A 57,671-nucleotide genomic window follows, 5' to 3' on the forward strand; every position below is an offset into this window, starting at 1 on the left:
CAACTATGTTGTAGATACCACTGCACCAGATACCACGGGTACGACACTGACTGTTGCACCAGTCACCACGGACAACACACTCAATGCCGCAGAATCAACGGGCACAGTGACCGTGACAGGTACCTTAACCGGTATCCCAGCAGATGCAGCAACCACGGTGGTGACACTCCTTATCAATGGTGTGACGTACACTGCAACTGTTGATGCAGCGACAGGCAACTGGACCGCAGATGTAGCAGGTAGTGACTTACTTGCAGATACCGATGCGACCATCGATGCGACAGCAACCTTCACCGATGTAGCAGGCAACAGCAGCACAGTCACCGACACCCAAACTTATAACGTGGATGTGACTGCACCAGCAGCGCCAGAGATTGATCCGGTCAATGGTACCGATCCAATCACGGGTACCGCAGAACCAGGTTCAACGGTGACTGTGACCTTCCCGGATGGCACAACCGTTGATGTAGTGACTGATCCAGTGACAGGCGAATGGACTGTACCAAACCCAGGTGGCTTGGTGGATGGTGATACCATCACGGCAATTGCCACTGACCCTGCAGGTAACCCGTCTGTACCAGGTACAGAAACAGTGGATCTCACGCCACCAAATCCAGCGGGTGCAACCTTAACGATTGATGATGTGACTGCAGACAACGTGTTGAATGCAGCTGAATCAACTACAACCATTACTGTGACAGGTACCTTAACCGGTATTCCTGCAGATGCAGCAACCACGGTGGTGACCCTCGTTATTAATGGTGTGACGTACACAGCGACTGTTGATGCAGCGACAGGCAACTGGACCGCAGATGTGGCAGGTAGTGACTTACTTGCAGATCCAGATGCGACCATCGATGCGACAGCAACCTTCACCGATGCAGCAGGTAACAGCAGCACAGTCACCGACACACAAACTTATAACGTGGATGTGACTGCACCAGCAGCGCCAGAGATTGATCCGGTCAATGGTACCGATCCAATCACGGGTACCGCAGAACCAGGTTCAACGGTGACTGTAACCTTCCCGGATGGCACAACCGTTGATGTGGTGACTGATCCAGTGACAGGCGAATGGACTGTACCAAACCCAGGTGGCTTGGTGGATGGTGATACCATCACGGCAATTGCCACTGACCCTGCAGGCAACCCATCTGTACCAGGTACAGAAACAGTGGATCTCACGCCACCAAATCCAGCAGGTGCAACCTTAACCATTGATGATGTGACTGCAGACAACGTGTTGAATGCAGCTGAATCAACTACAACCATTACTGTGACAGGTACCTTAACCGGTGTCCCTGCAGATGCAGCAACCACGGTTGTTACACTCCTTATCAATGGTGTGACGTACACCGCGACTGTTGATGCAGCAGCGGGTACATGGACTGCAGATGTAGCGGGCAGTGATTTGCTGGCTGACAATGACAAGACTATTGCTGCTACTGCAACCTTCACGGATGCGGTAGGCAACAGCAGTAACATCACCGATACTCAAGTCTATACAGTGGATATTACGCCACCAGATAGTTCTACAACGACGGTCACAATTGATCCGATTACAGGAGACAATATTGTTGATTCAACTGAAGCTGGAGTGAACCAAACCATTAGTGGTACGGTCACTGGAGAGTTTACGGTTGGTGATGCAGTCATCGTCAATGTAAATGGTGTGGATATCAGCACTACAGTTCAAGCGGGCGGTCTATGGAGTATCTCTGTAGCTGGTGCGGAGCTGGTTGCCGATGCTGATAAAGTGATTAACGTCACTGTTAAGGCGACAGATGCAGCAGGTAACGTGGGTGATGTGACAAGCGATGTTACTTATACTGTGAATACAGGTACCTTAATCGCTTACGACAACATTGGACACGCTGTCCTTAGTCCACAACCAGCGTTGGTTCAAGATGATGTGAGCTTGGGTAGTACTTCATATCTATTGTTAACCTCATTGGCAGGTATTGATCTTCAACTTGGTGGTAACTCACTTGGCTTTGAGGTAGATCCAGGCCATGAAGGTACTGTGACATTCCAATACAGTGGCTTAATTGATGCTGCATTGTTGTCCGACTATAAATTAGTTGTACAAAAATTTAATACGACGACGAATCAATGGGAATCTATCCACGGCGATAGCGATGCTTCATTGCTTAGCCTGCACTTACTTGGTCTTGGCATTGGAAATGTTCCAGGTGTCGTACTCGAAGGTCTGGAAGCAGGACAATACCGTGGCTTCTTGACTTACGATGGCTTATTAGGTGTTGGTGTACTTGGTACCTTGTCTGCGACGATGGATGATTATGATCTATCGATCCCTGGCGGATATGAAGTCGGCAATGCAGAAGGTAACGTGATCCTTGATCCAGATCCAACAGGACAAGTCGATCAAATCACATCGACAACGATTGTATCTTCTGTGAATGGCCATGCAATTGATGCCGATGGCGAAAGCTTCGATGGTTTATATGGAACGATTACCTTCCATCAAGATGGTAGTTATACCTATGTTCCGTTCGCGAATGGTTCAGGTGTCGGTCAAACAGATCAATTCACCTATACCTTAACCGATCCGGTCACAGGTGCGACGACAGAAGCAAATCTGAATATTGTGTTCGATTCAATCCGTGCTGCGGACAACTTGGTTGAAGTGGAAATCAATCCACAATATCAATTGGTGGGCACAGAAACAGATTCGGCATTCTATGGCGTGTTATTGAATGTTGGAAATCTGGTCGACTTGCAACTGTTGACTGTGGATACCGTTGATTTCAATGTCGCTGCTGGACAAGAAGGTGTTGCAACATTTAGCTTCAACAGCCTGATTGGTGCATCGGCACTCGGTAACTACAATGTTGTATTGCAAAAATACAATGAAGTGACTGGTCAATGGGAAGCGGTGAATGGTACAGGTGACCGTTCATTATTGAATCTGACCTTATTAGGTACGACACCAACCGCGCAAATTGCTGGCTTGACTGAAGGCGAATATCGAGCATTCTTGTCCTTCAACGGTCTGCTTGGTGGTGCAGTCGGTGTGACCTTGAATGGTGAGGTGGATCTCTACAACCCTGCGGTTATCACCGGATACGATGTTGTTGCAGCTCATGGTAACTTGATCTCTGATCCAAATACCAATGGTGCGATTGATATCGCAACGCCGAACAGTGTGATTAGTGAAATTAATGGTGTTGCTATCACTGGCTCTCCAACTACGGTGGCAGGTGATCATGGTACTTTAGTGATCTATCCAAATGGCGACTATACCTATACACCAAATCCTGACAGTGCTGGTTTAGGACAGGTAGATGAGTTTACTTACACCTTACGAGATCCAGCATCAGGTACGACTTCACAAGCGACCTTCTATGTTCACCTCGATAGTAAAGTTGTCGATATGAACTGGAACCCAGCGGATCCTTCAGAACCAGCAACAGTAACGATTATTGCAGCTGATGATGCAGTGAATGCTGGAATTAGCGCACAACCGCATCTTATTGAAGATGATCGTGCTCTGGGCAGCGCAACTTACCTTGCATTGCTATCGTTGGCGGGTATCAACCTACAAGCACCTTTACCATTTGTGAACAGCACAGTGAACTTCAATGTGGCTGCGGGTGAGCAAGGTACAGCAACCTTCAAATATAGCAGTCTGATTAATGAAGGTGCATTGGGCGATTACCAACTTGTCGTACAGAAATTCAATACCGTAACGAATCGTTGGGAATCGATTACGGGTAGCAGTGAAGCATCTTTACTTAACCTTAGTGTGTTAGGTATCGGCTTGAATGCAACTCCGGGAGTGGTTCTTGAAGGTCTGGAAGAAGGACAATATCGTGCCTTCATGACCTATAACGGCCTATATGGTAAGAGTATCCTCGGTACATTGACAGGTACCATGGATGTCTTTGATCCAACACAAGTGGATTACACAGGTGTTGCGACAGAAGGCAACGTGATTACTGGTCTAGGTGTGGGTACCAATGCTGACTCAGTCACAGGCTACACAGTTGTGGGTTCTGTAACGTTCAATGGTGTAACAACCACAGTTGATCTCACCAATGGTGCAACCATTGTTGGTCAATACGGAACACTGCAAATATTTGCAAATGGTGATTATATCTATACACCGAATAATACCAATGCAAATCTAGGTCTGGTGGATCACTTCACTTATACCTTGTCAGATCCATTGGGCGGCAACTCGTCAAGTGCAAGTCTGGACTTCACGATTGGCAACAGTACGCCAGTGATTGCGGTAGATGACCTTGCAGTTGCCGAGATTAATCCAGAATATCTGCAAATTGGTAACGATGTTGCGGTAGGCAGCTACTTATATCTGGCCTTAGTAAGCTTAACTGAGAATTTTGACTTCCAGTTGGGTGGGCAAGGCGTCGGCTTTACCTTAACCGATAACACCTTAAATGATGTGACGTTCAATTACAGTGCATTAATCGATGCAAGCTTGCTTGCTGACTATGTACTTGTGGTTCAGAAATTTGATACTGCGACGAATCAATGGGTCGCTGTACATGGTACAGGCGATGCTGATTTACTGAGCCTTGCAGCCTTTGGTGGTAATTCAATCACATTAGATGGTTTAGGTGCGGGTCAGTACAGAGCCTTTATGACCTATGCGGGTAGCGGTATTGGTGTTAGCTTGCTGGGTACGCTTTCTGTTCAGAAAGATGTATTTGATGCAACCAACATTACGGGTTACAGCGTAGAAGCTGCGGAAGGTAATGTGATCCATGACATTGGTCTCAATGGACATGCAGATACAGCCTCTGGCTTCAGTAGCATCACCAGCGTTGAATTCAATGGTGTTGCACATGCCGTGAATGCGACGGGTGTCACAACGATTGTCGGTGACTACGGTACATTGTCGATTTACGCAAATGGTAATTACAGCTATCAACCAACTGCCAATGCAAGTGGTGTGGGCCAAGTCGATCAATTTACCTATACCTTGACGGATGGTGTGAATTCATCGCAAGCAACCTTGTACTTCCATATTGATAGTGATGCTGTCGATATGACCTGGAATCCAACGGATCCTTCACAACCAGCTGATATCGTGGCTACACCTGTAGATGCGATTGATGATGTGGTGTCTGCGGGTATTGATGTTGTTCCACAAGGTCAGTTGGGTGTTGCAGTCGGTTCAGCAAGTTATCTGTTACTGGTTGGATTGTCTGAGAACCTCAACCTTTCATTACTGGGTACACCAAGTGTGAAATTTAATATTGCAGCTGGACATGGGGCGGATGTGACATTCTCTTACGCACCAACAGTTTCACTGTCTTTATTCAATGACTACAAGGTGGTTCTGCAAGAAAAAGCAGCAGACGGTACTTGGCATAACATTGATGGTGGTTCAAGCACTGGATTGCTTAACATCGGTCTGTTAGGTAGTGGTGGTATTGGTGTAACAGTACCTGATCTAGGTCAGGGCGAATACCGTGCCTTCATGGTCTACACAGGTGTGGGCGTCGGTATCTTGGGTACCATGAGTGTAGTGAAAGATGACTTCGACTATACCGTTGCACCGACCAATACAGCGATTGAGGCTGAAGGCAATGTGTTAACAGGTGATTCAATTACCTTGACCACACAGGTTTCAACAGTGACTTCAGAAGTTGCTGGTGCGCCAACTGAAACGATTGGAACCAATACAACAATCGTTGGGGCTTACGGTACGCTGGTGATCTCTGCTAACGGTTCGTACACCTATACACCGAATACCACTGATTTGAGTGCGGTGGGTAAAGTCGATACATTTACCTATACCATCCGTGATGTTCTGACGGGTGCGACGGATACAGCGCAATTGCATATTCAGGTGGGTTCACCTGATGCAACTGTGGTTTGGGATACAGCCAACCCAGGTAATGATGGTGTTGTTGAGTTTGCTGCAAATGCAGATACTGCAACTGCAACAACAGACTTCTCGAATGCTAGAGATGCAGCAGTTGATGTAGATAGTCCTAATATTACGGTCAATCTCATCGGTTCGACTTCTGTGACTTCGAATAGCTTTACAGTAGCGGCTGGAACAGTAGCCAATATTGATCTCGCTGCAGTCTATACTGCTCAGCCACTTGCGAGCTTGTTGCCAACGGTCAGCTATGTGATTCAACGTAGTACAGATGGCGGTTTGACATGGACCAATACCATCTATACGGGTTCACAAACTGCATTGGGTAGTCTGGCAACGATTCAGGCGGGCAGTGTAGCCTTCCAGGATAATGTTGATTATCTGGCAGCAGGTCTGTATCGAGTTCAATACACTTTACAAGGCGTATCTCTAGGCGCAACCACCTTAGATACAAGTGTCACTACAACAGCGATTCATTTGGATCAATACAGCTCTGAATGGATCAATGGTAACGTGTTACTCGGAGATGATATTGGTGGGGTTGCGGATACAGGACTTCCAACACATGAGGGCTACAAACTTCAGGTGTGGGATAGTGTTGCTGGATCATATGTAGATGCTGTTGGACAAAGCATTAATACAGGTAACGGTATCTTGATCATGCAAGCCAATGGTGCGTATGAATACCGTCCAAATGATGTCAATGTGACCACACATTTAACATCTGCGGATAGTATTGATTACAAGATCATTTCTGCAACAGGTACTGAGTCGACTTCAACCTTGAATATTGACTTGACTCATTCTGATTACAACCTGCTTTATACCAGTACAGCTGCAAACGATACCATCACGACTGGTACAGGATCAGATACCCTGATCTTCCAAATCCTGAACGGTAGTTTGGCATCAGCGGGTAATGGTGCAAATACAGGCGGTAATGGTGTTGATCACTGGACAGACTTTGTTGTTGGCAACACCAATACAGGTGCGGCGAATTACAATGATCAGGCGGACAAGATCGATATCCAGCATCTGTTGGATGGGGATCAAAATGCGCTTAATATTAGTGAATACCTACGCGTAACTACAAGTGGCGGTAATACAACGATTGAAATCGATCGTAATGGTGACCCTGGTATTCTTGGTAGCAGTACTTATACACCATTGTTAGTACTTGAAGGTGTAACAACAGATCTGAATACGCTGTTAAATAACAACCAGATCATTTACTAATCCTAAATCTTTAGCGTAAAAAGAGAACCTTCGGGTTCTCTTTTTCATTTTGAGAAGATCATAAAAAATTGTGCTATCTTGTTTAAAACGCTTAAAAATTCTAACAACTGCATCTATGACGATTACGACGATTTCAGCACTTGAACAACTTAAAAACCGACTCAGCGCTTACTTTGAAAGGGTTCAGCAACATTTGGATTTAGCCGACACGGTTATTTTCTTGTCTTATGGTGAAAGAACACAACGTTGCCACGTCTGGAATACATCTTTGACCGAGTTTCAATATGCGCAACAGGAGCTGTTTACCTTTCTTGATCAAGAATTGCAGGCACAGGGGCAACTGGCAGAATTTTTAAAATTCGATCTGGCCTATAACATTCAGTCAGAGCACTGGCAGAAAATCGAGCAAGACTTAAAATGTCAATTTCATAATAATCATTATCGCAAAGGCATCAGTTTTGATCAGAATTTCCAGATCTGTTTTTTGGAACAGGAGCTTTATGGTAAGGCGATTATCCGTGGCTTGAGCTATGACACGCCCAACTTTTTTGATCAAGATAATCTGAATGCGAGTATTTCAAAGAAATATTCGCATCAAGCACATCCAGTCCAGCTCAATCAAATCCAGCAGGTCTGGAGCTTCGATAGCCATGCCGTATTTTATGAAAATGGTCAATTATTACCCTTGCACAGCCAATTCACTGAAAATGGTATCCGCTATTTAACCGAAGCCAAAAAACAGCATTTCATGCAGATGATTGAGGGCAACGCCCAGTTTCTTGAACAGCAGATTCAGGTGGATGGACGTTTTATCTATGGTTTTTTTCCCGCCTATGACCGTGAAATCCGTAGCTATAATACAGTGCGGCATTGTACTTCGACCTATGCCTTGATTGAGACACTGGTCCTCCATTCACAACCGCAAAGAATCGCAAAAATCCAAATAGCCATTGAATATGCCTTAAAACATTTTTATATCGAAAAGCAAAATGATCTGGCCTATATGCGAGATGGCACAGATCTAAACCAACTGAATGAAATCAAACTGGGTGCCAATGCCGCTGCGATTTTAATGTTGAGTAAATATCAGGAAATAACAGGGGATGATCAGTATCTGAGATATGCCCAAGCTTTGGCCAATGGCATTTTGTCGATGGTGAATGCAGCAGGGGAAACCGTGCATGTTCTTCATTATCCTGACTATAGTGTGAAAGAGCAGTTCCGCATTATTTATTATGATGGTGAAGCGGCTTTGGCCTTGTTACGTCTGTATCAGCTACAGGCCGATGAAAAGCTGTTGAACACAGTCAAGCGTATGTTCGAGCGTTTTATCGAACAAAAATATGATCGTTATCATGACCATTGGTTGAGTTACTGTACCAATGAGCTCACCAAAATTTGTCCAGAAGAAAAATATTTTCAATTTGGTATCAATAATTACCTCAGGCATCTGGTGTTTATCCGCAATCGTAAAACGGCCTATGCCACTTTGCTGGAAATGATGATGGCGGCTTATCAAATGCTGTGTCGGATTCGGGATCTGGGTTTGAATGAGCTATTTGCAAAAGCACAGTTTGAGGATTTAAAAAAGCTGATCGAGTTTCGTAGCGATTTTCAGCGTACAGGGTTTTTCTATCCTGAAGTGGCCATGTATATGGCATGTCCTGAGAAATGCCTCAATGCCTTTTATGTCCGGCATGACCGCTTCCGTGTCCGTATTGATGATCAGGAACATAATCTATCTGGTTATGTGGCCTATGTTCAGCATTTTGAAAACTGAATTATTGAGGATGAAATAAATGAGCCTTCCTCAAGAGATCAAGATCATCAGCCAAATCGGCAATGAGAATTTTCAGCATCCGCTCTGGCAAACTGAAATCGCAGGGGACTGTGGTGACTGGATTTTAGTTTATCTAACTTTGCAACGTATCCTCGCAGGTCAATTGCAACTGGAAGATCGGATTGCAATTGAGCAACAGTTTAAACAGAGCGATCAACAAGTGCAGTTTTTGAAACAGGACACTTCTGTTTTAGCGCTATTGCAATATTGGAGTTTTACCCAAACACTTGAGCATAAGCAGGCACTTGGCTGTACTTTGTTTAGAGATTGGCAGCAGGCTCAAATTCAGATGAAGCAGACCGCTCAGCAATTTGGATTACGGCTTCCTCATCCAGAGCATTATGATGCGCAAAATACCCTGCAAAATTTAGCAAGTCTGGCACAAGCCATTTTTGAAATGCCTTTGTCCTTATTGCATAAGGTATTTGTCAAAACATTCAACCTTGCAGGACAGGAGATCGCGCCATTCAGTGCGGTATTAACCTGTCACCAGCTTGATGCTGTTCTCATTTTCTCTCATCAGCAGCAACCTTATTATTTCTCTTATCGCCATGAAAATCAGAGTCTGGGCATTTTTCATCTCTTGGATGATTTGCATCGGATTGATCATTTGGTGCCGTATTATCACTATTTTGAACAAGGGGTATCGCCTGCCAAACAGATTCAGGCAAAAAGTGAATGGATCAATATCATTGGCGATACCTATTTCGGTGAGTTCTATACAAATAAAAGAAAAAACAGAGGAATAGAGGATGCGCTACAACGTTATGGCTATGCGTATTCTTTTGAGAAGATCAAACATTTTTTCCACCAAGATGAGATCAATATTGCCAATTTTGAAGCTGTATTCAACCTTGATGAAAATTCACCATTAACAGATAAAAAAGCCTTTATTTTGGGTGCACAACCTAAGCAAACGCTGGCCGAGTTTAAGCGGATACATTTGAATACCTTGTGCCTCGCCAATAATCATTTAAAGGACTATGGTGAACCAAGTCTCACACATACTTTGGAATTGCTAGATCAAGCTGAGATCAATTTTATCGGGGCAGGCAGTGATCAGCAGCAAGCCCACCAATGCCTGCAAATCCACAATGAACAGCAAAGTATTGCGATTTTTAATGGCTATTGGCATCGGCAGACGGCCTATCAGCAATATGATTTTTATGCACTGGGGCGGAGCGCAGGTGTGGCGAGTATCAATGCCATTCTATTTGAACAAATCATGCAGTATCGACTGCAATATCCACAGCATAAGATTATTGTGATTTGTCATTGGGGCATCGATTTTAAAAGCACGCATTCTGAGCAGGAAAAGCTTGCGCAGGTGTTAACCCAAATCGGTGCTGATCTTGTGATTGGTCATGGGGCGCATACCATCCAGCCTATTCAACGGATGAACCATAAACCCGTGATCTTCGGGATTGGTAATGGTGTGTTTAATAGCAATGGCGAGTTTGAAAAATATCAGGCGTTGCCATATGGGCTGGTGGTTCGAATTAATTTAAAGGCACAAAGCGTACAGCTGTATCCAATCTTCACTGATAATTTACACAGCTTTTGGCAACCTTATCCTGTGAATGAAACACAGTTTGAACAGGCACAGCATTTTTTAACCCAACAACTTAACGTAGCAGATTACACTTTGGGACAAGATCAATTAGGCGCTTATATACAACTCAAATTTTAAGGATAACGGTTGTAATTATCAAGCATGATACTAAGCTGTTCTTTGGTGAAGCCGAGATTACGTAAGCCACCGCTACCGAGTTTACAGTCGTAACTGGTCATAATATTGGTTGGTGTGGCTTTGGTCGCTTTAGGAGCACAGACATGGCTTAAGCCAAAAGCATGTCCCATCTCGTGCACACTGGCGGCTTGAATCTGATAATTCAGACGTTCCCAGTCGATCAGGATAAAAGGCTGCCCACGATTTCTAAAACCCCAACTGGTCACGTCGGCATATTTGAGTTTATCGCCGTATGAATCATAAATAATGAAGAGGACTTCTTTGCTTTTGCGACGGGGAAAACAGCTTTTAACAGCGCCAGGAATATGATCAGCGATTAACGCTCTAGGCTGGTTGAGTTGATTGGCCAGATCACATTTTCGTTTACTAAAGTCCTGATAAGAATAATAGCGGTGTATTTTGAACTTAAAGATTTTTTGGTTATCTTCATCGACAAAATACTGGTTTAAGATCCCCAGTTCTTTATACATTTGCAGTTTCGTATCAAAGGCTTGGGCTTCTGGGCGATTGGTGGTAAAAATAAAACTGACATTGACCACGGGTAGATCATCAGAAGAACCATAATGATATTTATAAGGTGTGATTTTTACAGGTGATTTTTGAGTCGTACAGGACGCACTAAAGATCAGACAAAATACTGTCAGCGCTGTGAGTTTTAACCGCATTTTTGTTCTCTCAAGTCGTAGAGTTTTAATTATTGTGTTTAGCGTTTTCGCATGATTTTTATCATCTTAGCAGATTTTTATAGGTTGTATTGTGCAAGATACCAATGAACTACATCGACAAATCTTGGAAGTGATTGCCTTGATTCCGTATGGCAAAGTGGCAAGTTATGGTCAAATTGCCAAGCTTGCTGGCTTGCCTAAACATGCGCGTTTAGTCGGTTATGTACTTAAGCATTTAGACAAGCAAAGTGAAATCCCGTGGTATCGTGTCATTAATTCTCAAGGGAAAATCAGTGTGACCCGAATCAATGAGCGCGGTGAAAATGTTCAACAGATGTTATTAGAACAAGAGGGGATCTATTTATTGAATGGCAAGGTGAGTTTAAAAACCTTTGGCTGGCAGCCTTAAAATAATCACCACTTAGACCCAAATTAATATCTTGAAATTATTTTACAGTTTATTTACACTCCGATTACATAAAATTACATTAGTGTTTTCGGTATTTAAATGAAAAAAATTTCTCTACTTTGTGGGGCTGTAGTTCTCAGTTTATCTGGTTGTGCCAGCATCATTTCGGGTAAAACCCAAACCATGACATTTCAGAGCACACCTGAATTAAGTGATATCACGATTTTAAATCGTGATGGGAAAAAAATTCATGTTGGCAAAGCACCTGTTACGGTTAGTCTAAATCGTGGTGCTGGTTTCTTTGTTCCTGAAAGATATACAGTTATTTTTGAAAAAGAAGGCTATGAAAAGAAAGAAATCAAAGTTACTTCGAGCATGAATGGCTGGTATATCGGGAATATTTTATTTGGTGGGATAATTGGCTTGCTAATTATCGATCCTGCAACAGGTGCGATGTATAGTCTCAGTACTAAAGATACAAATGTTGTTTTAAATGATCTGAATAAAGAGAAACTTCAGGCCAATGGTCAGTCATTAACAATTGTATCGACAAATGAAATTTCGAATGCCGTCTTAGAAAAAGCCAAACCCATTGAGCTAAAAACTCAATAAGTAAAAATAAAAAAACATGGTAAGTATTTACCATGTTTTTTTATCAATCAGCAGAGCTTATTTTCTAGCGAACAATTAATACTGGAATATGGCTTTCAGCCAAAACTTTCTGCGCCACGCTACCCAATACAAACTGTTTGAAACCAGTACGACCATGTGAACCCATAATAATCAGGTCAGCACCCAGATTTTGCGCTGCGCCAATAATTTCCTGATGTACAGCAAAGCCTTCTAGTATTTGTGTTGCCACGGTCAGGCCATGCTCTTCAAATTTTTGCTCGGCTTTCGTTAAATTATCTTGAACATAGCCACGAACACGTTCGATCAAATCATTGCTTTGGCCCATACGAATATAGGCATCGGCAAGATAGGGATCGAGTGTCATTACTTCAACTACGGTCAGTTCACTGTCTAATGCTTTCGCCAGTTGAGCTGCTTCACGAATGACATTTGCAGCAATTTCGGAGTCATCGATTGCAACCAAGATTTTTTGATAAGCCATGTTGTTACTCCTTATATTTATGATTTTGCATTGAATTGATTCAATAAAATTTGCTTAATATATGAGCTGTGGTTCTATTCTAAACCTGTTGCGATGAGAATAAAACCTAGCATTTTTATAGGGATAGTTATTATTTATAGGAGTATGGTTAAGTGCCGATTTTATTAAAATTACATGAAATTTATATAAAAAGAGCATAAGGTATAAGCATGATTTATTTATAAAAAGTCAGATTAATCTTTTTCAAAGTATTCGAGAAGTGCTTTCACATCATCCGTCTGCAACTGTTCTCGCATGTTTAAAATCTGCTTTTCATCCAGTTCATAAAGCTTGAGGGAAAGCAGTTTTTCAATGTCTTGTTCAGAAAAGCGGTATTTAATGACTTTGGCTGGTACGCCACCAACGATTGCATAGGGTGGAACATCCTGAGTAACCACAGCACCTGTTGCCACGACTGCACCTTCACCCAGTTTCACACCTTGCATGATCATGGCACGACTACCAATCCAGCAACCATCTGCAATGACTGTGTCACCCGCAGGCAGAAAGCTGCGTGTATCAAAGGGGAAGGTCGAGATCCAGTCAGGGCGATGCAGTTGATTACCACCCATCATAATCACGCACTCGGCCCCAAAGCAGACAAAATTACCAATATAAAGTTGATCAATCGGTTTCTCTGGTGTGGAAGCCTTATCATGGAGATAGCGCACCACACAACGTTCAAAGCCCTGATCCCAATAAGCAGAATAATAAGAATAATTGCCCTTGATATGGATATTGGGGTTTTTCACCGTTTTAGAAATAAATTCGAACTCGCACCAGTGTTTCACAGGAGAGTTGATTAACTGATCCATATCTTAACAATAACAATTAGAAGAAAGCCCTGCCATTATAACGACTAAAGTGAGTGTGGTTTTTTTAATGAGAGAAAAATTTCCACACCCACGTAAACAGGCGTTGAATCTGATTGGGAAATAAAAAACCAATAAAGGCACAGAGGAAGGTAATTTTTAGAATGATTGCAACGGGATGGGTATTATTATCAAGATAAGGAGCACATACCACCGTGATTAAAAGACCTAAAAAAATCCCAGCAATCGCATAAACAAAGGCGCTTATCAGTCGATCCTGCATCTTGTGATCTCATTTTTTATTTTCATTCAAAACAGCATGCCCGAAACAAAAGAACTCTTCAATAAATGAAGAGTTCTTTGGAGACTTAATCGAGAGCGTTAAATATATTCAACACTTACGATTTCGTATTCAACTTCACCTTGTGGTGTTTGAATTTTAACTTCGTCGCCTTCATTTTTACCTAAAAGACCACGTGCAATCGGGGAGTTTACTGAGATTTTATTGATTTTAAAATCTGCTTCGTCATCGCCTACAATTTTATAAGTCTTACGTTCTTCGGTATCCAGATTTTCAATGGTGACCGTCACACCAAACACAACACGACCGTTTTGCTCGAGTGTTTTGACATCAATTTCTTGAACTGCACCAAGTTTACCTTCGATATCCTGAATACGGCCTTCACAGAAACCTTGCTGTTCACGAGCAGCATGATATTCAGCATTTTCCTTTAAATCACCGTGCTCACGTGCTTCAGCAATCGCCTGAATAATACGTGGGCGATCAACTGTTTTGAGCTGTTGTAATTCTTTCTCTAAGGCAACCTTGCCTTCGGGAGTCATAGGATAACGTTGCATTTCAGTCCCTCTAAATTGGTTGGGAAAATACAGGATTAAAAAAAGAAAAAGCCCGCCACCGATAAGGTGACGGGACTTTATCGGTAGAGAATTAACCTACAGTTTGTAAATCTTGCAAGCGGTATACATCCATTGGCAATTTCACAGCAAATGCTTGGCAAACAGCTTCTGCGCCGTTGATCGTGGTGGTGTAATACACTTTGCCTTGGAGGGCAGCACGACGGATCATGGCAGAGTCATACTGAGCTTGTTTGCCTTCAGTTGTGTTGACAATAAGATGAATTTCACCATTTTTCAAGCGGTCAACAATATGTGGGCGACCTTCGGTCACTTTATTGACTGCTTCACATTCGATACCCGCTTCTTTCAATACACGGTGTGTACCATTGGTCGCAACAAGTTTGAAACCATAGTCAATCAATTGTTGAGCGATGTTGGCAATGTATTTCTTATCTGATTCACGAACAGATAAGAATGCATGCTTCACTTCGCCTTCAGTTGGCAGGCCAGGCAAACGTTCGTTTGAACCAAGTACTGCTTTGTAGAATGCTTCGCCAAATGTTTTACCCACACCCATAACTTCGCCTGTCGATTTCATCTCAGGGCCAAGCATTGGATCTACGCCAGGGAATTTAGCAAATGGGAACACCGCTTCTTTCACTGCGAAATGGGTTGGGATGATTTCTTTAGTGAAACCTTGAGATTCAAGTGATTGGCCTGCCATACAACGTGCAGCCACTTTCGCTAGAGAGTCACCAATACATTTCGATACGAATGGAACCGTACGAGATGCACGTGGGTTTACTTCAAGTACGTAAACATCATCGCCTTTTACTGCGAATTGAACGTTCATCAAACCAATTACGCCTAGCTCTTTTGCCATTGCAACAGTTTGACGACGCATCTCATCCTGAACTTCTTGAGAAAGAGAGTACGGAGGAATCGAACATGCAGAGTCACCAGAGTGAATACCAGCTTGTTCAATATGCTGCATGATACCGCCGATCACAACATCTTTACCGTCAGATACACAGTCAACATCGACTTCAGTTGCATCATCAAGGAAATGGTCAAGCAGGACTGGCGCTTCATTTGATGCTTGTACAGCTTCACGAAGGTAGCGTTTAAGCTCTTCTTCGTTATACACGATTTCCATCGCACGACCACCTAATACATAAGATGGACGAACAACTAACGGATAACCTACTTTAGCCGCTTCAGAAATACCTTCTTCAGCAGATTTTACGATGCTGTTGTTCGGTTGACGAAGCTGTAAACGTTGGATCATTTGCTGGAAACGTTCACGGTCTTCAGCGCGGTCAATCGCGTCTGGAGATGTACCGATAATTGGTGTACCTGCTTCTTCTAAAGCACGTGCCAATTTTAATGGTGTTTGACCACCGTACTGTACGATCACGCCTTTAGGCTTCTCGGTACGTACGATTTCAAGTATATCTTCAAGTGTTACAGGCTCGAAGTATAAACGGTCTGATGTGTCATAGTCGGTTGAAACGGTTTCAGGGTTACAGTTCACCATGATGGTTTCATAACCGTCTTCACGCATTGCAAGCGCAGCGTGTACACAGCAGTAGTCAAACTCGATCCCTTGACCGATACGGTTAGGACCACCACCAATCACCATGATCTTGTCACGGTTTGATGGATTTGCTTCACATTCTTCATCGTAAGTTGAATACATGTAAGCAGTGCCAGATTCAAACTCTGCTGCACAAGTATCAACACGTTTGTAAACTGGATATACACCCAAGTTCCAACGATGTTTACGGAATTGCTTTTGTGAAATGCCCATCAAGTCCGCAATACGAAGGTCAGATAAACCTTTGCGTTTGAACGAGCGGATATTGTCAGCATTTAAATCACCAAAGCCTAAAGTTTTCACTTGAGCTTCAGTTTTAATGATGTCTTCGATCTGGATCAGGAACCAGCGGTCGATCTTGGTTGCTTCAAATACGTCATCTAAAGAGAAACCGTGACGGAATGCGTCCGCAACATACCAGATACGCTCTGGGCCAGGTACTTTAAGCTCTTTTAGGATGATGTCTTTGGCATTGGCAGTACCAGCTTCGATTTTTTCATCAAAACCACTCACGCCAACTTCAAGACCACGAAGTGCTTTTTGTACAGATTCCTGGAAGTTACGACCAATCGCCATCACTTCGCCCACAGACTTCATCTGAGTCGTTAATACAGGCTCAGCTTGTGGGAATTTCTCGAAGTTGAAACGTGGAATCTTGGTAACAACATAGTCAATCGATGGTTCGAAAGATGCTGGAGTTACGCCGCCAGTGATGTCATTTTTCAATTCATCAAGGGTGTAGCCCACTGCAAGTTTCGCCGCGATTTTTGCAATCGGGAAACCTGTTGCTTTAGATGCAAGCGCAGATGAACGTGATACACGTGGGTTCATCTCGATCACAACCATACGACCGTCTTTCGGGTTAATACCGAATTGAACGTTCGAACCACCTGTTTCAACACCGATTTCACGAAGAACTGCAACCGATGCATTACGCATTAATTGATATTCTTTGTCTGTCAATGTTTGCGCAGGAGCAACGGTGATTGAGTCACCAGTGTGAACGCCCATTGGATCAAAGTTTTCGATCGCACATACGATGATACAGTTGTCGTTTTTGTCACGAACAACTTCCATCTCGTATTCTTTCCAGCCAATTAATGATTCATCAATCAATAACTGGTGGGTAGGAGAGAGGTCGAAACCACGTTCACAGATTTCAAGGAATTCTTCGCGGTTATAAGCGATACCACCACCAGAACCACCCATCGTGAATGATGGACGAATGATGACAGGGAAACCGAAACCAGCTTGAATTGCCAAAGCTTCTTCCATTGTTTCAGCAATGGCAGCTTTTGGACATTCCAGACCAATTTTACGCATCGCGATATCAAACAGTTTACGATCTTCTGCTTTTTCAATCGCGTCTTTTGATGCGCCAATCAGTTCAACATTATATTTTTCAAGAACGCCGTGCTCATCTAATGCAAGGGCACAGTTCAATGCAGTTTGACCACCCATTGTTGGAAGGACTGCATCTGGACGTTCTTTTTCAATGATTTGTGCAACAGTTTGCCAAGTGATTGGCTCAATATACGTTGCATCTGCCATTGAAGGGTCAGTCATAATGGTCGCTGGGTTAGAGTTGACCAGAATAACGCGATAACCTTCTTCACGAAGCGCTTTACATGCTTGCGCACCTGAATAGTCAAACTCACACGCCTGACCAATGACAATAGGACCAGCACCAATAATTAAGATGCTTTTAATATCCGTACGTTTAGGCATTATTCGCTCCTTAATTACTTCTTAGCTGCTTCGATAAGTTCGATGAAATGATCGAACAACGGAGCACAGTCATGTGGACCAGGGCTTGCTTCAGGGTGACCCTGGAAGCTGAAAGCTGGTTTGTCAGTACGATGAATACCTTGGTTTGTACCATCAAACAGTGAACGGTGTGTCACTTTCAAGTTTGCTGGTAAAGTACTCTCATCGACAGCAAAGCCGTGGTTTTGAGAAGTAATCATCACTGTACCGTTCTCAAGGTTTTGTACAGGATGGTTCGCGCCGTGATGACCATGATTCATTTTCATGGTTTTTGCGCCAGAAGCGAGTGCTAAAATCTGATGACCTAAACAAATACCAAATACAGGTAATGTTGTGGTTTCAACAATTGTTTTTACTGCTTCGATTGCATAATCACATGCTGCTGGGTCACCCGGACCATTTGACAAGAACACGCCATCTGGATTTAAAGCGAGAACTTTTTCAGCAGGTGTTTGTGCAGGAACAACTGTCAATTTACAGCCACGGTCTGCAAGCATACGTAAGATGTTGGTTTTGACACCATAATCGTATGCAACAACATGATATTTTAATTCTGGTTGAGTGAAACCCTGACCTAAAGTCCAAGAACCTTCAGTCCATTCAAATCCTTCAGGATCACAGCATTCTTTCGCAAGATCGAGACCGTTTAAACCACCGAATTCACGTGCTTTCGCAATAGCTTGTTCTTCTGTAATATTTTCGCCAGCAAGGATACAACCGTTTTGTGCACCTTTGTCACGAAGAATACGTGTCAATTTGCGGGTATCGATATCTGCGATGGCAACCACATTATGTTGCTCTAGGTATTCACTTAATGATTGTTCAGAACGGAAGTTGCTGTGCAATAAAGGAAGATCACGGATAATCAAACCATTCGCCCATACCTTATGGATGCGACCTGATTCAACGTCTTCACTATTACAGCCAGTATTTCCAATATGAGGATAAGTCAACGTCACAATTTGTTGTGCGTAGCTTGGGTCGGTTAAAATTTCTTGATAACCAGTCATGGCAGTGTTAAAAACGACTTCACCAGTCGTACTACCCGATGCACCGATAGACGTTCCTTTAAAGATCGTTCCATCTGCGAGGGCTAAAATGGCGGGGGTGCTCAAACCAAAGCTCCTGAACTAAGACCACAAAAATAAGGCTGTAAAAAAGCGAGAAGACATAAAAAAAGGCAGGCCGTCTTAAAAAAACATGCCCCTCCTTCCAGTCTGCTCGCTTGTAACTTAACAGCGCATTATACGCATGAGTGCGTGAAAAGTCTATGTGTTTTTATTTATTAAAATCAGGAATTACACGATTTCTTCTCCAAAGCGGTTAGATCGGTGTCTATTGCCAAATCTATCATGTTGATATGGTTATCATGAGATATTATGCAAATTGTCTAACAATTTTTTTAGTGTTTAAGAAGTGACCGTTTTATCCTATACACAGCCAAAATTAACAATCAATAAAGAGGGGAATCCAAATGGCTGAGAATCAAACGACACCTGTAACGGCTGAAGAAGTGAAAGAAGCAATCGTTGAGAAAACAACGAAGGCAAAAGAAGTTGCTGCTGAAAAAACTGCTGAAGTGAAGACCGCTGTGGCTGAGAAAACTGCGAAAGCGAAAGAAGTTGTCGCAGAAAAAACGGCAAAAGCAAAAGAAGTGATTGCTGAAACGCAAGAACAGGCGAAAGAAGTGATCGCTGAAACTCAAGGTCAAGTGAAAGAAGCTTTGGCGGAAACTCAGGAAAAAATTGAGACTGAAGCAAAAGAGTTAAATCAAAATGTTCAAAACCAGTTTGCGCAAATCAAGCAGGATCTTTTAGAACGTATTGAAGTCATCAAAACTCAGCTGAATTCGTCTCAAGGCAATTTACTTGAATTGAAAAATGCATTGAAAACTGAATTGAATGCATTGATTGAAGACTTAACTAAAGTCAGCAAAGAACTGAAAAATGACATTAGCCAGATTTCAGTGAAGCATAAAGATACATTGGTCGGTAGTTTTAAGCGTACCAAAGAGCAGGCTGTTGAAGCATGGAATAAAGTCCGTACAAGCTAATTGTTCGGAAATTAAAAAAAAGCGAGAATTTTTCTCGCTTTTTTTCTGCTTAAAATATTAAAACTGATGTAACCAGTCACGCTTGTTATGGAAGTCAGCTTGAGGACTGCTGTGCTGCATTGCAAAATAATGCATACCTTGAGTGGTATTGAGTACAGCGGTTAAACCGATATAAATGTCAGTCCATTTAAGTTGATGCTGACGCATAAACTGGGAGAAATCCAGACTGACATTCAAACCATAATGAGTGCGTTGCAAATGGTTCAGTTCAATATCATACGCAGCGACAGGCGGCATATCTTCAGGGAAACGATATTCTTCAAATTGATAGACTTGCCACGCTTGAGAAGGGGAAAGATTGATTTCTCGATAGAAATCTTCATCTTTCACGCCCACAAAAATTTCAAAGCACGTCTGTTCCCATAAAAAATCATGGCGTGGATGCGCCGTAACGTGATCTGGGTAAATCAAAAATTGATTTGGGTCACGAACCCAAAAACCAACATTCAAGGTTGCTGGTGTTTGTTGCTCAATCGCCCCAACGACCGTAATGGCACTAAAGCGATCAAAAGCGGATAGTTCATAACTCGCCATCGTAATTACTTATTACTTAAGTGAGCAAAACGAACTAAATTAGACAAGTGCTGGTTTTGTTTCGCCGCTTTTTTATAAAGCAGAACAATTTTACCAATTTTTTGTACAGATTCGGCGCCAGTTGCTTCTACAATTGCATCAATCACTGCACCACGTGCATCACGGTCTTCACCCGCAATTTTCACTTTAATCAATTCGTGGTCGTTTAACGCACGATTTGTTTCTTCAATGACGTTTTCTGTAAGACCTTGGCTACCAATCATTACAACTGGATTAAGTGCATGACCGATTTGACGTAAACGCTTACGTTCATGGATAGATAAAGCCGCCATTAAAAATACCTGATTCGAAAAACGACCTAGTATAACTTGCATCCCGATTCTAAGATAGATTCAGCAGACAGACACTTCAAACAAATATGTGAAAAATTGCTGAAATAACCAATCAGGATGATCGAAAAAAATCTGTAAAAGTTCGTGTGAATGAAGTACATCCGTACTGTAATGGGCGTAATTTTCACGTACAATGACTCATCAGAAGTTTTTTGAAATTTAGTGAGTTATGGCGACACGCATTACCAATCAAAAATTGTCTAAAAGCAGTCGTGCATGGATGAGAGAGCATTTAGATGACCCCTTTGTAAAAAAAGCACAAAAGGAAGGCTATCGCGCACGTGCGGCGTATAAGTTACTTGAAATCCAAGAAAAATATAAAATGATCAAGCCCGGCATGACCGTGGTTGACTTGGGTGCAGCGCCAGGAAGCTGGTCGCAAATTGCAGGTAAATTGGTTGGTGCCAATGGTCTGGTGATTGCATCAGATATCTTGGAAATGGACGCACTTCCAGACGTGACCTTCTTGCAAGGTGACTTCCGTGAAGAAGAAGTTTTCGAAAAATTGTTAAATATTTTAAATGGGCGTCAAGTAGACGTTGTAATTTCGGATATGGCCCCCAATACATCAGGTAATAGGGCTGTTGATCAACCGCGTCAGATTTACTTATGTGAATTGGCTTTGGATTTTGCTCAAAAAGTTCTCGGACCAAACGGACAGTTTATTGTTAAAGTGTTCCAAGGTTCAGGATTTGACGAGTTCCGAAAACAGGTGGTCGATAGTTTTGATGTATTAAAAACAGCCAAACCTGCGGCATCACGTGCTCGATCGAAAGAAGTTTTTTTGATTGGTCAAGGTCGTAAAAAGGCATTGCAATAAAAGTGTACTTGCCAAGTTGTTAAAAATTGTGCATTTTGTACCTTTTAAGTTTTTTGCAACGCAAATTCATTGCTGTTTTTGTGAAGGTCAGCCAAGATTAGGTATGATCAAATTAGATTGATATGGGAATAAAGCCTTGAGCGATTACTTCAAGAATGCCGTATTGTGGCTCATCATACTCGGTGTTCTGATTTTGATTTTTAGCAACGTCAGTGACCGCAATAAGCCTGCAGCGATGAAATATTCTGATTTCGTTGCAGCGGTGAATGCTGGGCAAATTAAACAAGTCACAATCGACGGTTTAAATATTAATGGTGAAAAAACCAATGGTTCTTCTTTTGAGACGGTTCGTCCACAAGTAGAAGACACTGAGTTGCTACCAAGCTTAAATAAACAAAATGTAGTGGTTGAGGGCACAGCACCGCAACGTCAAGGCATTTTGATGCAACTTCTCATTGCAAGTTTCCCAGTATTACTCATCATCTTATTATTCATGTTCTTCATGCGTAATATGGGCGGTGGTGCTGGTGGTAAAAACGGTCCTATGAGCTTTGGTAAGTCAAAAGCGAAAATGTTATCTGAAGATCAAATCAAGTTAACATTTAGTGACGTAGCTGGCTGTGATGAAGCAAAACAAGAAGTGGTTGAAATCGTTGATTTCTTAAAAGACCCAGCCAAATTTAAACGCCTTGGTGCAACCATTCCACGTGGTGTACTGATGGTTGGTCCTCCAGGTACGGGTAAAACATTATTAGCGAAAGCAATTGCTGGTGAAGCTAAGGTTCCATTCTTTAGTATCTCTGGTTCTGACTTCGTTGAAATGTTTGTCGGTGTCGGTGCTTCTCGTGTTCGTGACATGTTCGAACAAGCGAAACGTCATGCGCCATGTATCATCTTTATTGATGAGATTGATGCAGTGGGTCGTCATCGTGGTTCGGGCACAGGTGGTGGTCATGATGAGCGTGAACAAACCTTGAACCAAATGCTTGTTGAGATGGACGGTTTTGAAGGCAATGAAGGCGTGATCGTGATTGCTGCGACCAACCGTGTAGACGTATTGGATAAAGCATTACTTCGTCCAGGCCGTTTTGACCGTCAAGTGATGGTGGGTTTACCAGACATCCGTGGTCGTGAGCAAATCTTGAATGTTCACTTGAAGAAACTTCCTTCAGTGACAGGTGTGGATCTTAAAGTTCTTGCACGTGGTACACCGGGCTTCTCAGGTGCGCAACTTGCAAACTTAGTCAATGAAGCTGCATTGTTTGCTGCTCGCCGTAATAAAAATACGGTGGATATGCATGACTTTGAAGATGCCAAAGACAAGATCTACATGGGTCCTGAACGTAAATCGATGGTCATCCGTGAAGAAGAACGTCGTGCAACGGCTTACCATGAAGCGGGACATGCGATTGTTGCTGAGATTTTACCGGGTACAGACCCTGTGCATAAAGTAACGATCATGCCACGCGGTTGGGCATTGGGTGTGACTTGGCAGCTTCCTGAGCAAGATCAGACCAGCCACTATAAAGATAAGATGTTGAATGAACTTTCAATCTTGTTTGGTGGTCGTATTGCGGAAGAAGTCTTTATTAACCAAATGTCGACAGGTGCATCTAACGACTTTGAACGTGCAACCAAAATGGCGCGTGCAATGGTCACCAAATATGGTATGTCAGATAAGCTTGGCGTCATGGTTTATGAAGATGAAAACCAGAATGGTTTCTTCGGTAATGTGGGTAGCCGTACAATTTCTGAAGCAACTCAACAAAAGGTAGATGAAGAAGTTCGTCGTATCTTGGATGAGCAATATAAAGTTGCACGTGACATCTTGGAAAATAACAAAGATATCGCACATGCAATGGTGAAAGCGTTGATGGATTGGGAAACAATCGATCGTGACCAGATCCGTGACATCATGGAAGGTCGTGAACCGCAACCACCTAAAGTTTATGTTGCTGATAATCCAGTGGCTGCATTTGAACCACCGAAAGATGGTCCATCTACACCACCACCATTACCAGCAATGGGCTAATCAAAGATTAGATAAAAAGAGCGGCTTCGGTCGCTCTTTTTTTGTCTGGATTTTGAGCTAAACTGAAAATAAATCAGCAACGCGCGATAAGCTGTGTTGTTAAACTAGGCCGGTTAAAGTGCGAAGAGTTTTGATGATGCAGTTAATGCCATTACCCCAAATTCATTTACCTTGTGGTCGTTTAAGTTTAGACCTTTCACAACCTCAGGTGATGGGAATCTTGAATGTTACGCCTGATTCATTTAGTGATGGTGGACAGCACCACCAAAAAGATCAGGCGATTCAGCATGCCTTACAAATGATTGAAGATGGGGCGAGCATTATTGATATTGGTGGTGAGTCTACACGCCCAAATGCATCACCTGTGGCGCTAAAGGAAGAACTCCGTCGTGTCATTCCTGTGGTTGAGGCATTATCAAAATATAATGTGATCATGTCGATTGATACCAGTCAGCCTGAAGTCATGCGTGCTGCCGTCCAAGCTGGTGCGCATATCTGGAATGATGTACGTGCCTTAACCCGACCACAAGCCTTAGAAACCGCTGCCGAGTTAAATATTCCTGTGGTGCTGATGCACATGCGTGGTGAACCGACCAATATGAATCAGTTGGATCAATATGAGGATGTAACCGAAGATGTGATTCAGGAGTTACAACAACGACTGGATCAGGCCATTGCGGTTGGAGTTAAACCTGAAAATATCATTATCGATCCTGGTTTTGGCTTTGCCAAAAATGCGCAGCAAAATTTTCAATTGCTGAATGAATTCTGGAAGCTCAATCGAATGGGCTATCCAGTTTTATCGGGTCTATCGCGTAAACGTTTTATTGGCGAAGCTTTAAATGGTGTGCCTGCTCAAGAGCGTGCAGTGGGCAGTGTGACAGGGCATCTTTTAAGTATTCAACAAGGGGCAAGTATCGTTCGGGCACACGATGTAAAAGCCACTAGCGATGCGATAAAAGTCTGGAAAATGATGCAGGCTTAAAAGCAACTAAGATGTCAGTAGAGCGCAAGGGCTCTATTGACTTGCTTGATCAGATTAAATATAACAAGGCTATAAAATAAACTAAGTGATATTAAAAATGGAAAATAAAACAATTACATATAAAAGTTTATGGGTGTTTGCACTCATTCTGAGTCTTGGGTTTATTATTTCTGCTGGCGTGATGGGCTATGCACTAAAACAGTTTAATAGCACCAAAAATTCAATTACAGTCAAAGGCTTGGCTGAAAAACCAATTCAGGCTGATTCAGCACGTTGGGAGATTCACTTACAAACCAGCCACACGTCTGACACAATTCCACAAGCGTATCAATTGCTTGATCAACAAATGAAAGAATTACAAAGCTTTTTTGTTGAGCATGGTTTTAAAGCGGCTGATATGCAACTCGGAAATAAAAGTTCTCAGCCCTATTATGAAGAAATCAATATGGGGGAAGGGCGCATCAATCGTGAGTTTAAAGGCTATATGGCATTACAATCCTTAGTGATAGCGAGTCGTGATATCAAGAAGATTGAACAGGCGGCCAAAGATGCTTATCTGCTAGATGAAAAAGGCATTGCGATTGAACAGAAACCTGAATATCTGGTGTCGAATCTGGAAGAAATCAAAATGTCCTTGATTGCCAATGCCACCAAGAATGCCTATAGCCGTGCCAATGAGTTTGCCAAAGTGGGTGGCGTGAAAGTGGGCATGATGCGTTCAGCCAGTCAAGGTGCATTTTATATCTTGCCAGAAAGTGGCTCGGATGATGACAGTGATTATGGTGGCGCTTATGACAAAGCCACCATTAATAAAATTGCCCGTGTGGTGGTGACCATCAATTATGCGATTGAGTAAAACAACGGTTTAGATCATTGATCAGCCATTCTTGAAAGATACATTCGAATACGGTGTATCTTTCTTTTTTTGCATACAATTCTTTGTATAGCGACTTTATTTGAAAAAACGAATTAGAACTGGGGAGTTTTCATAATGCATCAATCAACAAAAATATTCGTCTTAACTGCACTCAGTTGTATGATGGCGGCGTGTAGTACACCTGTTAAACAGTACGATCAAGCTGTAATTGAAACTGCGATCCCTGTGTCGCCAGCACCGATGACCATGTCAAATCAACGATTGGCACAAACGCGTAAGATGATCGCACCAGCATCTTATATTGCAGTCATGCCGACCATGGAAAGACCACGTTTAGAACAGAACACTGAAAAATACCAAAAAAATGAGGTCAATCCAGTTCATCGTGTCGTTGATCAAGCCGTTTCAACTTTTAGTATTGATGTGGATACTGGTAGCTATACCAACACACGTCGTTTCCTGAATGATGGTCGTTTACCGCCTGTCGATGCCGTCCGTGCCGAGGAGATGATTAACTATTTTGATTATCAGTATCCACAACCCAATAGTATTCACCCATTTTCAGTCACTACTGAAACGGTGGATTCGCCGTGGAAAGAAAATGCCAAACTGATCAAAATTGGGATTCAAGCCAAAGATTTAAGCACTAAACAATTGCCACCTGCCAATCTGGTATTTTTAGTTGATGTCTCGGGCAGTATGGATGCAGCAGACAAACTGCCTTTGGTTAAACAAACTTTGCGTTTACTGACAGAGCAACTTCGAGCGCAGGATAAAGTCACCATTATTACTTATGCTAGCGGCGAAAAGCTGGTGTTAGAACCAACTGCTGGTGACCAAAAAGATAAGATATTGGCCGTGATTAATGCTTTACAGGCCAGTGGGGCAACTGCAGGTGAGCAAGCCATTCAATTGGCCTATAAGCAGGCTGAAAAAGCCTTTGTGAAAAATGGCATTAACCGTATTTTACTGGCGACGGACGGTGACTTTAATGTCGGTATTACTGATTTTAGTACCTTAAAAGGCATGGTGGCTGAGGAACGCAAAAGTGGTATTTCTTTAACGACATTAGGTTTTGGTACAGGAAACTACAATGAGCAGTTGATGGAACAACTGGCGGATGCAGGCGATGGCAATTACAGCTATATCGACAATAAAAATGAAGCGAAAAAAGTGGTACAACGTCAGTTATCATCGACTCTTGCAACCGTTGCGCAGGATGTCAAAATTCAGGTCGAATTTAACCCAGCGACGGTGAAAGAATATCGTTTAGTCGGCTATGAAAATCGGATGTTGAAACAGGAAGATTTCAATAACGATAAAGTTGATGCAGGGGATATTGGGGCTGGACATAATGTCACGGCGATTTATGAAATCGTTCCAGTCGGTCAACAGGGCTGGCTCAATGATTCACGTTATCAGGCATCCGCAAAAACAGAACCAGCGAAAAAGTCTGAATATGCCTTTGTAAACTTGCGCTATAAGCTGCCAAATCAACAAAAAAGCATTCTTTTAAACCAAGCTGTAAAAGCTGAAAGTAAGCCCCTTGCTCAAGCCAATAATGATACCCGTTTTGCAATCGCAGTTGCTTCTTATGCCCAGCAGTTAAAAGGCGGGCAGTACAATGGCGCAATGGGATGGGATCAAATTATCCAATTGGCACAACAATCAGCGAAACCTGATCCTTATCAAATGCGAGAGGAGTTTGTCGAGTTAGCGAAGATTGCCAAAAGCTTAAGTGCGAAAAAGGATTAGATTTGGATAAGCTAAAAAAAGCGGTCGGAAAAACCGCTTTTTTTATGTCTAAATATCGTGATTTTGGTTAGATTATGTTATAAGCATGGCGTTTTATTGGCATATTATTTTTTATGTTTGAAGATTTACTCCTCCCAATGTTTGACGATGAATATTATCCCGATATTCTCGTTGCTGAAGTGAAACAGCATATCCAGAAGTTTTCAAAAAAGGTGAGTCGTACTGACTTATCTGAAATGGAAATCTATCGTTTTGCGCATCAAACCATGATCGAAATTAACGAAATGAAACCGCAATTTGAAGATCTGGATTCAAGTTTAGATGACACTGCCGCAGATTATATTGCTGAAGCCATGATGATGGTGGTGCAAGATGTCGGTTATCTGGATATTGAAATGGAAGAATTGATTGCCAATCGAGAGTGGTAGAATTCACTCTCGCTGGTTTTTTTATAAAAATAATTATTTTGAAGCAGCTTCACTCCAAAGTTTAGGTAAAACAATTTGTCCTGAAATCCATGCTTCAATTTTAGGCTGTTTGATTTTCTGATAATAAATACTCTGTGTATTGATGAGTAAGCCTAGCATATCGCCTTGATTCAATTGCCCATTGATACTGGGTAACTCAATCATGAAATGTTGTGCATTCAGTTGAGTTGTGCCGTGAATCATCTGATCATAACTTTGTTTTCGGGCCGTGTTAAACGGCGCAGTCTGATCATTTAAAACGTCATATTTCCCTGTGACTTTGGATTTAATGGCAACAGAGATAAATAGGGTCGGATCTACTTTAGATGGTGCTTCTACTTGTAAAGAGAGTAGAGGGGCACCCGTGATATAACTGCGCTGGGTCGCGGTATGGATGGGCACAAATACTGCTTGAGTTGCAGTCGGCCTTATCCATGTTTTATTCAATGTGTAGGCGTTTGTAGCCGTTAGATCATTTAAGGTCGTGACAGGACTTTGATCCACACATACTTCTGGTAAGGTGGTTGTAGGTGCTTGATCTTTCAACTTTTGATTGAACCAGAACAATATGGTTTTTTGCAGGTCATAGGGTTGCTGATCACCACAAGTTACTGATTTACCTATATACCAAAATGGCGTATTGCCTCGAGGTGAATGTTGTGCAAAAGGCTGTAAATGTCCGCCCTGTACGCCAATCAAATGAACTTCATGCTGAGCATGCTGGATACATTGGGCTGCTTTTACGCCTTCGTTAAATGGAAATAGAATGTCTCTAAAACCCTGAATAATCAGTGCATCGGCTTGAGGTGCCTGTGCATGATTGCAAAACCAGCTGGCTTGATGGGTTTCTAGAAAATTATAGGTCGATGCTTTAAGTTGACCTTGTTGCGTTTCAAGATAAGCCTGTTTGAGTTCGGGATCAAACTTATTCCAGTTCCACCAATCTCCAATCAGGTTGAGAAAACCGATCCAGTTACTTTTCGGTACACCATTTGGTGCAAGGCTATTCATGATGTCATACCAAGTGGTGACAGGAACGATGGCCTGTAATCGGCGATCAAGCGCCGAAGCAATATATTGCACGCCACCAGCATACGACTCACCGATCATGCCTGTTCGCACACCGTGTTGGTTTGTCGCCAGTTGTGGCAAGTTTTTTTCCGCCCAATTCATCATGGTGATAACATCTTGGGCTTCTTTCTCTGGATCAGTCAGGCGAATTTTCCCTTGGCTATCGCCGTGACCACGCTGGTCATAACTTATCACCCAATAGCCATTCTGCCATGCAGTTTTCGCGACCTGACCTGTTGGCAAGAGGAAACCATACAAGCTCAGTTCTGGTCGTTTCATCCGAGAAAGGCCAAAGCCATGCGTATGCAAAATTAAAGGCGCAGTCTGGCCTGGTTTTAAATGGGGTTGATAAACCGTAAAGGCCAGTACAGTTCCATCAGGTGCCGTTGTTTTTGCCTGATAATAGCGCTGTTTTAGCTCGACGCTTTTGCCTGTAACAGATGCTGATTGAGAAGTGGCATGTACACACCCTTGCAAGACAAACAACAAACTGAAGCAGAGCCAGAAGACGTAAGAACGCATAGATTATTTCATCCTTGAGCAAATCTTTGAGAAATCACGATGTGATCGAGATAGTTTACTGTGCCTTGTTGATAGATACTATTGTTGACAGGCCATATCGATTGACCTGCCAGTTTTAAAACCTAATCTATACCTTCTTTTCGACGATAAGCATAAAGAAATAAGCCGAAGCATAAAAAAATCAGCCCAATGACCAGATGCGAACTCAAAGGTTCGTTGTTGAACCATATCCCCCAACAAGTTGCAAGTACGGGTGTTAAGATTGTAATTAGCATCACCGTGGTCGGGTTTAGTTTCTGGATTAAATGAAAGTAAAAAATCATGGCCAGTACTGATGAAAATAATGCGCTATACAACAAGGCTAAGCCTGTTTGCAGACTCGGAAGCTGGGTGGGGGCATGGCTAAGGAAAAATGGTAATAAACACAAATATCCCAACCATGAAACGATAGTGGAACCTGTTGTTTGAATAATCGGGTGAATTCCCGCACCAATCTGTGCAACTGCAAACATGGACAGGACATAGAGCAACACTGCGATTATTTCATAGATGACACCGAGCGTATCTAGCTGGATATGTGCTGCACCAATCCCTAAGGTGAGAAAGAGCCCAAAAATAGCTAGAGTAAGTCCATACCATTGACGTTTAAGGAAGTGTTCGCGTTTTAGAATAAAGACTGCGATTAGCCCAGACCATAACGGTGCTGTGCCATAAATAATCGAGATCATGCCCGAAGACACGCGTGTTGCGCCCAGATAACAAAAGGTCATGGAGCCGAACAATCCAATAGCCCCTGCACCATAACTCAGCAGCGCAGTTTTATTGATCGTCAGTTTCAAGCGAAAATAAAGCAGGCATACCAATGCTAGTGGAATAGCAAGACTAAATCGCAAGAATAATCCCCAAGCCCAATGAATTTCATGTACTGTCCAGACGGCAGCTAAAGGTGTGAAAGACCAGATAAGCACCACGGCAATGAATTGACCGACTGTAGCAAGGCGAGGGGTGACAGGGGCTACAGCCGGTTGTAGCTGTGGCATGGAGAGAACATTCTTTTCGGGTAACTGTGTCATGGCATAATTCCTGTTATAACAACGGTAAAATTAAGACAATAAAAAAGGTCGCTACAGAGGCGACCTTTGAGTTCAATTGATGTTTTAGAGTGTCATCATCTGAAATACACAAAGTCCCCTCGCAGTAACGCGTAGACACGTCGCCATGCCGCATAGACAGCAATGTCATGCGCAATTGCATTCGGGCGTGGAGAGGAAACTTTAGGCTTAAACATATAAGACATTCGAAGATAGTTATGATCTTTTATAGCATAGGGTCTGCTTGAAAAATAGGCATTTTCTCAAATAAAGATAAAAATATAATCAGTGCAAAGGTCAAATTTGTGATTGCTTAAATCGAATATTTTTCCATAATAATGCCATTCAATTATGAAAGAAGTGTGCTCTTGTCTCCTCTAGAAATTATTGCAGTGATTATTAGTGTTATTGGTGTAACTTTGACCATCCGACGGAATATGTGGTGTTGGTGGTTTAATTTTATTGCCTGTGCGCTGTATGCCTGTTTTTTCTTTACGGTCAAATTATATGGAGAAACACTTCTACAATTCTTCTTTATTCTGATGAATGTTTATGGCTTTTATTATTGGTTAAAAGGCAAACGCCAAGATCATGAGATTCGGATTGAAACGATTGCCACCAAAACTGTACTGCTGCAACTCGGTCTCGCCGTGCTGGGAGGTTTCCTGTTTGGTCTTATTCTCAAACATTTTACTGATGCTGCGGTACCAATGCTGGATTCGCAATTGGTGGCATTTAGTTTATTGGCAACTTACTGGACCAGTCGTAAACATATCGCGACTTGGATCTTATGGATCTTCGTCAACATCTTCTATGTCGGGATGTTTAGTTATAAAGAGTTATTTTTAACCGCGGCTTTATATGCTGCCTTTGTCGGGCTGGCTGCTTATGGCTGGTGGCAATGGGAACAGGTCAAGCAGAAACAACTTGGCCATGCATAAACAAGGGCAGCATAGGCTGCCCTTAATTTGAAACAAGGTTTATTTTGCAGTGGCTTGATAACTTTGTACGGCTTGGCGACCCAGTGCTGGATCATCGGTAAAGATACCATCTACACCTGCTTTGAAATACAGCTGCATTTCCTTGATTGAGCCTGTTGCACAACGTTCTGCTTCTTTGGCTTTATCTGTACTACATTTTAACGTCGCTGGTAGGTAATTATTTTCAGGGCGGAAAGTATATGGATGTACTTTTAAGCCGACTTGATGTGCATCTTTAACAAAGGACGTGGTTTGCATGGTTTCTTGGTCGATAATATAAGGTTTCCATGGACCAACGCCATTGGCATAGGTGGCAACATCTTTTAAACCACTTGCTGTTGCTAAATCTGCATAGGTTTTTGGATTATTGTCCGCGACATAATCAGCAGGTTGAGTATCAGGAGCATCATAAAGCTGGATTAGTTGGGCATGTTTGACGCTTTTGTGTAGATCTAACTGGTTTTTTAAATATTTTAAATTGCCCACTTCAAAAGACTGCAAATAGATCGGTGCTATATCCCGAGTATATTTATATTTAGATAGCGTTTTAAGAAGTGTGTCTTCCATTGCCAGATTCTGCTTCTGAAAATAGGTCGGGTGTTTTGTTTCGATATAAAGACCAATGATTTTGCCAGTTTTCTTATAATGTGCGTCTACAAGTTCAATGATTTGTTCTAATGTGGGAATGGTAAAGAGATCATTATACTTCTGGTTTTCAGGACGATATTGTGGAATACGCTCGCGTGCTTTTAGTTGTTGTAATTCGTTTAATGTAAAGTCTTCAGTAAACCAACCTTCTAAAGTCACGCCATCAATCACTTTGGTTTTTTTTCGGTCTGCAAATTGTGGCAGGGTTGAAACATTGGTGGTACCGCCAATTTCATTTTCATGACGGGCAACCAGAATCCCATCTTTGGTTGATACCAGATCTGGCTCAATAAAGTCAGCGCCATCATCAATCGCTTTTTGATAGGAGGCAAGGGTATGTTCTGGGCGTAATGCGCTGGCACCGCGATGTCCTACCACGAGAATTTTAGGAAGCTGGTAATCAGGCTGTTTGGTATTGTTTTGATTGTTATTGTCATCATTACAACCAGCAAGGCTGATTAGGCTCAGACAAAGAACTGCTTTTTTAAACATAGATAAGCTCATGTGTTTTTTATTCAAGCCGCTAGTTTGAGCATTGAAGTTATCAAACACATGACAGTGAGATGATGGTTTTATGAAAATATTAAGAATTTTAAAAGAAGTCACACTGAAATAAAAAAATCCAGTTTGGCCTTATATTCAAACTGGATTCAAAAACAATTAGATAATGACGAGCTATTTCTTCCAATAAGGCCAGTTGGCTTCTGGCGTGAAATCATAGTTGTCATCAAGCCAATAGGTTTGAGATGGGGAGGATTTGTCTTTCAGTCCCATGATGCGCATCAGATTATTGTCTAGTTCAGCGGTATTTAAAGTCTTTTCCTGATCTACACCGGTACTCTTTAAGCGATCTGACCACATGATCACAGGCACTTGATAACCTGCTTTGGTATTTGGACTATGGCCTGCATAATCAATTTCATGTCCGACTTCATTGCCATGATCAGAAACCATCGTAAAAGATCTAAAATCTGGTGTAGCATCTGCTCTTAAATCATCTAGGAATTGACTAAGTAATGAGTCTTCATATAAGACAGCATTATCATAGTCATTGCGCAGTGAACGAATCCACGGATCAATATCTCTATTTTTTAGGTCAGTTTCTACAGCATCGTTACTTTCACTTGTAAACCGGTTAAAGGCAGCTGGATAACGCTCTTTATAGTTTGGATGAGCACCGATAAGATGAAGAATAATCAGTTTCTTCGGTTCAGGATCGGCAAGTGCCTGCTGATAATCTGGAATGAGCGATTCATCCAACGAGGTGCTACTACGACCAGAGCGTTTATTTTTATAGACTGCTTTATCGGCATAGGAACCGAATAAAGAAGATAAGTAAGTATCGTCCTGATTACTAATCCAGTAAATTTTATATCCCGCTGCCCGTGCATAGGCCAATACACTTTCAGATGAATATTTATTATGTTCTGAAGCTGGGCTTTCGGTTAACAGTACACGTAATGCATTGATTGTAGACGGTGAAGGAGAGAAAGCATTACAAAAGACCTTAATCTCATCCAGTCGTTTTGCCAGCTCAGGTGTGGTATTGCGAGGGTAGCCGCAGACGCCTAGATTTAAACTGGTTAAACTTTCAGAAAGTACCAGTACATGGGTTTGTTTACCTTTTGCCTGTTCTGTCAGTACCAGATTTTGCTTGGCACTTTTGTCCCATTGTTGATGAACATTTTTATGCTGTTTAATTCGGTCTTTGAAATCCTGAATTTTGGCCTGATAGTCAGTCCAGAACACAATTGGGTGTACCTTGCGTGATGGTTTCATCAGATAACTGGTGGTTGCCAGTAAGATCAGTAAAATAATACAGCCACGATAAATACGGCTTTGCCAGAGTTGGCTAAAATGAATCGGTTTAACCAGCTTGAAAACAGCAACACTATATAAGATGACTAAGGCAAATAGTCCTGCCGCCACAGTGAGCATTGTGCCAAGATGAAGCTGAAAAAACTCCAGACTCTCTTGACGATTCGTATTGGCAAGTGCCTCAATAATGAAATAGGCTTCATTATCACTATTAAATAAAAGCCATGTGCTTGAGCGAAGCAAGGCATCTAACCAAGCCAAAAACCACCAGATAATCGCAAGGATATACCAATAGATTTTTTGTCTGCTAATCGCCAGATAAATAAAAAGCACACCAGGCAATGATAAAAAGCCAAGTCTTAAACCATCAGATAGATTACCAACCGCAATCAACAAACCGCCTGTGATCAAGGCTGGCAGTAAGATCAGCAGCAGAATATTCAAGTTTTTTAAGCTGGCCTTCATATATGCCTAATACAATGGGGGGAGATTAACTAAGCGTGCTAATATCGGTTTAAGTGGGGGACGTGTCAATTCAAAATTAAGAAGTCTTTGATTGCACAGCAAATTAAATTGATTAGCACAGTTAAGCTGTTGAATTATTGCAAAGCTAGCGCATTAATTTTTATTGTGAATAACCTGAAATTCATTATTTCTCCGTAATTTACGCTTTTTGAAATGATATGTTAATAGGGATGGTGTTTGCCTGTCAGCTCGGTAATGATCATATTCTGAAAAAGTGCCTGTATTTGCCTATCTTTTTGAAAAATTGACTGTTTCGCTAATGGAATAAACAGCCATGCTATCTAAGTTTTTTATTCATCGTCCTATCTTTGCGACTGTGCTGGCAATTATTGTGATGGCTGTTGGCCTATTTGCAATTTTAAATTTGCCTGTAGAACGTTATCCCGATATTGCTCCTCCCCGAATTACTGTTGCGGCTAACTATAGTGGTGCCGATGCCCAAGCGGTTGAAGATAGTGTGACGCAGGTTCTAGAACAACAAATTAAGGGAATTGATCATCTGCTTTATTTTAGTTCTAGCAGTGATGCCAGTGGTAATAGCCGAATCAGTTTGTTCTTTGAGCAAGGTACCGATCCTGATCAGGCACAGGTTCAGGTACAAAATGCAGTCAATGGGGCAATTAACCGTCTTCCTGATGATGTTCAACGACAAGGCGTCAATGTTCGTAAGTCCTTGAGTGATTCATTTTTGGTGATTGGGGTCGGTGACAGATCTGGTCGATCAACCAATCTTGATATTTCAGATTATATTACCAATAATTTTGAACTGAATCTGAGCCGGATCGAAGGGATTGGCGAAGTCAGTGTGTTTGGTTCGCCATATGCCATGCGGATCTGGTTGGATCCGCAACGACTGGAACGTTATCAGCTTCAAGTCAGTGATGTCCGAACTGCGATAGAAAATCAGAATACACAAGTGGCTGCTGGTGCGATTGGAGATCTACCTGCAGCAAGTGATCAATACTTGAATGCCAAAGTCACTGCAGGCTCGTTACTTCGAACGCCTGAGCAATTTGAAAATATTATTATTAAAGCTAACAGTGATGGCAGTTTTATCTATTTAAAAGATGTCGCGCGTGTTGAGATCGGGGCAGAAAATTATCAGGTTTTTAACCGTATCAATGGTTATCCTGGGTCTGGTCTTTCACTGTCTTTGAGTGTCGGCGCCAATATGACGCAGGTCGCCGATGCGGTGTATAAAGAAGTTGCCCGTCTGGAAAAAACCTTACCAGAAGGCTATTTCGTGATGTATCCACGAGATGACACGCCATTTGTTAAAGAATCTATGTCACAAGTGGTGTCCACCCTGATTGAAGCCATCGGCCTGGTGGTGCTGGTGATGTTCATCTTCTTGCAAAACTGGCGTGCGACCTTGATCCCCGCAATCACCGTTCCTGTGGTGATTTTAGGCACTTTTGCAGTATTGGCCGTTTTAGGCATGAGTATTAACACACTGACCTTATTTGCCATGGTACTGGCGATTGGTTTGCTGGTCGATGATGCGATTGTTGTGGTTGAGAACGTTGAACGTCTCATGCACGAACAGCAGCTCAGTGCCAAAGAAGCTTCTATTCAATCGATGCAAGAAATTAGTGGTGCATTGGTCGGGATTACCTTAGTGCTGACCGCTGTTTTTATCCCGATGTCCTTTTTTAGCGGTGCGACAGGCATTATTTATCGACAGTTCTCCATTACCTTAGTGGTTGCAATGGGACTGTCTTTATTGGTGGCCTTGATCCTGACACCAGCTTTGTGTGCCATTTTGCTGAAACCCCAACATAAGCAAGCGCGTTGGGCGGTTATGTTTAATAACGGGCTCGACTATATCAAAACACGTTATCTGAACGTGTCTAAGAAAGTCATCAGTGTAAAAAGTATTTCCTTGATTGGTATTGCAATCCTGATTGGCGGTTTTGTCTGGGTCTATCGTGAGTTGCCAACCAGCTTTTTACCTCAAGAAGATCAGGGAACTTTAGGAGTGCAGTTCCGTTTACCAGAAGGGACACCGATGAGTAAAACGGAAGAAGTAGGCAAATACATTTCCGACTATTTTCTCGAACATGAAAAGGCTAACTTAAATGGGGTGATGGTGATTCATGGACGCAATTTTTCGGGAACTGGACAAAATCTTGGACAGGCCTTTGTTTCATTAAAACATTGGGATGATCGAAAGGGTGCGGAAAATAGTGCCCAGCAAATTCGTGCGCGTGCAATGAAGTATTTTTCGCAGAATAATCAGGCGCGCATTATGGTATTGATGCCTTCTGTGATTCGCGGATTAGGTAACTCGGATAAGATCGATTTTTGGCTACAGGATACCAAAGGCTTAGGTAGACCAAGTCTGTTATCTTCTTTTCAGGATTTACAGCAACAGGGCAATGCACTGGATTCCGTTGACAATCTGGATAAAAAAGGCAATGACGATCAGGCGGTTCTGAATATCAAGATTGACCATAAAGCGGCAATGATCCATGGCCTAAATGTCAGTGAAATTAATCGCACCTTATCGACGGCTTGGAGCGGTAGCTATATCAATGACTTTATTGATCGTGGTCGGATCAAGCGCGTGTATTTACAAGGTGATGCACCATATCGTTCTAAGCCAGAAGATCTCAATTACTGGTATGTGAAAAATGCCAATGGACAAATGGTGCCATTTTCACAGTTTAGTCAGATTGGATGGCAAGGTGCCCCACCAATGCTAGAACGTTTTATGGGCTATCCAGCAATTAGTGCCGAAGCGGATGCAGCCAATGGTTTCAGTAGCGGACAAGGGATGCAGGCCATTCAGGGGCTGGTTGATAAAATGCCTGATGTCGGATTGGCGTGGAGCGGATTATCTTATCAGGAACAGGAATCCAGCAATCAGGCGATCTGGCTCTATCTGATTTCTGTCGCCTTTATTTTCCTGTGTCTTGCAGCACTTTATGAAAGCTGGTCAATTCCATCTGTGGTGATGGCTGCAATTCCTCTAGGTGTCGGTGGAACGATTTTATTCAGTTATCTGTTTGGGTTTGCCAACGATATTTATTTCCAGATTGCCTTACTCACCACGATTGGTTTGTCATGTAAAAATGCCATTTTAATGGTTGAGTTCGCAGCTAGTCTGCAACAACAGGGCCAAGCGCCGTTGGAAGCCGCCTTACGTGCAGCAGGCTTACGTCTACGTCCAATTTTGATGACCTCGATTGCCTTTGGTGCGGGTGTTATCCCGCTTATGTTTTCGAGCGGTGCGGGCGCGTTGAGCCGACAGGCAATTGGTTATAGCGTATTTGGCGGGGTTGTTTTTGGTACGATACTGGTACTGATCTTCATTCCTTTTATGTATGTGCTGGTAACCAGTTGGTTTAAACCTAAACAAAAGGTTGAAGCGATTAAATAAAATGGCTTCAGTACCTCAACAGAAATGAATGATTCATTGATCAAGATGAGACAGAAATTGTTCATTTTTGTTGAGTAAGTTGAGAATATTAAAAAAAATTTGTAGTATTGCCGTGCCGTATAAACGGTCTAATGAGGTTTGATTGCCTAAATGGACACGCAGAGTTGTAATTTATCCCAGATTACACATTTTTATATTCATCAAAATCTGCATGAAGCTTTCTATTTAGCAGTAAATCAATAGGCTGCTTGTAGTTCTTCATTGCAGATCATTTGTAGTGAAGAGGCTGACATGAGCTACAATAATTTTTTATATCTATTAAGCGACGCACTCAAAAATAATCATATTGAACTTGCACTCGCATCTGTACAGACTTTTCGGGCAGTGGATATTGCCGATGTCTTAACCCAGCTCTCTGTAGAGCAAAGTCAACTGTTGCTCACCCACTTACCTGAGCGTGCCTACGTTTTCTCTTATCTTCCACCTAATGAACAGGTCAAACTTGCCAAAGCCATGCCGAGACATATTCTGGCAGAAATTATTGGCGAGATGTCTTCGGATAAGCGCGCCGATGTGTTTAAGTGTCTGGATCAGGAGCAACAAAATACCTTATTGCCTGCTTTAGCTCAGGCTGAAAGGGAAGATATTCGCCAGCTTTCTTCTTATCTGGAAGGAACAGCAGGGGCGATCATGAGTTCTGAATACGCCACGCTCAAGCCTAATATCAGCGTGAAAGATGCGATTAAAATGTTGCGTCTGGAAGCGCCAGATACTGAAATGATTTATTTTGCCTATGTGCTGGATCAGGCCAGAAAAATCCTTGGGGTTTTATCTCTTAAACAGTTAATTCTGGCGGCTGAAGAGCAGAATATTAATGAGTTAATGGAAACTAATGTCCTGACCGCGTATGTCGATACTGATCAGGATGAAGTCGCCAAAACCATTGCACGTTATGATCTATTGGCGTTACCAATTATTGACCACCATGACATGATGGTCGGGATCGTGACCTACGATGATGCGATGGATGTTGCCAGTGAAGAGGCCACCGAAGACTTCTTAAAAGTCGGGGCGGTTGATGCATCATCCAAACTTAGCATTAAATCTGCGCCGATTTTACAGCTCTACCAGAAACGCGTGTTCTGGCTGGTTTTTCTGGTATTTGGAAGTTTATTATCTGGGATCGGGATTGCGCACTATGAAGATGTAATTGCGCAGAATTTAGTACTGGTATTCTTCTTGCCATTGCTGGTGGGGAGTGGCGGAAACGCGGGTTCCCAATCTTCCACATTGATGGTACGTGCTTTGGCAACAGGAGATGTTCAATTTAAAGACTGGTTCTCGTTACTGGGGCGGGAAAGTCTGGTGGCTCTGTGCCTTGGTGGAACTATGGCGGTGGCTGTTTCGCTATTGGGTTATTTCCGTGGTGACGAAATGGTGGCTCTAGTTCTTGCATTAAGTATGATGGGGATTGTGTTGATGGGTTGTCTGATCGGAATGAGCTTACCTTTTATTTTAAATAAAGCAGGGCTTGATCCAGCCAGTGCTTCAGCGCCTCTGGTCACTTCGATTTGTGATGCGACAGGGGTAATTGTTTACTTATTTATCGCCTCGATGATTTTATTCTAGGCCGTAATAATAATTGTACCGACAAAACCTAAAAACTACTTTATTCTCAAGGATAAACATCGTTTTTAGGTTGAGTGAATGACTGATTATCCAGAACAAAAAAAACTAACTCAGCAGCAAGCCATCGCGGTCGAGCGTGATTTGGCAAAATTCGCCAATACTATGGACAGCTTGGTTCGCATACCATTTACCAAGCAGGGCGTGGGGGCGGATGCTGCATTGAGCACGATTCCATTTGCCGGAGATATTGCTGGTTTTATCCTGACCTTATATGCCTTTAAAAAAGCCAGAGAAGTGGGTGTTCCGCAACATAAGCTCAAAGGTGTGGTGAAACTGGCGATCATGGATATGCTGGTTGGTTTCGTACCGATTGTCGGGACCGTATTTGACGTATTTATACGTCCCAGCCGCAAGACGCTTGAGATTGTGCATGAACATATTCGTGATGAGTATCAGGTACACAGCGATATTCATGTGGTTCATCCATTCTTGCATGAGTCACTTGAACAAAAACAGAAAACGTCTGCCTTTTGGCGTAATCCGGTGGTGAGCTGGATCTGGCTCCGCATTCCAGATCTATTGGGAATTGCAGTGGTGATTTTACTGGTGCTAGCGGTGTGGGCTGGCTTTAGTTATCTGTGGCAATTTTATCAATCCTTCCAATCGCACTAGATGATTAGACAAAAATAAAGCCTCCATTGTGGAGGCTTTATCGTTTATCTGATACTGATTATTGAACGTTTAATTGCTGTAATGCAGCAACACGTTGTTCAATGGTTGGGTGGGTCTGGAATAAAGCCGCTAAGCTAAAGCCTTGTTCCTTACCTTCCGTAATCGCAAATGCTTTCATTTCTTTCGGCATTTGATCTGGCATTTCTGACTCTGCTTGTAAGCGAAGTAGGGCAGAAATCATGGCCTGTTTACCAGCTAAACGTGCGCCAGCTTCGTCTGCGCGATATTCACGTTGACGAGAGAACCACATCACGATGGTAGAAGCCAAAATACCGAATACGATGTCGAGTACAATCGTAATGGCAAAATAAGCGAGACCTGGTGCTTCACCATCTTCACGACCAAATACGTTACGGTCAATGAAGTCACCTGCAATACGTGCAAAGAACATCACGAAGGCGTTGACGACACCTTGGATCAGCGCAAGGGTAACCATGTCACCATTTGCAACGTGACCGATTTCGTGAGCCAATACAGCACGAAGTTCATCTTTGTTCATACGCTCGAGTAGACCTGTTGAAACAGCTACCAAAGCATCATTTTTATTCCAACCTGTCGCAAATGCATTGGATTGGTAAGAAGGGAAAATACCCACTTCAGGCATGTTAATACCTGCACGTTGAGATAATTGCGCCACTTCTTGTAATAACCAAGCTTCTGCTTGACTACGGGGTGCATTTGGGTCAATTAATTCTGTCCCAGTGGTTTTTTTAGCCATCCACTTCGACATGAATAGGGAAATAATAGAACCTACCATACCAAAGACAAAACAGACGACCAGTAGGTTGCCTAGATTCAAGCCACCCGCGCCATGGTAACTACCGACACCGAAGAGTGACAAGATAATGCCAGCTACAACCAGTACCGCGAGGTTGGTTAGCAAGAACAAACCAATCCGCATCATTGAGAAAACCCTCTTATAAAGAAAAAGTGATCTGATTTATAAATTATAAATCATAACGCTAATATGCAGGGCGAACCCTAAAAATTCAAGAAAAAAATCGGCGTAGATACATTTAGCCAATAAAATTATGAACTGGCTGTGAAACAGGGACTTAAAAGCTGTTTTGTATAAAAAATAGCAAGCAAAATCATTCTATGAGAATGGATGGCCTGAATTGTTAATCACTGAGACGTATTCGGGCCGATGCAGTGGCATTGGTGGTGGTATAGGTACCAGATGGGGCATCGGTAAAGGTTCCATCTGCAAGGGTAATAATCTGACGGTTATATTGTTTGGGTGCTGGGGGCGGTTCGGCAATATTATTCGACGATGAGCTGTAATTTGCTGATTGAGCCAGTACTTGGTTGTTGTTACTTGAATCTGTAAAAGTGCCTAAGCCAGAAGCATAGAGATTTTGATAACGGCTGGTGACACGACGGACATAATCTTGCGTTTCGCGAAATGGGGGAATGCCGCCGTATTTATCTACATTGCCTTCACCTGCATTATAGGCAGCAATGGCCAATTGGGTATTACCATTAAAACGTTTGAGTAACCAGCTCAGATACTTGGCACCGCCAAAAATGTTTTGTTGCGGATCATAAGCATTACTGACATTAAATCGGCGCGCTGTTGCAGGCATAAGCTGCATGAGACCTTGAGCGCCCACAGGAGAGCGAGCCTTGATATTAAATCCAGACTCGGTATGCATGACCGCTTTGATTAAGCCCTCAGAAATCCCGTGCTGTTGAGCGGCCTGACGGATCAGTTGGTCAAATGCATTTTTATTGCGGCTATAGCTTGGTAGTACAGAGGCTTCACTTGCGCCCCAGTTACTATAGCTATGAATATTGCTGTCGGGATAATAAGTTGCTTTAACGACTTTTAAATGACTGTACTCTGCTTTCTTCTTATTGGTGAGTAGCGTTGTACCATTATCATCTTTAAATTGATAAATCGTCTGCCCAGCATAACTTGATACTGTACCATTAAAAAAACCGATTGTTCCCAAGCAAACAGCAAAAAAATAAGTTGTTTTGTTCATCGTTATAATATTCGCGAAAGGATGAGCATAAGTTTCATGTGGCAGTTTAACAAAAAAATGTAAAAAAAGATCTTTTGCTACAATTTTTTTATTTTTTAGTGTCAGACAAAAATCAAGTCAATTTGCTCGAATGTTCAGCAAAAAAAATTAAAATATTTTTTTTAAAAAGTAAGTCTTGACTTATATAAGTTATTGATTTTAATTGTATAAAATGATTGGTTAAAAAATGATCAATCTAATGGGAAGCCTTATTTTAAGATAAAAGCAGTTTGTCAATAGCTAAGAAATCCACAAATTTATCCACAGCTTTTGTGGACAACTGTGGAAAAGTTTGAAATATAAGCGATCTAGGCCATTCTGGATTATTTTGATCAGAATTTTACCAGTATGAAACTGAAATATGACGATTGAAAGAAATTGAAAAATTCTTTAGATGCGCATTTTTTCGGAATGAGATAAAATCGCGCGGTATTTTTGTTTATGAGTAAATCACGTCTATGTACGCGCCAGTGGAGTCCAACCAAGGATTTAATTTCAAGCCAGAGCTTCCGACAAGTTCGGCGTATTATCGCCTGTTGAAAAAACTTCGTCGTCAGGTGGGGCATGCGATTCGTGATTACAACATGATCGAAGAGGGTGACAAGGTCATGGTCTGCGTGTCTGGTGGTAAAGACAGCTATACCATGCTTGATATCTTGTTGCAATTCAAGCGTATTGCGCCAATTAACTTTGATGTTGTTGCGGTCAATCTGGATCAGAAACAGCCGGGTTTCCCTGAAGATGTCTTGCCACGTTATATGGAAGAGAACAATATTCCATATTACATTCTGGAAAAAGATACCTATACCATTACCAAGCGTTTAACGCCTGAAGGTAAGACGTATTGCGCGGTATGCTCACGTTTACGCCGTGGCTCACTCTATGGCTTTGCACAGGAAATCGGCGCGACTAAAGTGGCGTTGGGTCACCATCGCGATGACATCATGGCAACATTCTTTTTGAATTTATTCCATGGCGGCAGTTTGAAAGCGATGCCACCAAAACTTCTATCTTCTGATAAGAAAAATATTCTGATCCGTCCTTTGGCTTATGTCGAAGAGAAGGACATCATCAAGTACGCGGAAATACGTCAGTTCCCGATCATTCCATGTAATTTGTGTGGTTCACAAGAAAACTTACAGCGTGCCATTATCAATGACATGTTACGTGAATGGGACAAGCAACATCCAAAACGTCTGCACAGCATTTTCGGTGCGTTACAGAACGTTTCTCCATCGCAACTGGCAGACCGCGAGTTATTCGACTTTGAAGCTTTAGATGGTCAACGCGAGTTTGATATGAAGGATCCAGAAGAGATGAAGAACCGTCTTGATGTGGTCAACCTGAGTTTTGCAGCAGAGTAAAGTGTAAAACTTTTTGAAAAGGTACTGGTTAAGTACCTTTTTTTTATAAAAAATTTAAAAATTGAATCCCGCGTACAAAAAATCATAGCCTAAAATAAAAATTACATGCTATAACAGGGCACAAGCAAATTGCTTCATGAGATGTCGTCTGGATAGATGACACAAGAAATTGAACAAATACATTTGAGGAATAATCATGGCTGCATTTTTAACTGATGATTGGTTTGCAACTGTTGAAAAACTTACTGCTGAAGCTGGTGATTTAAACTTGCCACCTGCGCTTGCGAATTTAGCGATTAACTTGGTTGTAACAGATGCAGCTGGTAATACAGAGTTAGCTTTAGATGCGGGTAAAATCCAAAAAGGTTTATCTTCAAATGCTAAAACAACTTTGAACATGGATGCTGAAACTTTACGTAAAGTATTCCTTGAGTTTGACATGGCCGCTGCAATGCAAGCATTCATGACTGGTAAAATCAAGGTTCAAGGTGATATGTCTCAGCTTATGGCTTTACAAACAGCGAAGCCAAGCCAAGAGCAAAAAGATTTATTTAAGAAAGTACTTGAGCAAACTGCTTAAATTCTTTTCATATAAAAAAGCTTACCCTGAGGTAAGCTTTTTTATTGCCTTAAATTTAGACATCAATACGACTATTGGTTTTGATATGCTCTAAATAAGTACGAATACGCGTGACATATTGTAGCGCTTGCTTATAACGGCCATTACGCGCCTGATTGCGCTGCAAGTGATCATATAGATTTACCCATTGATTTGGATCTTTGCCTTGGGCACGGATACGCTTCTGGATCTGGCTGACTGCACCAGGGCCCATATTATAAGCCACCAATGCATACCAGTTACGATCTGGGTAAGGAACGTTAGAGAACTGGTCTAGCATCAGATCAAAATATTTGGCACCGCCTTGAATACTTTGGTTCGGATCGGAACGATTACTCACACCCATGGCTTGAGCTGTGCTATTGGTCAACATCATTAAACCACGAACACCAGTGGGAGAGACTGAGGTCGGTTTAAGATAAGACTCTTGATAGCCAATTGCAGCAAGTAAGTGCCAGTCTAAATTGTATCTAGATGCACTTTGTTTAAAGCTAGCTTTATAAATCGGTAAGCGTTGTTTCAGATCTTTCTGAATCGTTGACCATGATTCTGGCTTCACAACATTACGATTATAAAATGAAGCCAGCTGTTGGGTCGTACCCGTCTGCTTACTCTGACATACATAACCACTCGCTGTTAAAGTGAGTGGATCATCTGCCTGTTTAAATACCCAGTTTAACTCGGGATTTAGACCATTCTTACTCAGGCTAGCCTGATCGCCACAGCTTGCTGAAAAAGAAACAAGTTGTTTGTTTTCAATTGCAGCGAGGTTTGCTGTGGTCATGGCAAGATTGGCTTTGCCCTGAGCAACCCATTTTAATGCAGTGGCATTGTCTGGGACAGTTTTAAAATCAAGTTTTACATTCAGGCTTTGCGCATAGTTACGTGCTAGGTCATAGCCAAAGCCATGTAAAAATTGACCATCGTTAAATACTGTTGTTGGACTTTCAACTGCAACGACAGTAAGGACATTGGTGGTTACAACAGTGTTGTATTGATGCGATTTTTCTGCATTCAAGCTGTTGAAAGGTAAAGCCGCAATAGTTAAAGCTAATGCTTGAAACGGGAGCGTGGAAGATAAAGAGTTAAGGCTAGGCCTAGACCCAGAACTTGAATTACTGTGCATGTTGTCTCCGCTACAGGTAATTTATGCCCTAAAAGTTCAGCAATACACTGCCTTAACTTTTAAAAGTTGATAAATTCAATAAGGGGTGGGCAAATCATGAACGTCATTCAAAATGACATTGATTAAAGGAAAAAAAGACGCAAATGTTTCACAACATTTATAAGGCGTACAAAAAATAGACAAAAACAAACTTAGGCGCGCATATTAAGCGTCAAAAATGTGATTGTCAAATTTTGGATTAAAAAAATATGAGAATTGCATCACAAATACATGATTTCGAAAAAGAATAAAATTTATACACTTTAGTCGTGGCGAAATAAGGAATACAATGCAAAAACTTGTAAGTGGAATGTTGTTTTAACGTATTTTTAAGCCTATGAAATCGAATTTAATTACGCGTACTGGACATGATTTATTGGTCGCCGAACTCAAGAAACTTTGGCACGATGAACGTCCTGAAATTACCAAAAAGGTGAATTGGGCTGCGAGTTTAGGTGATCGCTCAGAGAATGCCGATTACCAGTACAATAAACAGTTGCTTCGAAAAATAGACCGCCGTGTCCGATATTTAGGCAAACGTCTGGAAGAATTAAAAATTGTAGATTATGTGCCTGAGCAAGAAGGCAAGGTTTATTTTGGTGCTTGGGTAGAAATCGAAAATGATGCAGGGGAGCAAAAAAAATTGCGCCTTGTGGGTGTCGATGAAATCTATGACCACCATCCACAACATATTTCGATTGAGTCACCGATGGCGCGTGCATTGTTGGGTAAGCAGGTTGATGATGAAGTGGAAGTGCATACACCATTGGGCAAAAAATTGTGGTATATCAACTCAATTCGCTATGAAAAGCCTGAAAATTCGTAAAAATACAGCTTGTTGATTTTATTTTGAGCATTTGATGCAGGTTTTTAAATAAAAGATTTGCCAAGTCGAACTTTTATTTATATGATAGCCGCCATTGGAAGCGTGGCAGAGCGGTTTAATGCACCGGTCTTGAAAACCGACGAGGGTGTGAGTCCTCCGTGAGTTCGAATCTCACCGCTTCCGCCAAATACGAAAAAGCCCTTGTGAAAACAAGGGCTTTTTTATTGTCTGATGATTTAGAATAGTAATTTAGTGGCAATCGCCCACATTATGATACCGACCAGCACATCTAGAATTTTCCATGAAACGGCTTTCTTAAATAAAGGTAGCAATACTTTTGCACCGTAACCGAGAGCAAAGAAGAAAATCCATGAAGCCAGAATAGTGCCTGCTGCAAATAAATAGATCTGATCTGCAAACTGCACAGAAATAGAACCTACTAGAATCACGGTATCCAAGTACACATGTGGGTTCAGCCAGGTAAAGGCAAGACACATACCTATAATTTTAAGTAATGAGTCTTTTTCAATTTCACTTGGATTGAGTCCAGCATTATTGTGAATGGCTGAATAAAAATTTCTGAGTCCATAGAGAAATAAGAATGCTGCACCAAAATATTTTGCAAGCGTGACAATTAGAGGATAATCGACAACAATTTTCGAGAAACCAGTCACACCTAAATAGATCAGAATAGAATCAGAAAGTGCACAGATTAAACAGACCCAAAAAACGTGCTGCTGTTTTAAGCCTTGTTTTAATACAAAGGCATTTTGTGCGCCAATAGCTAAAATTAAAGAAAAGCCGATACCTAGCCCATAGAAGAATGCGGTCATATTTTTAGCTCCTCAATAATTGTGGTGGAGATGGATTTATCTTTCTGGATCCGAGCTGATGCCGTTGATTTAACTTCTGACGGAGCATTCAATCTGATCTTGAAAGAAAGGGAGATTTTGCGTATTGAAAATTTATGTTTGCTATTATCTTTTTTAAATTAGAAAAGTCAGTAAAATTAAGATTGTTTTGGGTTGCCTAAATTTTTTTAAGGTTTGTGATGCTAGATACTAAACAATGTGAAGCTTTTTTCGCAGTTGCGGAGAATGGAAGTTTTGAACAGGCGGGGGCACAGCTTTGCATTACCTCTTCTGCTGTCACATTAAGAGTGCAGGCTTTGGAAAAAGAGCTGGGCAAGCTGTTATTGATCCGTGGTCGTCCTTGTGTTCTTACCCAAGCTGGACAACAGTTATTTGAGCATTTGCAGCATGTAAAGCGTTTAGAGCAAAACATGCTGCACGATTTGACGGGTGGCGCTGAATCAAACTTTTTTAAGGCGGTGATTGCTTCAAATGCTGATTCTCTGGCGACATGGTTATTGCCGACCTTAAAAGATGTTCTGATCAAACAGAAAATTGCGCTTGAGATTCGAATAGATGACCAGTCTCATACCTATTCCCTATTAGAGAAGGGAACGGTCAGTGCCTGTATTTCGATTGAAGATAAGCCGATGCGGGGCTGTCATGCTGAATATTTGGGTGTGATGCGTTATCGAATGGTCGCGACTCAACAATTTAGTCAAAAATGGTTTGCAGATGGTATTCATCGGGAAAGCTTAAGGACTACACCTGCGATTATCTTTAATGATAAAGATCGTATGCATTTCGATATTCTGGAAAAAAGTTATGGTCTAATGAAAGGCAGCTATCCTTGTCATTTCATTCCTTCTTCTGAGTCTTTTGTGACTGCAATTAAATTGGGACTGGGCTATGGCATGGTGCCAGAGCTTCAGTTGGTGAGTGAAAATAAAACGGATGCTCTGGTTGAGTTGCTACCAGAAGCGAAAATAGAAGTGCCATTATATTGGCATCACTGGAATCAGCAATCGAATCCGTTGCAGCTTTTGACTGAACATATTGTGAGTCACGCAAAGAAAATTCTGATCTAAAAAATATAAATATTACATTTTAAGATAAATATTATATATTTTTATGCACGGCATATTATATGAGATGTATTTAAAATACCTCATATTAGGTTTATATAGGTTCGCTTCTAAATAATAATCTCAGTATAAAAATATAATGAGACACTATTTAGAAGCGCTACTGAAAATAGATGAACCTTGTCCTTTATTTTCCGCGCTTTAACTCACTAGAAAATTCTAGAACTATCGATGTATTGTTTAGAAATATGATTTAAGGCAGTGAGGATTGAAGCTGCATCCTCAGTGGCTAAAGCAGTACTGATTTCCTGCATATAATGAGTGAGTTGGGCTTTTACTTTGTTTGAAAAATCAGGGGTGACAGGTTGATCTTCGTAGAGCAAAACATAGTTTTTTGTGAAACCATAAACCAGCAATAAAGCACAATGCTCTAGAGGGTTTTCGGCATTGATAATTGCCTGTTCACATTGGTTTTTTATTTGTTTGTAGGCATCCGTTCCATTTGGAAGTGTTTGAAAGGTTTCAAAGATCGTTTGGAAAGTCATTTGAATTACTCGCTCAAAAAGAAAATTTACAGATGAATCGAGTAGAAATCAAGTCATAATTTAATATTTAAATTAATTATTACAAAGTGCTCACATTTAATGGGATCGGTATTGATTTATTAAGATAAAAATGAAAATTTTTATATTCTCATTCAAAATTATTATTTTTAGATCACTATTGAAAAAATAGCAGAGTAACGTCGAAGTGATCTAAATTTCTTAACATTTCCGATACTAGCTATATACATGCGCTACAAATTAAAAAAAGCTTAAATGTGGGAAAATAGAAGGAATTCTTTTATTTTTATTAGTTTAGGTGATGGTTGTGAAGAACATTTTATTACCCGGGATTTTCGCTTTTGCTTTGGTGGGCTGTACTTCGATAACAACCATGACACCCGCTCAATTTAATCAGTTAAGTGCTACCCAACTACCATTTTCAGGCAATTGGTCAGGTGAAGCGGGTTCGTCGATGGCTGTTTTAAATCTGAATCGTCAGGGAAGTGGCGTATTGTGTCTGGACGACCGTAAGGAAGCGATGTCTTATAAAGTGAAGTTGGTCGACAATGTGCTTTACAGTGATCAAGGCGTGAAATTTAATGTGAAAGCATTAAATAATAGCAATGCAAAAATACGCGTGAGTCTGTTGGGGCTAGGGGTGACATTGGATCTGAATAAAGATGATCAGCTCAAGAATGTGACACCGCGTTGTAAGTCATTGGTCGTAGGTTCATAAGCGCGATATCTGATTTTTATGTTGATCGTTTTTAATATTTTCCGCTGATAACGAGAGTGCCATGTTTTCTCCTTATATTCATGCGTTTGCATTATTTTTCTCACTCTTAAATCCCTTCCTGATGAGTGTTTATATGGTGGGGATGATCCGCAATACGGATGCCAAGATATTTAGTAAGGCATTAATTCAGGGGAGTTTGATTGCTTTTGGGGTATTTATCCTGTTTGCATGGGGCGGCGAGAATATTTTTAGTCGCTATTTGAATGTGCGTTTTGAATCTTTTCAAATTTTTGGCGGTTTAATCTTTCTGGTCATTGGCTATCGTTATGTGTTTCAGGGCGCAGAAACCATTGGTGAAATGCGCGGCGCACCTGAGCATCTGGCGGGCACAATTGCGATGCCTTTTATGATCGGCCCAGGTACGATTAGTGCGGCGGTTGTAACAGGGGTGAGCGTACCTTTTACAGGCGCAATGGCGGTGATCGCATTAACCTTGATTTTGACTTGTAGTATTCTCATCCTGATGAAATTTGGTCATGATCATCTTCGCTATAAACATGCCAAATATATTGACCGGTATTTTGATATTGTTGGTCGTTTATCTGCCTTGCTGATTGGTACGATTGCGATTGATATGATCGTGAATGGCGTAGTCGGTCTGATTCGTTCAGCCAATCTAAGCTAAACCGCTTAGGATCTGAATTTCTTAAATTGGAGCTGTTTTTATGTGGGAGAGAATGTCAACTCTCTTGTAGAAGCAGCTTTAATGTCATTATTTCAAATGAATAAATAGAAAGATCATAAAAATAATTGATGATGTTTTAGCATTTTGCGCATATTTTTATCTGCATGAATAAACGATAATAATAAGGTTGCATTCTTAATGAGCTCTTCTCATGTATCAATTAGATCAAGCGAACCAGGCACCTGATGACCAGTCAGAGTTGACCATGACCGTTTTGATGACGCCTGATATGGCAAACTTTTCAGGCAATGTTCATGGTGGCACGATTCTCAAGCTGTTAGATCAAGTTGCGTATGCTTGTGCAAGTCGATATTCGGGGAGCTATGTGGTGACTTTATCGGTTGACCGCGTAAATTTCAAAGAGCCGATTTATGTGGGTGAACTGGTGACATTTCTGGCCAGTGTGAACCATGTTGGCCGTACTTCAATGGAAATCGGTATTCGTGTCGAAGCACAGAATATCCAGAATAGAACCATACGCCATACCAATACCTGTTATTTCACCATGGTCGCAGTTGATGAGCAGCGTAAGCCAAAAGAAGTGCCGCAATTAAATTTAGATACTGAGTGGAAGCGTTGTCGTTTTGAGGCAGCAGAGCAACGTAAAGCAACGCGTTTGCAAGAAGTCCATCAACCTTCATGCAGTATGTTTAAAAAGTCAACGCAGTGCTAATGCTTTAAGTTTTAGATCATTCAAAATAAAAAATCGGACCGCAGCATGGTCCGATCTTTTTTACATTGGTAATGAAATAAGCGTTAGATCATTACGAATGTTGGTCTAAAGATTTGGAGGAAATCTTTAGATCTGCTTAGTTAGTTGGTGCTGGAGTAGATGCAGGTGCTTCACCTGTAGCATCGGTTGCAGCTTGAGTACCAGGTTGCTCTTGAGTTGAAACAACAACTTGGTCTTGAGTTTGAGCTTGTTCTTCAGCTGTTGCTGCAAATGAAGAAGCTGCTGCAAGAGTAAGAGTTGTTGCAAGAAGAGTTTTGATAAGTTTCATGTTTGGCATCCTTATTTCATTTAAAATAACAGCCATCAATGGATGATTCGGTTAATCCAAATCTCTCATTTCGGCATGAGGTCCATGCTATGGGCCAAACGTTTTTGCGGCAACATCCTTAACAATCTATTACGTCATTCTTAACAATATGAAATATTGGGTCGCTTTATGTAGTTGCTATGTAAAATAGCATGGAGAAATTAAGGATGAAAATGTATGGAAATATGTTTTTGTGGTCAAAAAACAAGCTGGTTTTTTACGTATTTTAAACATTGATTTAAGTTTGACGAATATCTATTAATTGAATAAACCATTTAGTTTTCAACATTAAATAAGCTTTCTAGATATTGTTTGTGATGTATATCTCTTTATTTTTAATTAATGAGTCAAGAGGCAAATTATATTAAATCTCTATTCTTTAATTTATTTAATAAATTTTTCTCTTTAAAATGAAATAAATGTTTAATGCGAGTGCATCGTGAAATTTCTTGCTCCCAAAACGGTTCCAACCCATATTATTTCTGGTTTTCTTGGAGCGGGTAAAACCACTTTATTACAGCATTTACTGACGCAAAAGCCTGAGAATGAGACTTGGGCGATATTGATGAATGAATTTGGGCAAATTGGTGTCGATCAGCAACTGATTAGCCAACAGAAAGGTTATGCAGTTAAAGAATTATTAGGCGGCTGTTTATGTTGTAGTAGTCAATTGCCGATGCAAATTGCACTTGCGCGTTTATTAACTGAAAGCAAGCCTGACCGTTTATTTATCGAGCCGACAGGTTTAGGGCATCCAGCTCAACTTTTGGAACAATTGACTGAGCCACATTGGCAAAGCAGTTTGGCGATGCGAGCTTTGGTTATTGTGGTAGATGGTAGCCGTTTGCATGATGAGGCATGGGTGAAGCAAAACTTATATACCGATCAACTCAAAGCGGCACAAGTTGTGGTGTTATCTCATATCGACTGTATGACAGCAGCAGATCGTCAAGCTTATATGGCGTTAAAACAAGAATATGAACCTTATGTCCAATATTGGATTGAAGCTGAAAATGGACAAGTGGATATTCAACAATTAGATATTCAACAGCAAGCGCTGCAACGAAAAATTCAGCCTTTATTAAAGATACAGCAAGTACAGTCGACGCATGAGCCAAACGCTGAGATTAAACAACTTCCTTATCATTATATTGAAACAGCTCAGGGCTATACGGTTGCAGGCTGGAAACTTCCCAAACGCTGGCAGTTTAATTTTTATGATCTGCTGGATGTGTTGTGTGCGCAGCAAGACTGGGTGCGCATTAAGGGAATCTTTAATACCGATCAGGGCTGGAAAAGTTTTAACTTCAATCCACAGCAATTTAACTATAAATCTGCCGAAGAGGGCATTGATAACCGGATTGAGGTGATTACGCAGTCTGAGCAGGATTGGCTGGCATTTGAGACCCTGTTGTTGGCTTGTCGCAATCCTGAAGATTCGTCGACCACCTGAATAATTCAGCGCATTCTTGCCCCTAAAATAGAGTATGCTTAGCGCCAAATTTGAGAGCACCGCATTTTAAGAGTATCGTTTATGGCGTTAAAAGCAACAATATATAAGGCAGACCTGAATATTGCCAATATGGATGAGCATATCTATGCAGATTACCAACTGACACTTGCTTTGCATCCATCCGAAACGATTGAGCGTTTAATGGTTCGTATTCTTGCTTATGCACGTTTTGCCGATGAGCATCTGGAATTTACCAAAGACCTGTTTGAAACAGATGAGCCTGCTTTATGGCAAAAAGATTTGACTGGACTTTTAGAAAAGTGGATTGAAGTGGGTTGCCCATCGGAAGATAAAGTCAAAAAGGCCAGTGCACGTTGTAAGCAGGTGGCGGTCGTGACTTATGGCTCACAGGCGGACGACTGGTGGCAGAAGAATAGCAAGATTAAAACCTTAAACAATGTGCAAGTATGGCAACTGGCTCCTCAAACCACGCAAGCACTTGAAAGCTTATGCGAACGTACCATGCAATTACAGCTCAATATTATGGATGGAGAATGGTCGTTGTTAAGTGACAAAGGTCAGGTCGACATTCAATGGCAACAATTGCAATAATCTTGGTTTGAGTAATGTGGAGAGATAGAAATGACTGCAGAATTAGAAATTATTGATTTAAAAGTAGGCGAAGGTAAAGAGGCAGTTCGTGGTGCTTTGATCACGACTCACTATACAGGCTGGCTGGAAGATGGCACAAAGTTTGATTCTTCACTTGATCGCGGCAACTATTTTGAAACCGTGATTGGTACAGGCCGTGTGATCAAAGGTTGGGATCAGGGCATTATGGGGATGCGAGTAGGCGGAAAGCGTAAACTAATCGTTCCTGCACACTTGGCTTATGGCACACGTAAGATTGGGAAAATTATCCCAGCTAACGCCAATCTGACTTTTGAAATCGAACTTTTTGATGTAAAAACGCGCGACGAATAACACGTTTGTCATGTCAAAATTAAAGTGGTTTAGTCTTGTTTTTGAACTAAATCACTTTAAAATCAAACACCTATTAATATAAATATAATCTCTCACTAACATTTTGATTTTTATATAGATTTCTTTTATCTGAATTATACGGCAACCCAAGAGAAAAATATTGATTCTGTATACAGTCCTGTATATCTTTGAGTTAAAAGAGCAATTTTCTACGATTCTATTTTAAAGCGCGATTATTTAGTACAGATCGTGAAAATTTGCACTTCGGATCACTACAGGTAGATGGGGGAACAGTCACTTGTAGTTTATCCACGATAAAAATATGGCAATAAGCAACGATAAGAATTTGTGTGAGTAGAGGTGGGTATGAATGATTATTTGGATATCACTGCATCAGAATTATTAAGAGAGCTCGATCATTTTTTTCTGATCGATACGCATGATGGCGCACAGACCGGTTTCTGGGTTAATGAAAAAGCCCTGATGGATAAACATTACTGGCTGGATGGCGAATATAAAGTAGAAATTTTGAGATCATTACAGCCCTCACATCAATATGCGCCGCATGATTATAAAATTACCCGCTTAGCCTCAGGGGAAGATGACAGTAATGTGGTATTGCTGGAATATGATGGTGTCCATAAAAAAATATTGACCTTTCGCCGTGGAGAATGGGTGAACCGTTTAAATAAATATTTTTATCAAAAAGAGCGTCATTATTTACAGCAACTCGCAGAGCATCCAAACTTTCAGTCAATCCAGTATTAATTTAACTCGCTCACTGCTTGAAAACTCCTAATGTTGCTTGTCATCTTAGGAGTTTTTAGATTTTTGTTAATCAATATGCAGTTATCGTGTGATTTATTTCATAAAAAATACTTTTAAGTTTATTTTCAGTTTTTAAAATTATAAATACAATCCATATTCCCAGCTGATCATTTAAATCATCTTGTGTTTCCATAAACGGTAAGATGATTCAGGCATGCTTTGCGATCAGCACATTTCTAATCTTGAGACGATATCTCTATGACAACACGTTTAGTGTCTCCGACCTTAAATGCATTTTTAGGTCTTGTGTTTGGCGTGGTTGCAAGCACCACTACTTTTGCGGCAAAACCAAAAATTGATGCGACCACTTTAACCGTCATTGGCTATCATGAAATCACAGACAGAAAAGATGCGCTGATTCCAAGCTATTCGGTGACTGCACAACAGTTTAGTGAACATATCGACTGGCTCAAGAAGAATGGCTATCACTTTATTAATGTTGATCAATTGATCAAGGCGCATCAAGGTAAATATAAGTTACCTACAAAACCTGTTTTATTAACAGTGGATGATGGCTATCAATCTTTTTATCAAAATGCTTATCCAATTATTCGTGCGAAAAAAATCCCAGTTGTTTTGGCTGTCGTCGGATCGTGGCTAGAACCAAAGGCGGGCCAAAAGGTGGACTTTGGTGGTGAGGAAATTGCACGTAATAAAATCTTGAGTTGGGAAGAGCTTAAAGAAATGCAAAACAGTGGATTGGTGGAAATTGCCAGCCACAGCTATCATTTGCATCAAGGGATTAATGCCAATCCACAGGGCAATCTGGAACCTGCTGCAATTGCGCGAATTTATGATCCAAAAAGCAAAAGCTATGAGAGTGATGCAACTTATCAGGCACGTGTTTTTGGCGACCTGAAAAAGAACAATGAATTGCTAAAAGCACATGGTCTACGTTCACCGCGTGTTATGGTCTGGCCTTATGGTCGTTATAATATGCAACTGGTACAAGCCGCGAAACAGCTCGGTATGCCAATCACCATTACACTGGATGATGGGGCAGACCATGCCAAGCAGTCCTTACAGAATATGAGTCGTATTCTGATTCAGGGCAGTATGTCGACCAGCGCACTAGCACAAGAAATTAAAAACCGTGAACTGAACCTGAACGACAATAATCGCCCGCAAAAAATCATGCATGTCGATCTGGACTATATTTATGATCCAGATGAGAAGCAGCAAGAACGTAATCTGGATCACCTGATTGACCGTATTAATGGCATGGGCGTCAATACTGTCTATTTACAAGCTTTCTCTGATCCAGATGCCAACGGCTCAGCGGATATGGTGTATTTCCCGAACCGTCATATTCCAATGCGCGCGGACTTGTTTAACCGTGTGGCTTGGCAAATCCAGACCCGCACACCTGTACAACGTTTATATGCGTGGATGCCATTATTGGCTTGGGAACTGCCAAAAACGGATCCTGTATCCAAAGATCTGGTTGAAACCCAGCAGGCAAAAGAGGGTGATCATTTGAATATGGGTTATATCCGTCTCAGCCCATTCTCGCCAGAAGCACGTCAAACCATTAAGGAAATTTATCAGGATTTGGCAAAATCGACGCCGTTTGATGGTTTGTTGTTCCATGATGACGTGACCCTGTCTGACTATGAAGATGCCAGCCCAGAAGCTTTAGCTGCTTATGCAAAACAAGGCTTACCGACCGATTTGGCAAAAATTCGTGATAATGATGCTGATTTGCAAAAATGGACAGCGTATAAGACGCGTTATTTAGATGATTTTGCGATGGAGCTGGCAGGAGAGGTGCGTCAATATCAACCTTTCCTCGTTACTGCCCGTAATCTGTATGCACAAGTGGCGTTAAATCCGTATGCGGAAAACTGGTATGCCCAATCCTTAGAGCAATCGATTAACCGTTATGATTTTACTGCAATCATGGCAATGCCTTATATGGAGCAATCTGAGAATCCAGAAAAGTTCTATAGTGATATTTTAAACCGCGTGAAAAAACATCCAAATGGCATTAAAAAGACGGTCATGGAATTGCAGGCCATTAACTGGCGTAATAATGAAAAGGTGCCTTCTGAAGAGATGTCAGCGACCATCAAATCTTTATATGAGCAAGGTGCGATGCATATTGCCTATTATCCTGACGATCCGATCAAAGGACATCCAGATGTAGAAACAATGCATAAGGCTTTTAGTCTAAAATCATCTCAATTAGTACCATAGTGGAGTAATGTAGATGAGTTGGATTGCTTTATTGTGGTCATACGCCATTAAGTTTGTTTTTTACTATCCCTTATTTATGTCGTATTTGTGGATGGTTGGAGCAATCATTTTCTACTGGAAAGAGCGTCAGGATCCGCCTTATCAGCAACCCGCCACTTTGCCTGAATACCCAAAAGTTGCGGTATTGGTTCCCTGCTTTAACGAAGGGGACAATGCCGAAGAAACCATTAGCCATGCATTGAAGCTGGATTATCCAAACTTTGAAGTCATCGCTATTAATGATGGTAGTTCTGATAATACAGGGGAAGTACTGGATCGCTTAGCGACACAGTATGACAAATTGCGTGTGGTGCATTTAGCACAAAATCAGGGTAAGGCAATGGGATTGCAAGCAGGCAGTTTGATGACTGATGCTGAATTCCTGATCGGGATTGATGGTGATGCCTTGCTGGATCCACATGCCGCAAAATGGATGATGCGACACTTTCTGGAAGATCCAACGGTTGCGGCTGTAACAGGCAACCCACGTATTCGGACCCGTTCAACATTGCTTGGGCGGATTCAGGTTGGGGAGTTTTCTTCGATTGTCGGTATGATCAAGCGTGCTCAGCGTACTTTTGGCCGTTTATTTACGGTATCTGGTGTCATTACCGCATTCCGTAAAAGTGCTGTGCATCAAGTGGATTATTGGTCACCGAACATGTTGACTGAAGACATTGATATCACATGGAAACTGCAACGTGCAGGCTGGGATGTACGTTTTGAGCCAAATGCACTGGTGTGGATTTTAATGCCTGAAACCTTCAATGGTCTATGGAAGCAGCGCTTGCGTTGGGCCATGGGTGGGGCACAGGTTTTGGTCAAGAATATTG

Annotated in this window: 48 protein-coding genes, 1 tRNA gene and 1 pseudogene (1 of these 50 running past the window's edge); 31 read left to right on the forward strand and 19 right to left on the reverse strand. The window is 41.7% G+C overall.

What is annotated here, in order from left to right:
- The 4 genes and pseudogenes from PJ15_RS18930 to PJ15_RS00030 all read left to right on the forward strand — a co-directional run.
- A pseudogene (locus PJ15_RS18930) lies at positions 1–1,825 on the forward strand (Ig-like domain-containing protein); the annotation flags it as partial.
- Positions 1,826–2,023: 198 nt separating this feature from the next.
- Complete coding sequence (locus tag PJ15_RS00020) at positions 2,024–7,111, forward strand: type I secretion C-terminal target domain-containing protein (protein WP_047426926.1); 5,088 nt, start codon at positions 2,024–2,026, stop codon at positions 7,109–7,111.
- A 115-nt stretch (positions 7,112–7,226) separates the two neighbouring features.
- Entirely contained in the window at positions 7,227–8,891 is a 1,665-nt protein-coding gene (locus PJ15_RS00025; RefSeq protein WP_047426486.1) for a hypothetical protein, read from the forward strand.
- Between the two features lie 19 nt (positions 8,892–8,910).
- Positions 8,911–10,641 carry a CapA family protein gene (locus PJ15_RS00030; protein WP_047426490.1) on the forward strand — a complete coding sequence of 577 codons (1,731 nt, stop codon included), beginning with the start codon at positions 8,911–8,913 and terminating at the stop codon, positions 10,639–10,641.
- Here PJ15_RS00030 and PJ15_RS00035 read toward each other — a convergent pair.
- Positions 10,638–11,366: a metalloprotease gene (locus PJ15_RS00035; protein ID WP_047426493.1), complete on the reverse strand. Its 729-nt coding sequence runs from the start codon at positions 11,364–11,366 to the stop codon at positions 10,638–10,640. The two genes, PJ15_RS00030 and PJ15_RS00035, sit on opposite strands and share 4 nt — an antisense overlap.
- Positions 11,367–11,457: 91 nt before the next feature.
- On the opposite strand from PJ15_RS00035, the gene PJ15_RS00040 reads away from it, so the two are divergent.
- Positions 11,458–11,775 carry an MGMT family protein gene (locus PJ15_RS00040; protein WP_004774808.1) on the forward strand — a complete coding sequence of 106 codons (318 nt, stop codon included), beginning with the start codon at positions 11,458–11,460 and terminating at the stop codon, positions 11,773–11,775.
- 99 nt (positions 11,776–11,874) lie between these two features.
- Entirely contained in the window at positions 11,875–12,387 is a 513-nt protein-coding gene (locus PJ15_RS00045; protein ID WP_047426499.1) for a hypothetical protein, read from the forward strand.
- A gap of 64 nt (positions 12,388–12,451) precedes the next feature.
- Here the strand turns inward: PJ15_RS00045 and PJ15_RS00050 are convergent, their stop codons facing one another.
- From PJ15_RS00050 to carA, 6 genes are all read right to left on the reverse strand, one after another.
- Positions 12,452–12,889: a universal stress protein gene (locus PJ15_RS00050; RefSeq protein WP_004774810.1), complete on the reverse strand. Its 438-nt coding sequence runs from the start codon at positions 12,887–12,889 to the stop codon at positions 12,452–12,454.
- A gap of 233 nt (positions 12,890–13,122) precedes the next feature.
- Positions 13,123–13,743 carry a CatB-related O-acetyltransferase gene (locus PJ15_RS00055; RefSeq protein WP_047426503.1) on the reverse strand — a complete coding sequence of 207 codons (621 nt, stop codon included), beginning with the start codon at positions 13,741–13,743 and terminating at the stop codon, positions 13,123–13,125.
- 64 nt (positions 13,744–13,807) lie between these two features.
- Positions 13,808–14,023 carry a hypothetical protein gene (locus PJ15_RS00060; RefSeq protein WP_047426506.1) on the reverse strand — a complete coding sequence of 72 codons (216 nt, stop codon included), beginning with the start codon at positions 14,021–14,023 and terminating at the stop codon, positions 13,808–13,810.
- 98 nt (positions 14,024–14,121) lie between these two features.
- A complete protein-coding gene (gene greA / locus PJ15_RS00065) occupies positions 14,122–14,598 on the reverse strand; it encodes a transcription elongation factor GreA (protein WP_004774816.1) in 477 nt (158 codons plus the stop codon).
- Positions 14,599–14,689: 91 nt separating this feature from the next.
- The gene (carB, locus tag PJ15_RS00070) at positions 14,690–17,923 is read right to left on the reverse strand and encodes a carbamoyl-phosphate synthase large subunit (RefSeq protein WP_047426511.1); all 3,234 of its coding nucleotides are present in this window, start codon (positions 17,921–17,923) and stop codon (positions 14,690–14,692) included.
- Positions 17,924–17,937: 14 nt separating this feature from the next.
- A complete protein-coding gene (carA, locus tag PJ15_RS00075) occupies positions 17,938–19,077 on the reverse strand; it encodes a glutamine-hydrolyzing carbamoyl-phosphate synthase small subunit (protein WP_004774818.1) in 1,140 nt (379 codons plus the stop codon).
- 359 nt (positions 19,078–19,436) lie between these two features.
- On the opposite strand from carA, the gene PJ15_RS00080 reads away from it, so the two are divergent.
- Positions 19,437–20,015, forward strand: a complete 579-nt coding sequence (locus PJ15_RS00080; protein WP_047426514.1) for a hypothetical protein — start codon at positions 19,437–19,439, stop codon at positions 20,013–20,015.
- A gap of 57 nt (positions 20,016–20,072) precedes the next feature.
- On the opposite strand, the gene PJ15_RS00085 is transcribed toward PJ15_RS00080, so the two are convergent.
- Positions 20,073–20,609: a DOMON-like domain-containing protein gene (locus PJ15_RS00085; protein ID WP_047426517.1), complete on the reverse strand. Its 537-nt coding sequence runs from the start codon at positions 20,607–20,609 to the stop codon at positions 20,073–20,075.
- 5 nt (positions 20,610–20,614) lie between these two features.
- Positions 20,615–20,941, reverse strand: a complete 327-nt coding sequence (gene yhbY, locus PJ15_RS00090) for a ribosome assembly RNA-binding protein YhbY (protein WP_004774823.1) — start codon at positions 20,939–20,941, stop codon at positions 20,615–20,617.
- Between the two features lie 229 nt (positions 20,942–21,170).
- Between yhbY and rlmE the strand changes: the two genes are divergently transcribed.
- The 6 genes from rlmE (at position 21,171) to PJ15_RS00120 (ending at position 27,898) form a co-directional block, all read left to right on the forward strand.
- Positions 21,171–21,821 carry a 23S rRNA (uridine(2552)-2'-O)-methyltransferase RlmE gene (rlmE, locus tag PJ15_RS00095; RefSeq protein ID WP_004774825.1) on the forward strand — a complete coding sequence of 217 codons (651 nt, stop codon included), beginning with the start codon at positions 21,171–21,173 and terminating at the stop codon, positions 21,819–21,821.
- 136 nt (positions 21,822–21,957) lie between these two features.
- Positions 21,958–23,853: an ATP-dependent zinc metalloprotease FtsH gene (gene ftsH / locus PJ15_RS00100; protein WP_004651936.1), complete on the forward strand. Its 1,896-nt coding sequence runs from the start codon at positions 21,958–21,960 to the stop codon at positions 23,851–23,853.
- Between the two features lie 136 nt (positions 23,854–23,989).
- Positions 23,990–24,838, forward strand: a complete 849-nt coding sequence (gene folP / locus PJ15_RS00105) for a dihydropteroate synthase (RefSeq protein WP_047426929.1) — start codon at positions 23,990–23,992, stop codon at positions 24,836–24,838.
- Between the two features lie 97 nt (positions 24,839–24,935).
- Positions 24,936–25,694 (forward strand): SIMPL domain-containing protein, encoded by a 759-nt coding sequence (locus PJ15_RS00110; protein WP_047426526.1) that lies wholly within the window; start codon positions 24,936–24,938, stop codon positions 25,692–25,694.
- Positions 25,695–25,829: 135 nt separating this feature from the next.
- Positions 25,830–27,470, forward strand: a complete 1,641-nt coding sequence (locus PJ15_RS00115; protein WP_047426529.1) for a vWA domain-containing protein — start codon at positions 25,830–25,832, stop codon at positions 27,468–27,470.
- A gap of 113 nt (positions 27,471–27,583) precedes the next feature.
- A complete protein-coding gene (locus tag PJ15_RS00120) occupies positions 27,584–27,898 on the forward strand; it encodes a DUF5713 family protein (RefSeq protein WP_004774831.1) in 315 nt (104 codons plus the stop codon).
- 33 nt (positions 27,899–27,931) lie between these two features.
- Here PJ15_RS00120 and PJ15_RS00125 read toward each other — a convergent pair whose 3' ends face one another.
- Both PJ15_RS00125 and PJ15_RS00130 read right to left on the reverse strand, forming a co-directional pair.
- A complete protein-coding gene (locus tag PJ15_RS00125; RefSeq protein WP_047426532.1) occupies positions 27,932–29,530 on the reverse strand; it encodes an alpha/beta hydrolase family protein in 1,599 nt (532 codons plus the stop codon).
- A gap of 122 nt (positions 29,531–29,652) precedes the next feature.
- Positions 29,653–30,603 (reverse strand): DMT family transporter, encoded by a 951-nt coding sequence (locus PJ15_RS00130; RefSeq protein WP_047426535.1) that lies wholly within the window; start codon positions 30,601–30,603, stop codon positions 29,653–29,655.
- 386 nt (positions 30,604–30,989) lie between these two features.
- Here PJ15_RS00130 and pnuC point away from each other — a divergent pair, with 386 nt between their 5' ends.
- Positions 30,990–31,562 (forward strand): nicotinamide riboside transporter PnuC, encoded by a 573-nt coding sequence (gene pnuC / locus PJ15_RS00135; RefSeq protein ID WP_200045982.1) that lies wholly within the window; start codon positions 30,990–30,992, stop codon positions 31,560–31,562.
- Between the two features lie 39 nt (positions 31,563–31,601).
- Here the strand turns inward: pnuC and PJ15_RS00140 are convergent, their stop codons facing one another.
- Together PJ15_RS00140 and PJ15_RS00145 are read right to left on the reverse strand one after the other, a co-directional pair.
- Entirely contained in the window at positions 31,602–32,741 is a 1,140-nt protein-coding gene (locus tag PJ15_RS00140) for a glycerophosphodiester phosphodiesterase (RefSeq protein ID WP_047426541.1), read from the reverse strand.
- 183 nt (positions 32,742–32,924) lie between these two features.
- The gene (locus tag PJ15_RS00145; protein WP_047426543.1) at positions 32,925–34,532 is read right to left on the reverse strand and encodes a phosphoethanolamine transferase; all 1,608 of its coding nucleotides are present in this window, start codon (positions 34,530–34,532) and stop codon (positions 32,925–32,927) included.
- Positions 34,533–34,866: 334 nt separating this feature from the next.
- Here PJ15_RS00145 and PJ15_RS00150 point away from each other — a divergent pair, with 334 nt between their 5' ends.
- From PJ15_RS00150 to PJ15_RS00160, 3 genes are all read left to right on the forward strand, one after another.
- Positions 34,867–37,974 carry an efflux RND transporter permease subunit gene (locus tag PJ15_RS00150; RefSeq protein WP_047426545.1) on the forward strand — a complete coding sequence of 1,036 codons (3,108 nt, stop codon included), beginning with the start codon at positions 34,867–34,869 and terminating at the stop codon, positions 37,972–37,974.
- A 291-nt stretch (positions 37,975–38,265) separates the two neighbouring features.
- Positions 38,266–39,603 (forward strand): magnesium transporter, encoded by a 1,338-nt coding sequence (gene mgtE / locus PJ15_RS00155; protein WP_047426548.1) that lies wholly within the window; start codon positions 38,266–38,268, stop codon positions 39,601–39,603.
- Between the two features lie 78 nt (positions 39,604–39,681).
- Entirely contained in the window at positions 39,682–40,275 is a 594-nt protein-coding gene (locus tag PJ15_RS00160) for a DUF4112 domain-containing protein (protein WP_047426551.1), read from the forward strand.
- Positions 40,276–40,333: 58 nt separating this feature from the next.
- Here the strand turns inward: PJ15_RS00160 and htpX are convergent, their stop codons facing one another.
- Both htpX and PJ15_RS00170 read right to left on the reverse strand, forming a co-directional pair.
- Positions 40,334–41,239, reverse strand: coding sequence for a protease HtpX (htpX, locus tag PJ15_RS00165; RefSeq protein WP_005259145.1), 906 nt, complete (start codon positions 41,237–41,239; stop codon positions 40,334–40,336).
- Positions 41,240–41,456: 217 nt separating this feature from the next.
- Positions 41,457–42,323: a lytic transglycosylase domain-containing protein gene (locus PJ15_RS00170; protein WP_047426556.1), complete on the reverse strand. Its 867-nt coding sequence runs from the start codon at positions 42,321–42,323 to the stop codon at positions 41,457–41,459.
- A gap of 497 nt (positions 42,324–42,820) precedes the next feature.
- On the opposite strand from PJ15_RS00170, the gene ttcA reads away from it, so the two are divergent.
- Complete coding sequence (ttcA, locus tag PJ15_RS00175) at positions 42,821–43,726, forward strand: tRNA 2-thiocytidine(32) synthetase TtcA (protein ID WP_047426559.1); 906 nt, start codon at positions 42,821–42,823, stop codon at positions 43,724–43,726.
- Between the two features lie 196 nt (positions 43,727–43,922).
- Entirely contained in the window at positions 43,923–44,306 is a 384-nt protein-coding gene (locus PJ15_RS00180; protein ID WP_004651955.1) for an SCP2 sterol-binding domain-containing protein, read from the forward strand.
- A 55-nt stretch (positions 44,307–44,361) separates the two neighbouring features.
- Here PJ15_RS00180 and PJ15_RS00185 read toward each other — a convergent pair whose 3' ends face one another.
- The gene (locus tag PJ15_RS00185; RefSeq protein ID WP_047426563.1) at positions 44,362–45,471 is read right to left on the reverse strand and encodes a transglycosylase SLT domain-containing protein; all 1,110 of its coding nucleotides are present in this window, start codon (positions 45,469–45,471) and stop codon (positions 44,362–44,364) included.
- 376 nt (positions 45,472–45,847) lie between these two features.
- On the opposite strand from PJ15_RS00185, the gene greB reads away from it, so the two are divergent.
- Complete coding sequence (gene greB, locus PJ15_RS00190; protein WP_047426566.1) at positions 45,848–46,336, forward strand: transcription elongation factor GreB; 489 nt, start codon at positions 45,848–45,850, stop codon at positions 46,334–46,336.
- 96 nt (positions 46,337–46,432) lie between these two features.
- Positions 46,433–46,522, forward strand: a tRNA-Ser gene (locus tag PJ15_RS00195).
- A 50-nt stretch (positions 46,523–46,572) separates the two neighbouring features.
- On the opposite strand, the gene PJ15_RS00200 is transcribed toward PJ15_RS00195, so the two are convergent.
- Positions 46,573–47,169, reverse strand: a complete 597-nt coding sequence (locus PJ15_RS00200; RefSeq protein WP_005259114.1) for a LysE/ArgO family amino acid transporter — start codon at positions 47,167–47,169, stop codon at positions 46,573–46,575.
- Between the two features lie 218 nt (positions 47,170–47,387).
- Here PJ15_RS00200 and PJ15_RS00205 point away from each other — a divergent pair, with 218 nt between their 5' ends.
- Entirely contained in the window at positions 47,388–48,275 is an 888-nt protein-coding gene (locus PJ15_RS00205; protein WP_004770392.1) for an ArgP/LysG family DNA-binding transcriptional regulator, read from the forward strand.
- Between the two features lie 206 nt (positions 48,276–48,481).
- Here the strand turns inward: PJ15_RS00205 and PJ15_RS00210 are convergent, their stop codons facing one another.
- Entirely contained in the window at positions 48,482–48,817 is a 336-nt protein-coding gene (locus tag PJ15_RS00210; protein WP_005259112.1) for a hypothetical protein, read from the reverse strand.
- Positions 48,818–49,136: 319 nt separating this feature from the next.
- Here PJ15_RS00210 and PJ15_RS00215 point away from each other — a divergent pair, with 319 nt between their 5' ends.
- From PJ15_RS00215 to PJ15_RS00225, 3 genes are all read left to right on the forward strand, one after another.
- Positions 49,137–49,553, forward strand: a complete 417-nt coding sequence (locus PJ15_RS00215; protein WP_047426572.1) for a J517_1871 family lipoprotein — start codon at positions 49,137–49,139, stop codon at positions 49,551–49,553.
- A gap of 61 nt (positions 49,554–49,614) precedes the next feature.
- A complete protein-coding gene (locus PJ15_RS00220) occupies positions 49,615–50,238 on the forward strand; it encodes a MarC family protein (RefSeq protein ID WP_004770387.1) in 624 nt (207 codons plus the stop codon).
- A gap of 211 nt (positions 50,239–50,449) precedes the next feature.
- Entirely contained in the window at positions 50,450–50,971 is a 522-nt protein-coding gene (locus tag PJ15_RS00225) for an acyl-CoA thioesterase (RefSeq protein ID WP_004770386.1), read from the forward strand.
- A 136-nt stretch (positions 50,972–51,107) separates the two neighbouring features.
- On the opposite strand, the gene PJ15_RS00230 is transcribed toward PJ15_RS00225, so the two are convergent.
- A complete protein-coding gene (locus PJ15_RS00230) occupies positions 51,108–51,299 on the reverse strand; it encodes a hypothetical protein (RefSeq protein WP_047426575.1) in 192 nt (63 codons plus the stop codon).
- Between the two features lie 478 nt (positions 51,300–51,777).
- On the opposite strand from PJ15_RS00230, the gene PJ15_RS00235 reads away from it, so the two are divergent.
- The 6 genes from PJ15_RS00235 to pgaC form a co-directional block, all read left to right on the forward strand.
- Positions 51,778–52,791 carry a CobW family GTP-binding protein gene (locus tag PJ15_RS00235; RefSeq protein ID WP_047426579.1) on the forward strand — a complete coding sequence of 338 codons (1,014 nt, stop codon included), beginning with the start codon at positions 51,778–51,780 and terminating at the stop codon, positions 52,789–52,791.
- A gap of 81 nt (positions 52,792–52,872) precedes the next feature.
- Positions 52,873–53,403 carry a YaeQ family protein gene (locus tag PJ15_RS00240; protein ID WP_047426582.1) on the forward strand — a complete coding sequence of 177 codons (531 nt, stop codon included), beginning with the start codon at positions 52,873–52,875 and terminating at the stop codon, positions 53,401–53,403.
- Positions 53,404–53,433: 30 nt separating this feature from the next.
- Complete coding sequence (locus PJ15_RS00245; protein ID WP_004770379.1) at positions 53,434–53,775, forward strand: FKBP-type peptidyl-prolyl cis-trans isomerase; 342 nt, start codon at positions 53,434–53,436, stop codon at positions 53,773–53,775.
- A gap of 366 nt (positions 53,776–54,141) precedes the next feature.
- A complete protein-coding gene (locus tag PJ15_RS00250) occupies positions 54,142–54,543 on the forward strand; it encodes a hypothetical protein (RefSeq protein ID WP_004770378.1) in 402 nt (133 codons plus the stop codon).
- Between the two features lie 258 nt (positions 54,544–54,801).
- On the forward strand, positions 54,802–56,799 hold the full coding sequence (gene pgaB / locus PJ15_RS00255; protein ID WP_047426584.1) for a poly-beta-1,6-N-acetyl-D-glucosamine N-deacetylase PgaB: 1,998 nt from the start codon (positions 54,802–54,804) through the stop codon (positions 56,797–56,799).
- Between the two features lie 13 nt (positions 56,800–56,812).
- Positions 56,813–57,671, forward strand: partial view of a poly-beta-1,6-N-acetyl-D-glucosamine synthase gene (gene pgaC / locus PJ15_RS00260; RefSeq protein WP_047426587.1) — the 5' portion only. 398 nt of this gene lie beyond the right edge of the window; 859 of the gene's 1,257 nt are visible here — the first part of the coding sequence; it begins with the start codon at positions 56,813–56,815; the stop codon falls past the right edge of the window.

Source organism: Acinetobacter sp. neg1 (genome assembly GCF_000788125.1).
GTDB classification, from domain to species: Bacteria; Pseudomonadota; Gammaproteobacteria; order Pseudomonadales; family Moraxellaceae; genus Acinetobacter; species Acinetobacter vivianii.

What these genes read in the sequence shown, in the direction of transcription:
- PJ15_RS00225 (WP_004770386.1), top strand. Translation starts at nt 50,450, where the DNA reads ATGTATCAATTAGATCAAGCGAACCAGGCACCTGATGACCAGTCAGAG.
- PJ15_RS00210 (WP_005259112.1), bottom strand. Translation starts at nt 48,817, where the DNA reads ATGACTTTCCAAACGATCTTTGAAACCTTTCAAACACTTCCAAATGGA.
- PJ15_RS00145 (WP_047426543.1), bottom strand. Translation starts at nt 34,532, where the DNA reads ATGAAGGCCAGCTTAAAAAACTTGAATATTCTGCTGCTGATCTTACTG.
- PJ15_RS00250 (WP_004770378.1), top strand. Translation starts at nt 54,142, where the DNA reads ATGAATGATTATTTGGATATCACTGCATCAGAATTATTAAGAGAGCTC.
- PJ15_RS00140 (WP_047426541.1), bottom strand. Translation starts at nt 32,741, where the DNA reads ATGTTTAAAAAAGCAGTTCTTTGTCTGAGCCTAATCAGCCTTGCTGGT.
- greB (WP_047426566.1), top strand. Translation starts at nt 45,848, where the DNA reads ATGAAATCGAATTTAATTACGCGTACTGGACATGATTTATTGGTCGCC.
- PJ15_RS00110 (WP_047426526.1), top strand. Translation starts at nt 24,936, where the DNA reads ATGGAAAATAAAACAATTACATATAAAAGTTTATGGGTGTTTGCACTC.
- carB (WP_047426511.1), bottom strand. Translation starts at nt 17,923, where the DNA reads ATGCCTAAACGTACGGATATTAAAAGCATCTTAATTATTGGTGCTGGT.
- PJ15_RS00180 (WP_004651955.1), top strand. Translation starts at nt 43,923, where the DNA reads ATGGCTGCATTTTTAACTGATGATTGGTTTGCAACTGTTGAAAAACTT.
- PJ15_RS00080 (WP_047426514.1), top strand. Translation starts at nt 19,437, where the DNA reads ATGGCTGAGAATCAAACGACACCTGTAACGGCTGAAGAAGTGAAAGAA.
- mgtE (WP_047426548.1), top strand. Translation starts at nt 38,266, where the DNA reads ATGAGCTACAATAATTTTTTATATCTATTAAGCGACGCACTCAAAAAT.
- PJ15_RS00185 (WP_047426563.1), bottom strand. Translation starts at nt 45,471, where the DNA reads ATGCACAGTAATTCAAGTTCTGGGTCTAGGCCTAGCCTTAACTCTTTA.
- PJ15_RS00245 (WP_004770379.1), top strand. Translation starts at nt 53,434, where the DNA reads ATGACTGCAGAATTAGAAATTATTGATTTAAAAGTAGGCGAAGGTAAA.
- PJ15_RS00240 (WP_047426582.1), top strand. Translation starts at nt 52,873, where the DNA reads ATGGCGTTAAAAGCAACAATATATAAGGCAGACCTGAATATTGCCAAT.
- PJ15_RS00035 (WP_047426493.1), bottom strand. Translation starts at nt 11,366, where the DNA reads ATGCGGTTAAAACTCACAGCGCTGACAGTATTTTGTCTGATCTTTAGT.
- PJ15_RS00130 (WP_047426535.1), bottom strand. Translation starts at nt 30,603, where the DNA reads ATGACACAGTTACCCGAAAAGAATGTTCTCTCCATGCCACAGCTACAA.
- PJ15_RS00215 (WP_047426572.1), top strand. Translation starts at nt 49,137, where the DNA reads ATGGTTGTGAAGAACATTTTATTACCCGGGATTTTCGCTTTTGCTTTG.
- ttcA (WP_047426559.1), top strand. Translation starts at nt 42,821, where the DNA reads ATGTACGCGCCAGTGGAGTCCAACCAAGGATTTAATTTCAAGCCAGAG.
- PJ15_RS00170 (WP_047426556.1), bottom strand. Translation starts at nt 42,323, where the DNA reads ATGAACAAAACAACTTATTTTTTTGCTGTTTGCTTGGGAACAATCGGT.
- greA (WP_004774816.1), bottom strand. Translation starts at nt 14,598, where the DNA reads ATGCAACGTTATCCTATGACTCCCGAAGGCAAGGTTGCCTTAGAGAAA.
- PJ15_RS00050 (WP_004774810.1), bottom strand. Translation starts at nt 12,889, where the DNA reads ATGGCTTATCAAAAAATCTTGGTTGCAATCGATGACTCCGAAATTGCT.
- PJ15_RS00220 (WP_004770387.1), top strand. Translation starts at nt 49,615, where the DNA reads ATGTTTTCTCCTTATATTCATGCGTTTGCATTATTTTTCTCACTCTTA.
- PJ15_RS00200 (WP_005259114.1), bottom strand. Translation starts at nt 47,169, where the DNA reads ATGACCGCATTCTTCTATGGGCTAGGTATCGGCTTTTCTTTAATTTTA.
- htpX (WP_005259145.1), bottom strand. Translation starts at nt 41,239, where the DNA reads ATGATGCGGATTGGTTTGTTCTTGCTAACCAACCTCGCGGTACTGGTT.
- yhbY (WP_004774823.1), bottom strand. Translation starts at nt 20,941, where the DNA reads ATGGCGGCTTTATCTATCCATGAACGTAAGCGTTTACGTCAAATCGGT.
- PJ15_RS00055 (WP_047426503.1), bottom strand. Translation starts at nt 13,743, where the DNA reads ATGGATCAGTTAATCAACTCTCCTGTGAAACACTGGTGCGAGTTCGAA.
- PJ15_RS00125 (WP_047426532.1), bottom strand. Translation starts at nt 29,530, where the DNA reads ATGCGTTCTTACGTCTTCTGGCTCTGCTTCAGTTTGTTGTTTGTCTTG.
- PJ15_RS00205 (WP_004770392.1), top strand. Translation starts at nt 47,388, where the DNA reads ATGCTAGATACTAAACAATGTGAAGCTTTTTTCGCAGTTGCGGAGAAT.
- pgaB (WP_047426584.1), top strand. Translation starts at nt 54,802, where the DNA reads ATGACAACACGTTTAGTGTCTCCGACCTTAAATGCATTTTTAGGTCTT.
- rlmE (WP_004774825.1), top strand. Translation starts at nt 21,171, where the DNA reads ATGGCGACACGCATTACCAATCAAAAATTGTCTAAAAGCAGTCGTGCA.
- PJ15_RS00150 (WP_047426545.1), top strand. Translation starts at nt 34,867, where the DNA reads ATGCTATCTAAGTTTTTTATTCATCGTCCTATCTTTGCGACTGTGCTG.
- folP (WP_047426929.1), top strand. Translation starts at nt 23,990, where the DNA reads ATGCAGTTAATGCCATTACCCCAAATTCATTTACCTTGTGGTCGTTTA.
- PJ15_RS00160 (WP_047426551.1), top strand. Translation starts at nt 39,682, where the DNA reads ATGACTGATTATCCAGAACAAAAAAAACTAACTCAGCAGCAAGCCATC.
- PJ15_RS00120 (WP_004774831.1), top strand. Translation starts at nt 27,584, where the DNA reads ATGTTTGAAGATTTACTCCTCCCAATGTTTGACGATGAATATTATCCC.
- PJ15_RS00025 (WP_047426486.1), top strand. Translation starts at nt 7,227, where the DNA reads ATGACGATTACGACGATTTCAGCACTTGAACAACTTAAAAACCGACTC.
- PJ15_RS00085 (WP_047426517.1), bottom strand. Translation starts at nt 20,609, where the DNA reads ATGGCGAGTTATGAACTATCCGCTTTTGATCGCTTTAGTGCCATTACG.
- PJ15_RS00115 (WP_047426529.1), top strand. Translation starts at nt 25,830, where the DNA reads ATGCATCAATCAACAAAAATATTCGTCTTAACTGCACTCAGTTGTATG.
- PJ15_RS00060 (WP_047426506.1), bottom strand. Translation starts at nt 14,023, where the DNA reads ATGCAGGATCGACTGATAAGCGCCTTTGTTTATGCGATTGCTGGGATT.
- PJ15_RS00045 (WP_047426499.1), top strand. Translation starts at nt 11,875, where the DNA reads ATGAAAAAAATTTCTCTACTTTGTGGGGCTGTAGTTCTCAGTTTATCT.
- PJ15_RS00230 (WP_047426575.1), bottom strand. Translation starts at nt 51,299, where the DNA reads ATGAAACTTATCAAAACTCTTCTTGCAACAACTCTTACTCTTGCAGCA.
- PJ15_RS00030 (WP_047426490.1), top strand. Translation starts at nt 8,911, where the DNA reads ATGAGCCTTCCTCAAGAGATCAAGATCATCAGCCAAATCGGCAATGAG.